The organism is Flavobacterium sp. AJR (genome assembly GCF_002156885.1).
Taxonomy (GTDB): Bacteria; Bacteroidota; Bacteroidia; order Flavobacteriales; family Flavobacteriaceae; genus Flavobacterium.
On record NZ_NCWQ01000002.1, the window covers coordinates 1 to 57,671 of the forward strand.

At 33.0% G+C, this 57,671-nt stretch carries 43 protein-coding genes and 2 riboswitches (1 of these 45 running past the window's edge); of the genes, 37 read left to right on the top strand and 6 right to left on the bottom strand.

Annotated features, from left to right (window positions below):
- The 3 genes from B8T70_RS00435 to B8T70_RS00445 form a co-directional block, all read left to right on the top strand.
- Positions 1 to 648 (top strand): DNA-3-methyladenine glycosylase (locus B8T70_RS00435; protein ID WP_242667409.1); only part of this gene is annotated, 648 nt, incomplete at its 5' end.
- Between the two features lie 110 nt (positions 649 to 758).
- The gene (locus tag B8T70_RS00440; protein WP_035619852.1) at positions 759 to 1,289 is read left to right on the top strand and encodes an inorganic diphosphatase; all 531 of its coding nucleotides are present in this window, start codon (positions 759 to 761) and stop codon (positions 1,287 to 1,289) included.
- Between the two features lie 112 nt (positions 1,290 to 1,401).
- A complete protein-coding gene (locus B8T70_RS00445; RefSeq protein WP_086893539.1) occupies positions 1,402 to 3,957 on the top strand; it encodes a sodium-translocating pyrophosphatase in 2,556 nt (851 codons plus the stop codon).
- Positions 3,958 to 4,049: 92 nt separating this feature from the next.
- Here the strand turns inward: B8T70_RS00445 and B8T70_RS00450 are convergent, their stop codons facing one another.
- Complete coding sequence (locus tag B8T70_RS00450) at positions 4,050 to 4,664, bottom strand: deoxynucleoside kinase (protein ID WP_039112480.1); 615 nt, start codon at positions 4,662 to 4,664, stop codon at positions 4,050 to 4,052.
- Entirely contained in the window at positions 4,664 to 5,467 is an 804-nt protein-coding gene (locus B8T70_RS00455; RefSeq protein ID WP_086893540.1) for a hypothetical protein, read from the bottom strand. Before B8T70_RS00455 ends, B8T70_RS00450 begins: the two co-directional genes overlap by 1 nt.
- 253 nt (positions 5,468 to 5,720) lie before the next feature.
- Here B8T70_RS00455 and B8T70_RS00460 point away from each other — a divergent pair, with 253 nt between their 5' ends.
- The 3 genes from B8T70_RS00460 to B8T70_RS00470 all read left to right on the top strand — a co-directional run bounded on the left by B8T70_RS00460 (position 5,721) and on the right by B8T70_RS00470 (position 11,644).
- On the top strand, positions 5,721 to 6,629 hold the full coding sequence (locus B8T70_RS00460) for a GLPGLI family protein (protein ID WP_369827321.1): 909 nt from the start codon (positions 5,721 to 5,723) through the stop codon (positions 6,627 to 6,629).
- A 15-nt stretch (positions 6,630 to 6,644) separates the two neighbouring features.
- Positions 6,645 to 9,332 carry a carboxypeptidase-like regulatory domain-containing protein gene (locus B8T70_RS00465; protein ID WP_086893542.1) on the top strand — a complete coding sequence of 896 codons (2,688 nt, stop codon included), beginning with the start codon at positions 6,645 to 6,647 and terminating at the stop codon, positions 9,330 to 9,332.
- Between the two features lie 80 nt (positions 9,333 to 9,412).
- Positions 9,413 to 11,644 carry a hypothetical protein gene (locus B8T70_RS00470; protein WP_086893543.1) on the top strand — a complete coding sequence of 744 codons (2,232 nt, stop codon included), beginning with the start codon at positions 9,413 to 9,415 and terminating at the stop codon, positions 11,642 to 11,644.
- Positions 11,645 to 11,975: 331 nt separating this feature from the next.
- Here the strand turns inward: B8T70_RS00470 and B8T70_RS00475 are convergent, their stop codons facing one another.
- Both B8T70_RS00475 and metK read right to left on the bottom strand, forming a co-directional pair.
- Complete coding sequence (locus B8T70_RS00475; RefSeq protein ID WP_086893544.1) at positions 11,976 to 13,751, bottom strand: DUF4153 domain-containing protein; 1,776 nt, start codon at positions 13,749 to 13,751, stop codon at positions 11,976 to 11,978.
- A gap of 140 nt (positions 13,752 to 13,891) precedes the next feature.
- On the bottom strand, positions 13,892 to 15,142 hold the full coding sequence (metK, locus tag B8T70_RS00480) for a methionine adenosyltransferase (protein WP_039112471.1): 1,251 nt from the start codon (positions 15,140 to 15,142) through the stop codon (positions 13,892 to 13,894).
- Between the two features lie 540 nt (positions 15,143 to 15,682).
- Between metK and B8T70_RS00485 the strand changes: the two genes are divergently transcribed.
- The 12 genes from B8T70_RS00485 to B8T70_RS00540 all read left to right on the top strand — a co-directional run bounded on the left by B8T70_RS00485 (position 15,683) and on the right by B8T70_RS00540 (position 30,279).
- A complete protein-coding gene (locus B8T70_RS00485) occupies positions 15,683 to 18,529 on the top strand; it encodes a TonB-dependent siderophore receptor (protein ID WP_086893545.1) in 2,847 nt (948 codons plus the stop codon).
- 471 nt (positions 18,530 to 19,000) lie between these two features.
- Positions 19,001 to 19,189: a hypothetical protein gene (locus B8T70_RS00490; protein WP_086893546.1), complete on the top strand. Its 189-nt coding sequence runs from the start codon at positions 19,001 to 19,003 to the stop codon at positions 19,187 to 19,189.
- 62 nt (positions 19,190 to 19,251) lie between these two features.
- Positions 19,252 to 20,544: an O-acetylhomoserine aminocarboxypropyltransferase/cysteine synthase family protein gene (locus B8T70_RS00495; RefSeq protein ID WP_086893547.1), complete on the top strand. Its 1,293-nt coding sequence runs from the start codon at positions 19,252 to 19,254 to the stop codon at positions 20,542 to 20,544.
- A gap of 319 nt (positions 20,545 to 20,863) precedes the next feature.
- A complete protein-coding gene (locus B8T70_RS00500; RefSeq protein WP_039112467.1) occupies positions 20,864 to 21,964 on the top strand; it encodes an aspartate kinase in 1,101 nt (366 codons plus the stop codon).
- 643 nt (positions 21,965 to 22,607) lie between these two features.
- Positions 22,608 to 22,811, top strand: coding sequence for a hypothetical protein (locus B8T70_RS00505; RefSeq protein WP_039112466.1), 204 nt, complete (start codon positions 22,608 to 22,610; stop codon positions 22,809 to 22,811).
- Between the two features lie 188 nt (positions 22,812 to 22,999).
- Positions 23,000 to 23,107, top strand: a riboswitch (SAM riboswitch).
- 80 nt (positions 23,108 to 23,187) lie between these two features.
- Positions 23,188 to 24,150, top strand: a complete 963-nt coding sequence (locus tag B8T70_RS00510; protein ID WP_240474695.1) for an alpha/beta fold hydrolase — start codon at positions 23,188 to 23,190, stop codon at positions 24,148 to 24,150.
- Positions 24,151 to 24,177: 27 nt separating this feature from the next.
- Positions 24,178 to 26,592 carry a bifunctional aspartate kinase/homoserine dehydrogenase I gene (gene thrA / locus B8T70_RS00515; RefSeq protein WP_086893548.1) on the top strand — a complete coding sequence of 805 codons (2,415 nt, stop codon included), beginning with the start codon at positions 24,178 to 24,180 and terminating at the stop codon, positions 26,590 to 26,592.
- 34 nt (positions 26,593 to 26,626) lie between these two features.
- Positions 26,627 to 27,184 (top strand): hypothetical protein, encoded by a 558-nt coding sequence (locus B8T70_RS00520; RefSeq protein WP_086893549.1) that lies wholly within the window; start codon positions 26,627 to 26,629, stop codon positions 27,182 to 27,184.
- A 106-nt stretch (positions 27,185 to 27,290) separates the two neighbouring features.
- Positions 27,291 to 27,926 (top strand): LysE family translocator, encoded by a 636-nt coding sequence (locus tag B8T70_RS00525; protein WP_039116907.1) that lies wholly within the window; start codon positions 27,291 to 27,293, stop codon positions 27,924 to 27,926.
- Positions 27,927 to 27,942: 16 nt separating this feature from the next.
- Entirely contained in the window at positions 27,943 to 28,368 is a 426-nt protein-coding gene (locus B8T70_RS00530; RefSeq protein WP_039112462.1) for an OsmC family protein, read from the top strand.
- Between the two features lie 145 nt (positions 28,369 to 28,513).
- Complete coding sequence (locus tag B8T70_RS00535; protein ID WP_035619823.1) at positions 28,514 to 29,686, top strand: PLP-dependent aspartate aminotransferase family protein; 1,173 nt, start codon at positions 28,514 to 28,516, stop codon at positions 29,684 to 29,686.
- Positions 29,687 to 29,868: 182 nt separating this feature from the next.
- Complete coding sequence (locus tag B8T70_RS00540) at positions 29,869 to 30,279, top strand: Rrf2 family transcriptional regulator (protein WP_035619819.1); 411 nt, start codon at positions 29,869 to 29,871, stop codon at positions 30,277 to 30,279.
- Between the two features lie 81 nt (positions 30,280 to 30,360).
- Here B8T70_RS00540 and B8T70_RS00545 read toward each other — a convergent pair whose 3' ends face one another.
- The gene (locus tag B8T70_RS00545; RefSeq protein WP_039116909.1) at positions 30,361 to 31,143 is read right to left on the bottom strand and encodes a sulfite exporter TauE/SafE family protein; all 783 of its coding nucleotides are present in this window, start codon (positions 31,141 to 31,143) and stop codon (positions 30,361 to 30,363) included.
- A 281-nt stretch (positions 31,144 to 31,424) separates the two neighbouring features.
- On the opposite strand from B8T70_RS00545, the gene B8T70_RS00550 reads away from it, so the two are divergent.
- From B8T70_RS00550 to B8T70_RS00640, 19 genes are all read left to right on the top strand, one after another.
- Positions 31,425 to 32,327 (top strand): sulfite exporter TauE/SafE family protein, encoded by a 903-nt coding sequence (locus B8T70_RS00550; protein WP_039112459.1) that lies wholly within the window; start codon positions 31,425 to 31,427, stop codon positions 32,325 to 32,327.
- A 24-nt stretch (positions 32,328 to 32,351) separates the two neighbouring features.
- The gene (locus B8T70_RS00555) at positions 32,352 to 33,062 is read left to right on the top strand and encodes a phosphoadenylyl-sulfate reductase (RefSeq protein ID WP_086893550.1); all 711 of its coding nucleotides are present in this window, start codon (positions 32,352 to 32,354) and stop codon (positions 33,060 to 33,062) included.
- 131 nt (positions 33,063 to 33,193) lie between these two features.
- Positions 33,194 to 34,093: a sulfate adenylyltransferase subunit CysD gene (gene cysD, locus B8T70_RS00560; RefSeq protein ID WP_035619812.1), complete on the top strand. Its 900-nt coding sequence runs from the start codon at positions 33,194 to 33,196 to the stop codon at positions 34,091 to 34,093.
- A 122-nt stretch (positions 34,094 to 34,215) separates the two neighbouring features.
- A complete protein-coding gene (locus tag B8T70_RS00565) occupies positions 34,216 to 35,460 on the top strand; it encodes a sulfate adenylyltransferase subunit 1 (RefSeq protein ID WP_039112457.1) in 1,245 nt (414 codons plus the stop codon).
- A gap of 114 nt (positions 35,461 to 35,574) precedes the next feature.
- The gene (locus B8T70_RS00570; protein WP_086893551.1) at positions 35,575 to 37,665 is read left to right on the top strand and encodes a HEPN domain-containing protein; all 2,091 of its coding nucleotides are present in this window, start codon (positions 35,575 to 35,577) and stop codon (positions 37,663 to 37,665) included.
- A complete protein-coding gene (gene cobA, locus B8T70_RS00575; RefSeq protein ID WP_086893552.1) occupies positions 37,658 to 38,434 on the top strand; it encodes a uroporphyrinogen-III C-methyltransferase in 777 nt (258 codons plus the stop codon). The genes B8T70_RS00570 and cobA overlap by 8 nt, the downstream gene beginning before the upstream one ends.
- Positions 38,434 to 39,012 carry a bifunctional precorrin-2 dehydrogenase/sirohydrochlorin ferrochelatase gene (locus tag B8T70_RS00580; RefSeq protein ID WP_039112454.1) on the top strand — a complete coding sequence of 193 codons (579 nt, stop codon included), beginning with the start codon at positions 38,434 to 38,436 and terminating at the stop codon, positions 39,010 to 39,012. Before cobA ends, B8T70_RS00580 begins: the two co-directional genes overlap by 1 nt.
- Before the next feature lie 103 nt (positions 39,013 to 39,115).
- A complete protein-coding gene (locus B8T70_RS00585) occupies positions 39,116 to 40,168 on the top strand; it encodes an NAD(P)/FAD-dependent oxidoreductase (RefSeq protein WP_039112562.1) in 1,053 nt (350 codons plus the stop codon).
- A gap of 390 nt (positions 40,169 to 40,558) precedes the next feature.
- Positions 40,559 to 40,671, top strand: a riboswitch (SAM riboswitch).
- A gap of 267 nt (positions 40,672 to 40,938) precedes the next feature.
- On the top strand, positions 40,939 to 41,940 hold the full coding sequence (locus B8T70_RS00590) for a homocysteine S-methyltransferase family protein (protein WP_039116916.1): 1,002 nt from the start codon (positions 40,939 to 40,941) through the stop codon (positions 41,938 to 41,940).
- An 88-nt stretch (positions 41,941 to 42,028) separates the two neighbouring features.
- Positions 42,029 to 42,691, top strand: coding sequence for a hypothetical protein (locus tag B8T70_RS00595; RefSeq protein WP_086893553.1), 663 nt, complete (start codon positions 42,029 to 42,031; stop codon positions 42,689 to 42,691).
- Between the two features lie 13 nt (positions 42,692 to 42,704).
- Positions 42,705 to 43,154 (top strand): hypothetical protein, encoded by a 450-nt coding sequence (locus tag B8T70_RS00600; protein WP_039112452.1) that lies wholly within the window; start codon positions 42,705 to 42,707, stop codon positions 43,152 to 43,154.
- Between the two features lie 252 nt (positions 43,155 to 43,406).
- Positions 43,407 to 46,487: a vitamin B12 dependent-methionine synthase activation domain-containing protein gene (locus B8T70_RS00605; RefSeq protein ID WP_086893554.1), complete on the top strand. Its 3,081-nt coding sequence runs from the start codon at positions 43,407 to 43,409 to the stop codon at positions 46,485 to 46,487.
- Positions 46,488 to 46,585: 98 nt separating this feature from the next.
- Positions 46,586 to 47,542, top strand: a complete 957-nt coding sequence (gene metF / locus B8T70_RS00610; RefSeq protein WP_039112451.1) for a methylenetetrahydrofolate reductase [NAD(P)H] — start codon at positions 46,586 to 46,588, stop codon at positions 47,540 to 47,542.
- A gap of 150 nt (positions 47,543 to 47,692) precedes the next feature.
- Positions 47,693 to 48,349, top strand: coding sequence for a class I SAM-dependent methyltransferase (locus tag B8T70_RS00615; RefSeq protein WP_086893555.1), 657 nt, complete (start codon positions 47,693 to 47,695; stop codon positions 48,347 to 48,349).
- A 76-nt stretch (positions 48,350 to 48,425) separates the two neighbouring features.
- Entirely contained in the window at positions 48,426 to 49,649 is a 1,224-nt protein-coding gene (locus tag B8T70_RS00620; protein WP_086893556.1) for a dicarboxylate/amino acid:cation symporter, read from the top strand.
- Positions 49,650 to 49,868: 219 nt separating this feature from the next.
- Entirely contained in the window at positions 49,869 to 51,278 is a 1,410-nt protein-coding gene (locus tag B8T70_RS00625; protein WP_086893557.1) for a pyridoxal-dependent decarboxylase, read from the top strand.
- A 295-nt stretch (positions 51,279 to 51,573) separates the two neighbouring features.
- Positions 51,574 to 53,955 carry a TonB-dependent receptor gene (locus tag B8T70_RS00630; protein ID WP_086893558.1) on the top strand — a complete coding sequence of 794 codons (2,382 nt, stop codon included), beginning with the start codon at positions 51,574 to 51,576 and terminating at the stop codon, positions 53,953 to 53,955.
- A gap of 49 nt (positions 53,956 to 54,004) precedes the next feature.
- Positions 54,005 to 55,240, top strand: coding sequence for a DUF4374 domain-containing protein (locus tag B8T70_RS00635; RefSeq protein ID WP_123912049.1), 1,236 nt, complete (start codon positions 54,005 to 54,007; stop codon positions 55,238 to 55,240).
- 197 nt (positions 55,241 to 55,437) lie between these two features.
- Positions 55,438 to 56,610, top strand: a complete 1,173-nt coding sequence (locus B8T70_RS00640) for a PepSY domain-containing protein (protein WP_086893560.1) — start codon at positions 55,438 to 55,440, stop codon at positions 56,608 to 56,610.
- A gap of 352 nt (positions 56,611 to 56,962) precedes the next feature.
- On the opposite strand, the gene B8T70_RS00645 is transcribed toward B8T70_RS00640, so the two are convergent.
- On the bottom strand, positions 56,963 to 57,671 hold the end of the coding sequence (locus B8T70_RS00645; protein WP_086893561.1) for an outer membrane beta-barrel family protein. The gene runs 1,409 nt beyond the window's last position; 709 of the gene's 2,118 nt are visible here — the last part of the coding sequence; its start codon lies beyond the right edge, outside the window; it ends in the stop codon at positions 56,963 to 56,965.

Here is a 57,671-nt window from a genome sequence, read left to right on the forward strand (position 1 = left end):
AAAAACAAAAGGATTTCCACTTCTATCGGGGCTAAAAAATTCTCAGATATGCAAGAAGCAATCGATTATCTTTCAAATAAAAGTCCAATTTTCCAGGCAATCATAAAGGAGTATGGGTTGCCACCAATCCCGAAGCGACCACAAGGATTCGAGACATTGGTTTTGCTTATTCTAGAGCAGCAAGTATCTATAGATTCAGCGAAAGCTACATTTTTAAGAATTAAAGCATATACAACTTGTAATCCCGAAACATTAGTAATCTTATCCGATGAAGAGTTTCGTGCTTTGGGTGTAAGCCGACAAAAAACAGCATACATTAAAATATTAGCTTTAGCGATATTAAATAATGAAATCAATATTGAAAGTCTGGCTACCAAATCAGCCAAAGAAGTTCGTGAGGAACTTATAAAACTAAAAGGAATCGGGAATTGGACCATCGATATTTATTTGATGTTCTGTCTTCAGGAGCCCGATTTAATTCCGCTTGGAGACATCGCTGTCGTAAATACAATCAAAGAATTGCTTGATATTCACGACAAAACAGAGATGGAAAACCTTACCTCACAATGGAGTCCATATCGTTCTTATGCTACATATTTGCTTTGGCATTATTATTTAAAGAAAAGAAAAAGAACTATTACCTATTAACTGCCTGTTTTTTAAAAGAAAAGTGCATAGATTAATGGATTTTTTCATTGTAAAAAAGGATTCTTTAACTACTTTTGCAATCGAAATTATAGAAAAAATAAAAAACGAAAATGACCGCAGACAAACTAACAACTTTCGATGTATTAATCGAAATACCAAGAGGAAGCAGAAATAAATATGAGTACGATTTTGAAATAAAAAGAATGCGTTTCGACAGAATGTTATTCTCTTCAATGATGTACCCAGCCGATTACGGATTTATTCCTGAAACTTTGGCTCTTGATGGCGATCCACTAGATGTATTAGTTCTGGTAAATGAGCCTACTTTTCCTGGATGTGTTATGGAAGTAAAACCAATCGGTGTTTTCCATATGGCAGATGATAAAGGACCAGATGAGAAAATTATTTGTGTACCAGTTTCTGATCCAATCTGGAATTCATTAGAAAACCTTTCGGATATTAATCCACACTTATTAAAAGAAATCGAACACTTCTTCCAGGTTTATAAAGATCTTGAAAACAAACAAGTAGATGTAGAAGGTTGGGGAGACGTAACAGAAGCATTTAATATCATTGCAGAATGTACTAAACGTTTTAATGATATCGAAAATAAACCAGAGGGATTATTTAGTATTAAATAATTTTTATCCTATTCTATTATAAAAAAAGCAGCACTTAGATAAGAGTGTTGCTTTTTTTGTTTAAATTCGTTTAGTTACATTACTAATACTAACCAAAATACCATTAAAAATTATGAATGCATTTATGATTTATTTGCCAATTGTTATGGCAATTATAGGATTACTTTTCATGGCAATAAAAAGGACTTGGGTGTTAAAACAAGATGCTGGTGATGGCAAGATGAAAGCCATTTCAGACCATATTTATGAAGGAGCATTAGCTTTCCTGAAAGCCGAGTATCGATTGCTTACCTTTTTTGTAATTGGAGCAAGTATTGTTTTAGCGGGAATTTCATTTATAGTTCCCACCACACATATATTAATAGTAGTAGCTTTTATTTTCGGAGCATTTTTCTCTGCTTTAGCTGGGAATATGGGAATGAAAATAGCAACCAAAACCAATGTTAGAACCACACAAGCAGCAAGAACTAGTTTGCCACAAGCATTAAAAGTATCTTTCGGTGGAGGAACCGTTATGGGATTAGGAGTTGCCGGATTAGCTGTTTTAGGGTTAACCGGTTTTTTTATAGTATTTTTTCAGGTATTTATGGGTGGAGTTTGGACTTCATCTGAAGATATGACAAAAGTTTTGGAAACATTAGCAGGATTTTCATTAGGTGCTGAGTCGATTGCATTATTTGCAAGAGTAGGAGGAGGTATTTATACTAAAGCTGCCGATGTAGGTGCTGATTTAGTTGGTAAAGTCGAAGCTGGAATTCCAGAAGATGATCCTCGTAATCCAGCTACAATTGCAGATAACGTGGGAGATAATGTGGGAGACGTTGCAGGAATGGGAGCCGATTTATTTGGTTCGTATGTTGCTACAGTTTTGGCAGCAATGGTTCTTGGTAATTATGTAATAAAAGATATGGGTGGGAATATCCAAGATGTTTTTGGAGGAATCGGACCAATTTTATTACCAATGGCAATTGCTGGTTTCGGAATTTTGTTCTCTATTATTGGAACGACATTAGTAAAAATTACAGATGATAATGCAAAAGAAGCACAAGTACAAAAAGCATTGAATATAGGAAACTGGGTTTCGATTGTTCTAACTGCTATTGCTTGTTATTTTTTAGTACAATATATGTTACCAGAAACGATGCAAATGAGTTTCTTTGGAGAAGGTTCTAAAGATATTTCTTCAATCAGAGTATTCTATGCTACCATTGTTGGATTAATCGTAGGAGGAGCTATTTCTTCAGTTACCGAATATTATACAGGATTGGGTACAAAACCAGTATTGGCAATTGTACAAAAATCAAGTACAGGCGCAGGAACAAATGTTATTGCAGGATTGGCAACAGGAATGATCTCTACATTTCCTACTGTACTTTTATTTGCTGCAGCAATCTGGATATCTTATGCATTAGCAGGATTTTATGGAGTGGCATTAGCAGCATCTGCAATGATGGCAACAACAGCAATGCAATTAGCAATTGATGCTTTTGGACCAATATCTGACAATGCTGGTGGAATTGCTGAAATGAGCGAATTACCAAAAGAAGTTCGTACAAGAACAGATATTCTGGATTCAGTAGGAAATACTACAGCAGCCACAGGAAAAGGATTTGCAATTGCTTCGGCAGCATTAACTTCATTGGCACTGTTTGCGGCGTATGTAACATTTACTGGTATTGACGGAATTAATATTTTTAAAGCACCAGTTTTGGCAATGCTTTTTGTGGGAGGAATGATTCCTGTAGTTTTCTCAGCTCTGGCTATGAATTCTGTAGGGAAAGCAGCGATGGATATGGTGTACGAAGTACGTCGCCAGTTTAGAGAAATTCCAGGAATCATGGAAGGAACTGGAAAACCAGAATACGCAAAATGTGTAGATATTTCGACTAAAGCCGCTTTACGCGAAATGATGCTTCCAGGAATCTTAACGATTGGTTTTCCTATTGCGATTGTTCTTTTAGGGAAATTAGTTTACGGAAGCAACAACCAATTAATCGCCGAAATGTTGGGTGGTTATATGGCTGGAGTAACTGTTTCGGGAGTTCTTTGGGCAGTTTTCCAGAATAATGCAGGAGGAGCTTGGGATAATGCAAAAAAATCTTTTGAGGCAGGAGTGCTTATTAACGGAGAAATGACCTATAAAGGCTCGGATGCGCATAAAGCAGCCGTAACTGGAGATACAGTTGGAGATCCATTTAAAGATACATCAGGACCATCGATGAATATTTTGATAAAACTAACTTGCTTAATCGGATTGGTAATTGCTCCGATATTAGGCGAAGGACATTCGGCTTCGGGAATGGCAGAAGGAGGTTCTTGTTGTGCTAAAACAGAAATGCATGGCGGACATTCTAAATGCGATATGTCTAAAATGGCAACAATGACCAGAGAAGAATGTGCACAAATGTGTAAAGAGAAAGGATGCAGTCCAGAAGAAACTGCAAAATGTTTAGCTAACTATGATGCAAACGGAAAATACCTTCATAAAAAAACGGATTGTTTTGATACAACTAAATACACCAAAACGGATGCAGTTCGTGTAGAAATTGTAAACGTAAATGGTCAGGTTGTAGGAACGGTTAGAACTACAAGAAATGGTAAAGTAGATGAAAAGGTTTTTAAAGGAACAGCAGATGAGGTTAATGCTCAAATTGATGCTTTGAAATAATAAAATGACTTATCAATCTTAAATACTTACACTTTGTCAAAGTGCTAAAAACAAAAAATGCCTCTAAATATTAGAGGCATTTTTTTTATGTTTTAAAACAATCCGTTTAGTTCGGCATCAATTCTATTAATGATGTCTCCTAAATCTTCAGGATTATCAACAAAGTTTATGTTGTCAACATCTATAATCAATATTTTTCCTTTAGTGTATGTTTGAACCCAAGCTTCATATCTTTCGTTCAAACGGCTTAAATAATCAATAGAAATAGAGTTTTCGTATTCGCGACCGCGTTTATGAATTTGTCCTACTAAGTTAGGAATAGAGCTTCTTAGGTAAATTAATAAATCGGGTGGTTTTACCAATGTTTCCATTAGTTCAAACAATGAAGTGTAATTCTGGAAATCACGACTAGTCATTAATCCCATAGAATATAAGTTGGGAGCAAAAATATAAGCATCTTCGTAAATGGTTCTGTCCTGAATAACTTTTTTACCGCTTTCGCGAATTTGTTGCACTTGGCGAAATCGGGTATTTAAGAAATAGATCTGCAAGTTAAATGACCAACGCTCCATTTGATGGTAAAAATCATCTAAATATGGGTTGTCGACAACTTCTTCAAAGTTGGGTTCCCACTTAAAATGTTTAGCCAGTAATTTGGTTAGAGTTGTTTTTCCTGCGCCTATGTTTCCTGCTATTGCTATGTGCATTACGGTATTATGATTTTATAATTTGTAATTCCTCCAATTGTAAAAATAGATAAAATTTGGTCTTTGTAATAGAAATTACCAAACGTTTTTTCTGAAATTTCAATTTGCAAAGGATCTCCTGATTCGGGGGTACTGATGTCTTTAAAAAACAACAAATTAGCTTTTTTGTAAATGTATTGATTGTTGTTAAGAATCGTCAAAGCATCAAAATCGGGTATTTTCCCAAAAGCAATAACTTTGCCGAAGATGTCACAAGAAAACCAATTGTTCTTTTCGTCTACCCAATAAAAAACGTTGAAATTCGATTGATAGTATTTTATATTTCCTGAAAGTGGAGTTGAAACAGTTTTGTACTCATCCTTTAAATAGTTGTAAAGACCAATTTGCTGGTTTAATGTATTGTAAATCCAGAGCTGGTTTTGGGAAGCAATCCCAACTCCAGAAGCGAGGATTGGGGTTGTATTTTTAGAAAAATTAATTCGGCTAGTTTCATTAAACTGATTATCTAGTAAAACCACAGTATTGAAATCTTCATAAAATAAAACAACTTTAAGCGGATTTTCTAAATCAGCTTTGGTAATCTTTCCTAAAGAGATGTTTTTATATTCGTAGGCATCTTTACCGTTTGTCTTTATAAAACGGTTGTCTTTTATTAAATATACAAAGCCAAAAGTATCGGTTCCTGAAAATTGATCAGCATCAAAAGTTATACTATTTACAGTAGTGATTTGGATTTTCTTATCCTGAGAAAAAGCTGCTGAAAAGGAGCAAATAAGAATCAGAAGTATCAAGTTTTTATACATTGTTGTTTTGGTTTTAATAACTCTGATTTTGAATAGGCCAAATTACAAAAAAACTCAATTGCTATTTGCTTTAGCATAAATATTTGGACTAGGAATGATTATACAGCACTACTTTTTTAGGGATGTCTTGTTTAAAGCCACATTTGTCTATCGTTTCAGGCAATTGATATATTAGTTTTTTTAGACTTTGAGATTAGTAATAGCTTTGGTTAATAATCTAATAATTAGACAGAACCATTTTAAAGATAGCGCTATGATGAATAAAATATTTTTTACACTTATTGTGATGTTTGGATTTTATCAGGCACAGGCACAAAAAGACTTTCAGGGAATGGCAATTTATGAGTCTAAAACACAAGCTCCAAAATTTAATGGAATGGAAGGCAACAGAGATATTACTCCCGAGATGCAAAAAGACATGGAAGAGCACATGAAAAAAATGCTCGAAAAAACATTCATACTTAATTTTGATCAGTCAGCTTCGATTTATAAAGAAGAAGAAAAGCTAGATATGGGAGGACAAGAAGGTGGAGGTTTTAGAATGATGGGTTCTATGATGGGCAGCGGCGGAACTTTTTATAAAAATGTAAAAGCTAAATCGTATACCGTTGATAAAGAATTTATGGGAAAAGAATTTCTAGTCGTGGATTCATTGCCAAATATAAAATGGAAACTAGAGGGTGAAACCAAGCAAATAGGAGGTTATACATGTTATAAAGCCACGATGGTTAAAACAGTTAATGAAGCAGATATTAGAAATGTTAGACCCAAGAATCCTGATACTAAAAATGAAGAATCAAAAAAAGTAGAGAACCCTAAGAAAGAAGAGAAAGGAACAAATTTCATGGAGAGTTTTGACGTTCCTAAAGATATAATTGTAACTGCTTGGTATACGCCAGATATTCCTATAAACCAAGGTCCTGAGAATTATTGGGGTTTACCAGGTTTAATATTAGAAATTAATGATGGGAGAACCATTATATTATGCTCTAAAATTGTTTTGAATGCAAAAGATAAAGTTGCAATAAAAGCACCAACAGCTGGCAAAAAAACTTCTCAGAAAGTATATGATGAAATTGTAATAAAGAAAATGAAAGAATTTCGGGAAATGCATCCTAATCGTAGCAGATCAGGCGGAGCAGCAACTCTTATAGTTAGATAATTTAATTTAATTATAATGAAAAACATACTCTCATTTTTTACTCTTTTGGTTACAACCATATCATTATCTCAAAGTATTAAATACGATGGCTTTATCTTGGACGAAAACAAACATCCGTTAGAAATGGCCAATATTATGGCTGTTAATATAGGCACGAAAGCAATGGATTCGTACGGAATAACCAATTATAAAGGAAAGTTTCAGTTGAGTTTAAAACCAAATTCATCCTACAGCATAAAAATTAGTTATCTCGGAATGAAATCTAAAGAGATAATAATTACAACACAATCTATAAATATTTCTCAGAATATTGTTTTGGATAACCTCGGGATAGAACTTGAGGGAGTCGAGATTGTGCGCGAAATGCCAGTCTCTATAAAAGGAGACACGATTGTATATAACGCAGATTCATTTAAATCTGGAACAGAAAAAAAACTAGAAGATGTTTTGAAAAAACTACCAGGAGTTGAGGTAAACGCTGATGGTGAAATAGAAGTAGAGGGCAAAAAAGTTTCTAAATTAATGGTCGAAGGCAAAGATTTCTTTGATGGAGATACAAAACTAGGAGTCAAAAACATTCCCGCTGATGCGATTGATAAAGTACAGGTGCTAAGAAATTATAATGAAGTTGGTGCATTAAAAGGATTAGAGAATGATCAGGATAATGTAGCCATGAATATTAAACTTAAAAAAGGAAAGAATAATTTTTGGTTTGGAGATATGACTGCCGGAATAGGAGTTGGCGAACTCGATAGTCGGTATGTAATTAACCCGAAAGTGTTTTATTATAGCCCTAAATATAGTATTAATGTGATTACCAATTTTAATAATATAGGCGAATTGCCTCTTACAATTCAGGATTATTTTAAGTTTACGGGCGGTTTTAGGAGTATGATGAAAAAAGGTGGAAGTAGTTTTGATGTTTCTTCTAATGATTTAGGAATTTCGCTTTTGCGAAATAATCGAGCAAAAGAAATCGAAACCCAATTTGGAGCCACCAATTTCACTTATAACGCTACTAAATCTTGGAGTTTAAGTGGTTTCGGAATTATTTCTTCGGCTACGACCGAACTCGAAACTAAATCTCAAATCTCAATACTAGAATCTGGAGATCAACAAAAAAGTGATGAACTAACACATCAAAAAAATAATCTGGGACTTTTTAAATTAAGTTCGACTTATAAACCAAACGCAAAATTTCAGTTTGATTATGATGTTTTAACAAAACTATCCAAACAAGAAGAGAATAGTAATTTGTTGCGAGAATCGATTGTAGATAATACGACTGCAACCGAGAATATATTTACAAATAAAAAGCAAGATCCAACATCTGTCAATCAAAATCTGAGTTTGTATTATACCAAAAATGACAAGAATATTTTTGCTTTTGAAGCCCAGTATTTATATCAGGATGAGAACCCGTTTTATAATGCCAATTTGCACAGTCAGCCGTTTGATTTATCGGGATATATCTCAGGTCAGGACAGAAATGATTTGAATCAGAATCGGTTTGTGAAAACAAATAAACTAGATGCTAAATTTGATTACTATTATATGGTAACTCCTAAGAGTAATATTAACGTGACGATTGGGAACACGTATTCTCATCAAAATTTTAATTCCCATATTTTTCAAATCTTGGATGATGGCACCACCAATGATTTGAATGCTGCAGAAAATAATAATCAGGTAAATTATAACTTTAATGATGTGTTTTTAGGAGTACATTATAAAATTCTGGCGGGTAAATTCACCTTTACTCCAGGAGTGAGTGTACATTCGTATAAGATGGAAAATAACCAATTAGGTTCTGGTTATTCGCAGAATTTTTTTAGAGTTCTACCCGATTTGTTTGCTTTGTATCAGATAAAAAAATCAGAAACATTAACCTATGATTTTTCATTGAGCAATAATTTCACCGATATTAATCAGTTGGCTTCTGGTTACGTTTTGTCTAATTATAGTAATTTGTTTCAAGGGAATCGATTCTTAGAGAATGCAACTTCTCAAGTACATTCTTTGCGTTATTTTAAATACAATATGTTCAATTTTGAAAATATTTTTGCCGATGTAACCTATACTAAAAAAGTAGATGCTGTAAAAACGAAGTCTGATTTTGCAGGAATAAACCAATCTTCGATGCCTTATAATTCTAATTTAGCCGACGAAACTTTTTCAGGATTGGGAAGTTACGGACGTTCATTTTTAAAGAACTATAAAGCATCCGTAAATGCGAGTTTAAACTGGTCTAAGTTTAATAATATCCAGAACTACTCACCTTCAGTAACCGAAAGCTTTAGCCAAAATTATACGGTAAAAGCAGCTACAAATTATAAAGATTTGCCTAATCTAGAATTTGGTTATACTTTCTTGGTTAATGAATATAGTGGTTCTACTTATTATACAGATAAGCCTTTTGCTAAGCTGGATTACTATTTTTTAGAAAGTTTTTCTTTTGTTGCCGATTATGAATTTTACCATTATTACAGTAAGAATAAGGCAATCGATAACGAATACGATTTTTTAAATGCTAGTTTGGTTTACCAAAAAAAGGATAGTAAATGGGAGTATAAAGTCTCGGCTACCAATTTGTTAAACACAAAATATTTAAATGATGATAGTTTTTCGCAGTTTTCTACCAGAGTTTCGCAATACACAGTTCAGCCTCGATATATAATCTTTTCGATGAAATATAATTTGTAGTTGTTTGTGTGTTAATTCTTTTTCATCCTAAAAAAAGAAGATATATTTGTGTAGCTTATTAATAATTAATTACAATTTGTATGCGAAACTTTTTGTCTGGCACTTTAGTGCTTTTTTTTGTAACATCATTTTCATTTGCACAAAACCAAACTCTCGAGAAAGGTTCTTATTTGTCTAAAGATAATGATCAGGGGTTAAAGATAAAACTGAATCTACTGGAAAATAATAAGTATGAATTGGTCTTTTTGGAAGGTGACTATGAAGTAAAAGAAGATTCATTATTACTAAAAGGGAAAAATAGAGATGGAGTAGTTTTCGATGTTGACTACACTTATGATAAATCGGAGAGTGCAGGAAAACTGAAAGTTAAATTTGCTGAATCATTATATTATGGTTTTTATATTGGTACACAAAACGGAACAGATCCAGTTCAGTACCAAAAAATATCTGATATAGAAGTTGTTGGAGACCCAAGTGCAGATTCATCATTGAATTTTGAAATTGATCATGCTCAATTTTTATATCTTGTTTATGAAGGATATGATAGTAATACCCCAAGTAAAGTATTAAAATATGAGATTCCTGCCAAAGCTACAGGCGTAGCGATAAAGTATCAACCGTATTCTGATAATCCTGAGTTAAAAGGTTTTTTTGATAAAAAGAAAAATGAGTTGGTGGTTTTTGAAATATCGGGTAAAAATCCGTTGACTTTTCAAAATGCAAAAGCACTTAATAAGGAATCAGTAAAAACAAAGTTGCTTCCTCTGGAAAATAAAAGTATTACAGATTGGACTTATCCAGGCAAAGAACCGCTTCTTACAGAAGATTGGGGAGTTGGTACAGATAGTGTAGCTACAGCGGTTTATGATGTTGCCCCAAAAGTAAATTTTAAACTAAAAGTAGAAAAATCTTTAGCAGACGCCATAAAAGTAACCAAAGTTACAGGCGATAAGTTTTTGATTGTATATAATGATATCAATAATAAATCGGCTCAAGATGATTTTGATGCATTTGTCATAGCTCAAGAAGTGAGCATAGGATATAATTTTTACGATGCTTATGATGCTCAATATGATAGATTTAATTATTATTTAGCGACCAAAAGTGATAAAGCCTGGTTGAAGAAAAACAAGATAACAGATTCACCAAGTATAATTGTATTGGATGAAAACGGAGCTGTTTTAGCAACTGCAAAATCAACTTTGGTAGATAAAACAGATATGTTCTCTTATTATGGATCTTTATTTAACAAATTTAAAAAAACCTATGCAAAGAATAATTTTGCTAAAACAATTACCAATAAAAAAGCCAGTGATGCTGAACTGATAAAAGCATTTAATGATGTTGCAGCACTTGGGAATATTAGCGATTATGACTATGATTATGGTACTGAAGAGCCTAAAGAAGGAGATTTTAAATTTATTAAATTCGATCTGGATAAAAAACAAGCGCAACAAACTTGGGATAAGATTATTGTGACACATCAAAAAGACGCAAAACCGAATATGATTTTGGTCGAAGCTATCTTGCAGGAAATTAAAAGTGTTGGTTTTAATAAACAAGTTTTTTCGGTAGATAAAGTTTTAAACGATACCGATTTTAAATCGATAGATTACCTGATAAAACATTATGATGCTATCGAAGCGTTGCGTACAGAATATAATGCTCAAGATGAGTCGCGTGTTGCAATTGGTAATATAAACACAGAAATTTCGACTGCTTTACAGAATAACACAAGTTTGTATGTAGATGAAAATACAGAAGCAAAATCCGATTCGGAAAAAGTAATGGAAACATACAAGAAGTTAATTTCTAGCGGAAAAGGTAATTTTGATTCTTATAGAAATTATTTCTATTATTTAGCTGCACATGCCGTAAATGAAGATGTTGGCAATACCTATTTAAAAGAATTTGACGCTTATTTTAATAAGGTTTTGGCAACGCAGGAGAATGTTATCCAAAGACTAGACGAAATATATAGTACAGATGTTACTGCGTCTTATTTCGATTGGAAAGAGTTTAAAGAATACCATACTAATCTTTGTAATGATGTGGCTTGGTATACAGTATTACATTCAAACGATGCAGGTTCTATAAAGAAAGCAATTATATGGTCAGAATACAGTTTGGTTGTTAAAAAGAACGATCCGTATTATCTGGATACATTGGCACAATTGTATTACAAAGACGGACAAAAAGAAAGGGCTATTAAAATGCAACAACATGCTGTAGAACTCTCTAAAGATGTCGAAGAAGAAACTAAGATAGAAATGCAGGAAACATTAGTTAAAATGCAAAACGGAACTTATTAGATTAAAAAAGCCTTTGAAGATAACTTCAAAGGCTTTTTTGGTTTTTAAAAGTGCATTTGGTGTATTTTAATGCAATAATATATTATTTTAGAAATATAAGCAATTCCTTTTATAATATTGATTATTAGCTCTAACCAATTACGATGATTTTTGTTTTTGTTCATCATTCATAACTTTTTAGTTTTTCGTTATTGTTAATGAGCTTTTATGATTTTACGTGTTTTAAAAACCTAAGAATTAATTTTGAAAAAAAACAATTCGTAGCTCATCTGATACAATTATACTTATGTCTAACACAATTGTAAATGATATAATGAATGTTTTTTATACTTTATTTTTTAATACCAACCATTACTTTAATCTGGTAAGCGGTTAAGGTTTTCTTTCCTTTTGTAACTTTTCCATTTGCACTAATGTAAGTTAAAGTGATAGTGTATTTTGGGCTATCTACTTTTTGAATTACTTTTTCATTTGTATTGTTATTTCGGCTAAAGTTGGAATTTGCATTTACAAAATCATTTATTTTTAAAGGAACTATGTCCTGATTGATTTGTAAATCAATTCCATAATCAGTTTTTTTAGACTTTATAGTGTAATTTTTCCCATCTATCGAAGTACAATTGTTGCATTCAAAATCATTGTTATAGGATATTGTAAACAAAAAGTCTTGTCCATGAATGTTTTCTACTTGATTATCTTCATTTCCATAAAAATAATAGTAGAACGAAGTATCTATGTCATCCTTTCGATCATAATAATATCGATATTCAAACCCTAGGCTATTCATTACTTCATTATCACTAGGAGATTTGTCTTTTTTAAGTAAAGCTTCTAATTTTGCTTTAGCATAAGGAACCATAATTTTTGTACCATAATTGTCTTGTAGAAATGTAACAATACTACTTAAATCCTGTTCTTGCTCAAAAGTTAGTTTTTCTTTTTTAGCCTTTTCCATATACATTTCAAATCTTGATAATTGACTGTATTTTGAAATTGAATTAGCGCTTTGAGGACCAACTAATGAAAGTAAAGCTGCTAGACACATACTTATCGGAATGAACTTTATTTTAGGTTGTTTCTGGATTAAAAAATAGGTCACAACTATTGTAAGCCATATTGATAATAACAGAACATAATAACGCTCATGCGTAAATCCGTAAAGATTAATTCGGTACAAAATTGCCCAAAACAGTAATCCCAGTAGCGGAATTAATAGAAAATAAAACAAACGATTAAAAGTTCTTATCCAGAGATTAGCTTTTTCGGTTGCAATAGGATGAACCAATAAAAAAGAAAGAATCCCGAAAATAGCAAATACCAAAACAAGATAAGAAACCCAGCCAACAGGTAAAGATAGTGTTACAAGAATTTTTGCTTCATAACAAATCAAGATCACCAAGTATAGACTTATTAAAGGTAATAAGACATACTGAGTAAAGTTTTTAAGACCTTTTGGGTAATTAAGAACTAAAGGCGATTGTTCATTATTGGTTTCTGGAACTCCACTTAAAAAGAAAGTAGTATTAAAAATTCCGCTGATGATAAAAAAGATATGAAAATAAATATGATCATAAAATTCTACATGAAATAATTCATGAACAGCTAATATCGCCAAAGCTAAACCAGCATATAGTACAATGCTGTATAAACCAGCCGTTAAAATTCGGAGGAAAAGTTGCTTGTTAAATTCCCAAAACTCATCCTGATTGTATGCTCTGGGCAAAAATCCTGCAAATGAAACTAACAAATGCAAAGCAATGTTAAGGACTATAAATTGTTGTATTTCTATTTCTGTAATATCTTCATGAAAATTGAAAATAAATAGAAAGATTAAAGATCCCAGTATGATACTGGTTAGGTAACGTAGAAGGTTGTTCTTTTTTGCGGCTATAAAAAATAAACTAACAGAAAGGAATAAAACTAAGCATAAAGAGCAACTCATTAAAGCTTTTACATAAAGCTCTTTGTTTGGATCGTCATACTTTGCTTCGTTGAGAATAATGGTGAGAATAGTTCCTGTAATCGAGATTAAAATTTCTAATGGAAATCTAAGAACTGTCTTTAGTGTTGAGTTTAAAACGTTTTGAAAAGAAGGGAATTTTGCCATATTTTTTTGGTAGGTTTTGTTCTACGAAGGAAAGAAAATAGAAGCACATTGCCAAAGAAAAACCCCGAAGTCTGCATTTGCAAATTTCGGGGTTTAATATATACTAAGATTTATTTTAAGCTTCTAAAAAGAACTTCAAATTACAATCCAAAAGCAGCTTTTACCTGGTCAACAAAATCAAGTTTTTCCCATGTAAATAACTCTACAGTAACTGTTTTTTCATTTCCTCCCGGAGCAGAAAAAGTTTTAGTTACAATTTCTGGTTTACGACCCATGTGCCCGTAAGCAGCAGTTTCGCTATAAATAGGATTTCTTAATTTTAAACGTTGTTCGATAAAGTAAGGACGCATATCAAAAATAGCTTCTACTTTTTTAGCGATTTCACCGTTAGTTAAGTTTACTTTAGATGTTCCGTAAGTATCAATAAAAATACCCATTGGTTTTGCAACACCAATTGCATAAGAAACTTGTACCAAGATTTCATCAGCAATACCAGCAGCAACTAAGTTTTTAGCGATATGACGTGTAGCATAAGCAGCACTTCTATCTACTTTACTTGGATCTTTTCCAGAGAAAGCACCACCACCGTGAGCACCTTTACCACCGTAAGTATCTACAATGATTTTTCTTCCTGTTAATCCAGTATCTCCGTGAGGACCTCCAATTACGAATTTCCCTGTTGGGTTAATGTGATATTGAATTTTATCGTTAAATAAATGTGCGTGAGTTGGGTTCTTAGCAATAATTCTTGGAATAAGAATTTCGATAATATCCTTTTTGATTTTAGCAAGCATTACAGCTTCTTCATCAAAATCATCATGCTGAGTAGATATTACAATTGCATCAATACGTGTTGGCTTATTGTCATCACTGTATTCTAATGTAACCTGAGATTTAGCATCAGGACGTAAATAAGTGATTTCTTTGTTTTCACGTCTTAAAATAGCTAATTCTTGTAGTAATTTATGAGATAAATCAAGTGCCAAAGGCATATAATTTTCAGTTTCGTTAGTTGCATAACCAAACATCATACCTTGATCACCAGCTCCTTGTTCTTCAGGATTTGCTCTGTCAACACCTTGATTGATGTCTGCAGATTGTTCGTGAATAGCAGATAAAATTCCGCAAGAGTTTGCCTCAAACATATATTCGCTTTTCGTATAACCAATTTTTCTGATTACTTCGCGAGCGATCTGTTGTACATCTAAATATGTATTTGATTTTACTTCACCGGCCAATATTACTTGTCCAGTTGTTACTAAAGTTTCGCATGCTACTTTAGAATCTGCATCAAATGCTAAAAAATTATCAATTAATGCATCTGAGATTTGATCCGCAACTTTGTCTGGATGTCCTTCGCTAACAGATTCTGACGTAAATAAATAAGCCATAATATTTATTAAATTAAAATTATAAAATTAAGCGAGGAAAAGAAATAATTGCTGGAAATGCTAAAGGAGGATTCCTGCTTTAGCATTTTTTAAAACTGAAATGAAAATCTTTCAGCATCCATAATGAATGTTTTCATTATGAAGAGGTTGCAATCAGTCCAAATTTTTCCTCTGTATTCGGCTGCAAAGGTATAAAACCATTTTGAATTGCAAATTAATCTTTTGTTTTTTTAATTTAATATACAAAAATTTAACATATTCGACTTGTTCTATAGAGTTTAGAAAATAAATCGACATTTGTTTGGTAGACTAAAAAATAGTTCGCAAATTTGCCCCAACAAAACAAAAGAAAAATGAAATTCACTGTTAACAATATGATGTCTTGTAAGATGCCGGAGTATTCCGCAGAGATACTATTGTAGTTTATTTTCAAAAATATACATAGAACCTCTGCAAATTGCAGAGGTTTTTTTGTTTAATGAAGAAAACAAAACAGAATGTCATTTTAAACCAAAATATTAATAAATCAGTAAAAAAGTAATGAAAAAAAATGTAGCATTAGTTTTAGGTCTTTTGACATTTTCGGGCATTTATGCTCAGGAAAATAAAAAGGAGAAAGATACTTTACAAAATAATGAATTATCAGAAGTAACAATAATTGGTTCTAGAAGTAAAAATAGAGTTAAGACCGATGTACCCGTTCCAATCGATATTTTTAATATTTCAGAAATAACAAAAGGAGCACCACAAACCAGTGTAACTCAAATATTAAATTATGTTGCACCGTCGTTTACCAGTAATCCAACTTCTACAGCAGATGGAACCGACCATATTGATCCTGCGCAATTAAGAGGATTAGGACCAGATCAGGTTTTAATACTTGTAAATGGTAAAAGAAGACACACAAGTTCTTTGGTAAATATCAATGGAGCACCAGGAAGAGGTTCTGTTGGAACAGATTTAAATGCAATACCATCATTTGCAATAGAAAGAATTGAAGTACTAAGAGATGGGGCAGCAGCACAATACGGATCTGATGCAATTGCGGGAGTAATTAACATTGTATTAAAAAAGAATGCTAATTATCTTTCGGGAGATGTACAATATGGAGCAAACATCTCTTCGGGGTCTAATAACTTTAAAGGAGGAACTGATGGTCAGGCTTTGCAAGTAGATTTAAATTACGGAACATCTTTGGGTAAAGAAGGAAGTTTCCTGAGCGTTACAGGTAGTGCGGTTACAAGACAAGCAACCAGTAGAGCAGGAATTAGAAGTAATGCTATTTTTAATGCTTATAATGCTGTCGAATATAGAGCGGCTCAGAATGGTGTAAATGTGAATTCATTGTTTAGTAATATTAATACGACTCCAAACTCAGCTCAAATTATAAGTACATTACAACAATACGCTCCACAAGTTAGTTATTTTACGGCAGCACAACAAACAGCAATTGCTGACGCAACAAATATTACACAAATGCAAGCGGCATTAGGTTTTGATGCAACCAATAATGAAATCAATTATAGAGGTCAGGAAAGAAGTGATTACAACATGAGCGTTGGTCAGTCAGAACTAGCTTCAGGGCAACTATATTATAATACCAAATATCCATTGACAGAAATTACTTCGTTGTACTCATTTGGAGGAGTTTCGTATAGAAACGGGAAATCATATGCTTTTAACAGATTACCTAATGGATCTGGAACATTTACACAAGTATATGCAAATGGATTTTTGCCAGAAATAGAATCGGATATTATTGATGCTTCTTCAGCTGTAGGACTTACAACTCAATTATTCGGATTTGATACTGATATTAGTACAAACCTTGGATCAAACTCCTTTAAGTATGATGTGAACAATACTATTAATGCTACTTTAGGAACAAACTCAGATTCTAGTTTTTATGCTGGTAAAGTTTCGTTTTTACAAAGTACAACCAATTTAGATTTAAGTAAAAAGTATGATGTTCTTGATGGATTGAATGTTGCTTTTGGTGGAGAATTTAGATATGAAAATTATCAGATAAAACAAGGAGAAGTAGAGTCTTATGGTTTATACGATGTAAACGGAAATTTAGTTTCGGGAATTTTACCAAGTAACTCACCATTAATTGTAACTGACTTTTTTGGTAATAAGCGTGGAGCAGGAGCACAAGGTTTTTCAGGATTCCAACCATCAGATGCTAAAGAAAAAGATAGAAGAAGTGGTGCAGCATATATAGATCTAGAATTAAACGCAACCAAAAACTGGTTAATCAACGGAGCTGCTCGTTATGAGAATTATTCAGATTTTGGTAGTACAGTTACTTTTAAACTAGCTTCACTTTTAAAATTGAATGATAATATTAACTGGAGAATTTCTGGGCAAACAGGTTTTAGAGCGCCTTCATTACAACAAAAATATTTTGAAAGTAGCTCAACACAATTTATTAATGGTTCGCCTTATCAAGTAGGATATTTTACAAATGATTCTGAAGCTGCAAAAAGTATTGGAGTTGAGAATTTAAAACCAGAAACATCTAAAAGTATAAGTACAGGATTTACATTTAAGATTCCAGCAGCTAATATTACAATTGCTACAGATGCTTATTTTACAAGAATCGACGACAGAATTGTTTTAACAGGACAATATGCAAGACCTACAGATGCACAAATAAATGGAGCAACATCTCCAGAACAAAAAGATGCATTAACATTGTTTCAGCAAGCATTTGATCTAAAAGGTGTAGAAAGAGCTTCATTTTGGACAAACGGAATTAACTCTGAAACTAAAGGAATCGACTTAGTGATTTCTCAAAAATATAATGTTATTGAGGATTTTACAATCAGAAATGATTTTGCTTTAAGTTATAATACAACAAAAAGAGTTGGATCATTAAATGTTCCTCAATCTATTGTTAATGCAGGTGGAGATCCATATGTATATTCATTTTTCCCAGAGTCAAGCAGAATTTATCTGGAAGAAGCAATCCCAAAATTGAAAGCTAATTTAATGACTACTTTCAGTATTAAGAAACTGGATATTTATTTAAGAAATAGTTATTTCGGAAAAGTTACAGATCCAGGAGCAACAGATGTAAACTTAGATGGTTTTTCTTCAGTTTATGAGCACCCAGAATACAGTGCAAAATTAGTGACCGATTTATCTTTAGGATATCAAATAAACGAACATTTAAGAGTAACACTAGGAGTTAATAATATAGGAGATGTTTATCCTGACAGAAATAATCCAGCAACTCCAGCATTTACAAATACAACACCAACATTGTCTCCTGCGCCAAGTACAGATTTAAGTAATGCAAATCAGTTTGCTTATTCTAGAGCAGTATCACAATTTGGATTAAACGGAAGATTTGGTTTTGCTCGTTTAAGTTTTAAAATATAATTTAATTGCTGGGTGTTATTTTGATGTTTAAAATAAAATGCACCCAGTGATTTCGATTAAAAGTAACCATTTAAGTAATATAAGTTCATTTAAGTAACCTATCTAGAAAACTTATATCTTCTTAAATTACTTATATGGTTTAAAAACTATATAATGCTTTAGTTGCAATAATAGGGCTTTAGGTAGTTAGGAAATCTTTTTATGTAAAAAATTGAAATTAAGTTTGGTGGTTAAAATTATAGTTACTATATTTACTCTATCGAATTAGTAGAACTAATAAAAACAAATTTTATAAAATGAATACAATAGCAAATAATATGATAATGTGTTGTAAGATGATGCAAATGTGCATCCCAATTTGCTATTGCCAAAAGTGAAAGATTAAATCTTTGTTATAGTTAAAGCTATAAGCCCTTTTGGTAGCCATCCGAAAGGGCTTTTTTTTATTCCATAATTTAAAATTTAAAAATCATGAAAACATTCTATAAAATTTCAAGAACAATTCAAGCTTTATTGAAAGCAGATGCCAAAAGAATTTTTGGTGTAATACAAACCAAAAGAATAAATACAAACGAAGTAAAAGGAAAATTGTATACGAGTGAGTCAAACTCATTATTGTTTCAGATGTATGCCCACGAAGATGAAGATCTTTTTATATAAACAGAAAAATAATTAAGAAATATAAACACACAATCTTTTAACTAATTAAAAAAATAGAACCCATGAGCACACAAAAATTCGCAACAAACGCACTACACGCAGGACATGATGTAACAAAAAATGGTAATACAAGAGCAGTGCCTATTTACCAAACATCATCTTATGTTTTTAATAATTCAGATCATGCAGCTAATTTGTTTGGTCTAGCCGAAGCAGGATTTATTTACACACGATTAAACAACCCTACAAATGATGTTCTGGAACAACGACTGGCAGCGCTAGAAGGTGGTATTGGAGCAGTTGTAACAGCATCTGGAGCATCGGCAATTGCCACAACTTTGCTAACATTGCTTAAAGCAGGAGATCATATTGTAGCATCAAATAGTTTATACGGAGGAACTTATAATTTATTAAAAGTTACTTTGCCAAGATTAGGAATCACAACAACGTTTGTAGATCCATCTGATGCCGAAAACTTTACCAAAGCAGCAAAGGAAAATACAAGAGTCTTTTTTGTAGAGTCATTAGGGAATCCAAAATTAGATGTATTGGATTTGAAAGCAATTTCGGCAGAAGCCAAAGCATTTAAAGTTCCATTTATTGTAGATAATACTGTTCCAACACCATATTTGCTTAATCCAATAGAACATGGAGCAAATATTGTAATTCATTCCCTAACCAAGTATATCTCAGGAAACGGAACTTCTTTAGGAGGAGCAATTATCGATGCTGGAACTTTTGACTGGGCAAACGGAAAATTCCCTGAGTTTACAGAACCATCTGCAGGTTATCACGGATTAGTTTATAACGAAGCACTAGGAAATGCTGCATTTATTGCCAAAGCACGTATAGAAGGATTACGCGATTTTGGTTCAGCATTGAGTCCATTTAATGCTTTTCAGATTATTCAGGGATTGGAGACTTTACCAATACGTATTAAGAAGCATAGCGAAAACGCATTAGCCTTAGCATCATGGTTACAGGCACAAGATGAGGTGGTTTGGGTAAATTACCCAGGTCTAAAATCGAATAAATATTATGTCTTGGGACAAGAGTATTTGCCGAAAGGACAAAGCGGAATCATAACTTTTGGATTAAAAGGAGGTTTTGAAGCTGCCAAAAAAGTAGCTGATGAAACCAAATTATTCTCACTTCTTGCAAATATAGGCGATACAAAGTCACTGATTATTCATCCTGCAAGTACAACTCACCAACAATTATCAGAAGAAGAACAATTCGCAACAGGAGTTTCAAAAGATTTGATTCGACTTTCGGTAGGAATTGAAGATATAGACGATTTGATTGCCGATTTACAAGCGGTATTTAAAAATATAAAGAGTGCTCAATTAGCATAAATTAGAAAGTTAGGTTTTTTTGTTTTTTGTTAGAAAAATTGCCTTTAACCACGTGAGCAGGGTTAAAGGTGATTTTCAAAAAATAATCAAAAACAATAATACTAAGTAAAAGTTCAAAACAATATTTCTTGAACTGCTTTCCTGGCATAGATGCAAAAGATAAACACAAATTTCACGAATTGGCACAAATCATAATGATTAGCTTAGTTTGTGAAATTAATTTCACAAACTAATTAGTGCCAATTCGTGAAATTCGTGTTTAAATTAATTGTCCAGATAGTAGGTTTCTTGAATTTATTTTAAAATAAAAGTAAAAATTATGTCAAAGCTTAAAATAAACATCATCCTTTTTGGAATAGGAAATATTGGCAGCACTCTAATAAATCAGATAATTGAGAGCCAAGTATTTTTTAGCGAAAATAAAAGCATTGATTTGCGGTTTCCTATCATAACCAATTCTACATTGGCATTTTTTGAAAAAGAAGGCGCAGAGAACGCCTGGGAAGCCAATTTTGTACATCTCGCAATTCCTTTTAAGGTAGATGATATTATTGCTTTTGCAAAAGAGAATGCTTTCGAAAACTTAATTGCTGTAGATGCAACCGCAAGTGACGAATTAATAGATCATTATATCCCGTTAGTTCAAAACGGGTTTAATATTGTGGCAGTAAATAAAAAAGCAAATACATTGCCAATAGACTTTTATAGAGAACTAAGAGAAAACCTTAAGAAATACGATAAAGAATTTTTATACGAAACCTCAGTAGATACAGGTTTTCCGGTATTACAAACTATTAGAGATTTATATAACTCGGGAGAGAAAATAACCAAGATAAGAGGTGTTTTTTCAGATTCATTAAGTTATGTCTTTAATCGATTTTCATCAGAAGACACTTGTTTCTCTACTATTTTAAAAGATGCCGAAAAGCTACAGTTAATAACATCCGATTACGAAGGAGATTTATCGGGTAGTGATGCAGCCGAGAAATTACTTATTCTTACTAGGGAAATAGGGAAAGACTTTGAAATTTCGGATATTAAAACAACTCCACTTTTAGATCATAATCAATATGAGATAAATGCCAAATCAAAGCGTGTGATTAATAAAGAACTATTAGATAAGTCTTTTAAAATTGCAAAAATTACACAATCCGATAATCATGTTTTACGATATGTTGGAGAGTATAATGTTTTAGAAAATAAACTAGAAGTCAGATTAGTTTCAGAATCTACCAAAACTGCAATCGGGCAATTAAAAGGATCAGATACTATTTTTGAAATCTACACACAATCTTACGGAAACATTCCGATAGTTATTCAAAGTGCCGCTGCAGGAAAAGAAGCTATAGCAAGAGGAGTTATAACAGACATTCTAAAAGTTGCCGAAAAGATAAAAAATAAAGAAGCTATTTGGGCTTAGAAATTTTTGAAATTGAATTTTATATTCAATTTTTTTTTGATTTAAAGTTAGATGTTCTTTGAAATTTATGTTTAGTGAAGGAAGTTTTTAAACAGTTGAGTGTTAATTTTATACCTCATTCGGAGTATTTCGTCGAAAAAAAGTAACATTTCGTCGTTTTTTTGTTTTTAAATGCAAATTTAACGTGATTTTATCATTAAAATATGGATTCTGGCTTGGTTAATTCGAAAAAACGTCGCATATTTGTTAAACCAAAAAGATACCAAAAATGAATTTTAATATTTGTAAAATTAATAAGGTCATGTCGGAGAAATCCGTAGGGAAGTCTATTGCTTAAAATTATATCTATAAAAAATATATAGCAAAGCCTCCCAAATTTATTGGGAGGCTTTTTTTTTAGATTATACAAATATTGAAATTTTTTAAAATGATAAATAATAATATTAAAATGAATAATAACTCGAAGTTTAAGATGATGCAGAATGTCGCGCTTATTTGCGTACGCGTCTATTGATTTCCAAAAGTATAATAAGTTTAAACGACTTAAACCCTTTTGGTATAATTATCAAAAGGGTTTTTTTTTGGACATCGAGTTAATTTAATAAAAACAAACACAAATAAACAATTATAAAACACACATGTTATGAGCACACAAAACTACTTCGCAAAAAGGTTCGGATTCTTTAGATTCTTCAGAGCTAAAAAGACAATAACAATCCAAACAGTAAATGAATTGGCACATCCAAGATTTGGAATGGAAGCTACAGATGAAACTGCAGAAAAAAAAGCACCTAATTCTTTGCTTTTCTTGATGTATTCAAAAGAGAATGAAACTTTATTTATTTAAATTAAAACTTTAAATAAAATACAAGCTAACAATATGAATTTTCTGGATATATATGTCCAGCGGTTGCTTGTACGTGATTGTTTTGTTTGAACTATTTTGTAAACGAACTAAAATCAAATGAATAAAAAATTTGGTCGTTTAAGAAAATAGTAGTTAATTTGTGCCATTAAGTTCAAAAACGTATTGAAATGTTATAAAGAAAGGACGAGGGATTAGACCCGATGAATCCTTAGCAACCCTTCGATAAATCGAAGAAGGTGCTGCATTCTACCACGCCCAACGTGGAAAGATAACACAAAGAATTTCTCTAGCATAGCTCTAGTTTTTTCTTTTTAATATTTCCATGTACAAATCAAAAATTACAAAAGATTTGAAATTGGAAAATAAAACCATCCCGATTATATTACAGAATTTTGTCACCGAAAGTGGCGCTTCGTATAATGCGATTAACCTAAGTTATGAACTTTTTGGTTTACCGTTACACACTGCGCCTATAGTTTTGGTAAATCATGCATTAACAGGAAACGCTCAGGTTACGGGCGAGAATGGTTGGTGGAACGATTTAATTGGTGATAATAAAACCATTGATACTGCAAAATATACAATTCTAGCTTTTAATGTTCCAGGAAATGGACATAACGGAATCTCGATTGAAAACCATACAGATTTTACCGCCAGAGATGTTGCCCGAATTTTCATAAAAGGGATTGAGTTTCTTAAAATCAATCAATTATATGCAATTATAGGTGGTTCTGTTGGTGGCGGTATCGCATGGGAAATTCTGGCATTAGAACCTCAAATCACTAAACATTTAATACCTATTGCAACCGATTGGAAATCTACCGATTGGTTAATTGCAAATTGCTATTTGCAAGAGCAAATCCTAAACAATTCTTCAAGACCAATAGAAGATGCGCGAATTCATGCCATGTTATGTTATCGCTCGCCAGAATCTTTTAAAGAAAAATTTCAGAGAACTAAAAATGATGAACTAGCTATTTTTAATGTAGAAAGCTGGCTGGGACATCATGGGAAAAAGCTTCAAAAAAGGTATCAAATTTCATCATATAAATTAATGAATCAGTTGCTTAAAACAATTGATATTACAAGGAATACAGCCGATTTTGAAACATTATTATCAAAAACAACTGCCCATATCCATATCATAGGGATTAATTCGGACTTGTTTTTTAGTGCAAAAGAAAATCAGGAAACCTATCAGGAATTAAAAAAGTTCAAAGAAAATGTTTCATATAGCGAAATAGATTCTGTTCACGGACATGATGCTTTTTTAATCGAGTACAAACAATTAGATAATTTGCTTGCATCTATTTTTTAGAGCAACATAAAATACAACACAAATAAGATGAAAATATTAAAATTTGGAGGTAAATCTTTATCAAACGGAGAAGGACTTAATAAAGTAGTTTCTATAATTATTGATAAAATAAATCAAGGTGAGAAAATTGCCGTAGTAGTTTCTGCTCGTGGTAACGCAACAGATGAACTAGAAGATATATTAACAATTGCTTCTAAAAACGGAAATTACAAACCGTTATTAGAGAGTTTTAAAACATACCAGATATCGGAGTATTCAAACGTTGATTTCTCGGAAGAGTTTGGTGTTTTGGATAAACTTTTTGAAGGAGTTAGTTTAATAGGCGATTACAGTAAGAAGATAAAAGATCAGGTTCTTTCCAAAGGAGAATTGCTTTCGGCTAAATTATTGACTTCAATTTTGCTGGATAAAGGTATTCCTGCGAACTTTGCCGATTCTAGAGAACTACTTAAAACAGATTCTAAATTTGGTGATGCACAACTTCTAGAGCAATTATCTAAGAAAAATGTAATCAACTATTTTAAACAATATAATGGATCAACTGTTAACATTGTTACAGGATTTATTGGTTCAAATAATAGTAATGAGACAACTACATTAGGCAGAAATGGGAGTAATTATACAGCTTCATTATTAGCAAATTATCTTGATGCCGAAGAACTTCAGAATTTTACGCACGTTGACGGAATTTATACAGCAAATCCAGATTTAGTTAGTGATGCTAAAAAGATTGAATATTTATCATTTAATGAAGCAAACGAGTTGGCTAATTTTGGAGCTACTATTTTGCATGCAAAAACGATTATTCCATTAATTGAAAAAAGCATTCCGCTTCGTATTTTAAATACATTTAATCATGAAAACCGCGGAACATTAATCACATCAGATTCTGCCAAAGAAGGAATTAAAACACTTTCAGTTTTAGAGAACTTATCATTGGTTAATCTTGAAGGACGAGGATTACTTGGTAAAGCTGGTGTCGATGCTCGTATTTTTAAAGTAATGGGAGATAATGATATTAGTGTAAGTATCATTTCGCAAGGTTCATCAGAAAGAGGAATCGGACTTGTAGTTGCAACAGATAAAGCAACAACAGCAATGATCGAATTGGAGAAAGAGTTTGAAAACGACTTTTATTCTAAAGATGTTAACCAGATTACAGTAACCGATAATGTTTCGGTAATTTCGATAATAGGACAAGATTTAAGTACATTCCACAAACCATACACTGCATTAATCAAGAATAAAATTGTTCCGATTTTGTTTAACAATACCGTTACGGGTAAAAACGTGAGTTTGGTAGTTAAAAAATCAGAACTTCATAAAGCCTTAAATGTAATTCACGGAGAGATATTTGGAGTTTCAAAGAAAATCAATATTGCTATTTTCGGTCACGGATTAGTTGGAGGAACTTTGATAAACCAAATCTTGGCTTCGGCTGCAAGTATCGAAAAGCGTAAACACATTAAGCTGAATGTTTTTGCTATTGCCAATTCTAAAAAAATACTTTTAAATAAAAAAGGAGTTTCTGCAGATTGGAAAAAAAATATCGAAAACGACGGAGTTGCTTATACAATTAAGGATGTTATCGCTTACGCGAATGAGAACCACTTAGAGAATTTAATTGCGATTGACAATACAGCAAGCGCGACTTTCGTTGAAAATTATATCTCGTTAGTAGAAAGTAGTTTTGATTTAATTTCGTCAAATAAAGTAGCGAATACGCTTAGTTATGGTTTTTATAAAGAACTAAGAAAAGCATTGGCAGACAATCAAAAAAACTATTTGTATGAAACCAATGTTGGAGCAGGATTACCATTAATTGATACAATAAAATTATTACACCTTTCAGGAGAGAATATCACTAAGATAAAAGGCGTTTTCTCAGGAACGTTGAGTTATTTATTTAATAATTTCTCTGCCAAAGACGCTCCGTTTAGTGAAATATTGAAAGAAGCTATCGATAACGGATATACAGAGCCAGACCCACGTGAAGATTTATGTGGTAATGATGTTGGAAGAAAATTATTAATTTTAGCTAGAGAATTAGATTTACAAAATGAGTTTGAAGAAATCTCTATTCAGAATTTAATTCCAGAACATTTACGAGAAGGAAACGTTACAGATTTCTTGACTAAATTAAAAGAATTTGACCCAATTTATGACAAGATTAAAAAGGATCAAAAACCAAATCACGTATTAAGATACATAGGTGAATTATCAGGCGATTTGCAAAACGACAAAGGAGTTCTGGAAGTAAAATTAGTTTCGGTACCTTCGGATACAGCTTTGGGTGGATTAAAAGGTTCTGATTCTTTCTTCGAGATTTACACAGAATCTTATGGAGACAGACCAATCGTAATACAAGGAGCAGGAGCAGGATCGGCAGTGACAGCGAGAGGAGTTTTTGGAGATGTTTTGAGATTATCGGATAAAGAGTAATTTAAAAGAAACATAAAAATCACATATTTAAAAAATGAAAAAACTTTTTTTACTGTTATTATTTACAAACGTTATTACTGCGCAAGTTTCGAGTATTGTTAGAAACAAAGACAGTTATACACAAGAAGTTTTTCCATACAAAGGAGTTAGAGCGATACAAATAGATGAGGTTAACTCTCCGGGAAATGAGGATAATGTATTTATTTTTTCGAAGATTGAAAAAAATGCAAATCCTGATAGAATGTATTTTCAGAGGTTTACAAAAGTCGGCGACAAATGGATAGTAAAATCTATTATTGAAGTAAACCATAACGGAATCATATCGGCTTGGGGAAGTAGAAAAGCATTTTGGGATTTTGATAAAGACAAAAGTATTGATGCTCTTTTTATTTACGGACTTTATGATGCTGATTTTAAACAACAATCAGTTCATTTAATCTTTTCGCAAAAAGACCAGCTTTATACTATAGAATCAAGTGTCTCGGATAATTTTGGAACAGATAAATTCTCCTCTAATTTTGATTCTTTGAGTGAAATATATAAGGCCAAAATTCTAGAATATTGGAGTAAATTAGATAAAAAAGATAAATAAACGGAATCGCTTTTATCTTTCTAAAGAAGACAAAGCATTCGAATAAATTATAATCAGCTGAATTTGCATTTGAAGATTTGTGCAATCAGTATTTAATAAACAAAAAATGGTACCATTTAATGAGCTTATAGGTTTTATGATAGCTGCATTTCTTCTGGTATTGACTCCGGGGCCAAATATGCTTTATTTGATTTCAAGGTCGATTACTCAAGGTAAAAAGGCTGGGATAATTTCGTTAACAGGAATAGTATTTGGATTTTTATTTCATATCGTATTGGTGTCATTTGGAATAACGGCTCTTTTATTTGCAGTTCCTTTTGCGTATTTAATCTTGAAAATTTTGGGTGTTGCTTATCTTCTGTATCTGGCTTTTCAGGCAATTAAGCCAAATGGAAAAAATATGTTTGAAGTAAACGATAAATTAACAATTGATAAACCGGGTAAGCTGTTTGGTATTGGGTTTTTAACTAGTGTTCTAAATCCTAAAATAGCAATGTTTTATTTATCCTTTTTTCCTCAGTTTATTAAACCTGAGCATGGCTCAATAATGACTCAAAGTTTGCAATTAGGAATCACTCAGGCGACCATAAGTTTTACTGTAAACTTTGTAATTGTATTAACAGCATCAAGAATGGCAGTCTTTTTTGCAACAAAGCCAACATGGTTAAAAGTTCAAAAATGGTTTATGGCTGGAGTTTTGACTTCAATGGCAATAAAAATAGCTTTTTCGAAAGCAAAATAAAATAAAAACAAAAAACATGAAAGTAACCTTAAACAGAGTAAACGACGCGTTTCATTTTAAGCTCAAAAATGAACGTGGTCATGTAGTTGATGTAGATAGCAGAGCCGAATTTGGTGGAAGCGATTTAGGTGCAAGCCCAATGGAATTAGTATTGATGGGAGTTGCAGGATGCAGCGCTATTGATATGATTTCGATTTTGAAGAAACAACGTCAGGAAATCACTTCATTTAATGCTGAGGTGGAAGGAACTCGTGTTCAAATAGGAGAAGCTAAACCTTTTAAAGAAATCTTTGTAGTTTTTTATCTGGAAGGAGATATTAATCCTGAAAAAGCGCAACGTGCAGCACAACTTTCTTTCGAGAAATATTGCTCAGTTGGAAAAACAGTCGAGCCTACAGCCACAATAAAATATAAGGTGGTTTTGAACAACGAGGAATTATAGGAATTAGAAAATTAGTCAATTAGAGGATGAGATAATTCTTTGACTAGCTATTATAAAATAGTAAAAGAACTGTTTAGTTTAAGATTGTATCAAATGCCTTTGAGAATCTTTGTGTAATAGCTCTTTACAAAAAACAAAAAATAAAATGAACGAACAAGAATTTGGTTTTGAAACCCAAGCCATAAGAACACAATTAGAAAGATCACAGTATTTAGAGCATTCCGTGCCATTGTACCTATCATCAAGTTTTGTATTTGAGGATGCCGAAGATATGCGAGCTTCTTTTACAGAAGAGAAAGATAGAAATATTTATAGCCGTTTTAGCAATCCTAATACAACTGAATTTGTAGATAAGATTTGCAAAATGGAAGGGGCAGAAGCTGGTTATGCTTTTGCAACAGGAATGGCAGCTGTATATTCTACTTTTGCAGCTTTATTAAATGCGGGAGATCATATTGTGTCGGCAAGCAGTGTTTTTGGTTCAACTCATGCCTTGTTTGTGACTTATTTTCCAAAATGGAATATTGAAACTTCGTATTTTGATATCAATAAACCTGAAACTATTGAGAGTTTTATCAAGCCAAATACAAAGATATTGTATGCTGAGTCACCTACAAATCCTGGTGTAGATGTAATCGATTTGGAGTTGCTTGGCACAATTGCTAAAAAGCATAACTTGATTTTAATTATCGATAACTGTTTTGCAACGCCATATATTCAGCAACCTATAAAACACGGAGCGCATTTAGTAGTACATTCTGCTACTAAATTAATTGATGGTCAAGGACGTGTTTTGGGTGGAGTAACAGTAGGAAACGAGGATTTAATCAGACAGATATATTTGTTCTCAAGAAATACAGGACCTGCTTTATCACCATTTAATGCTTGGATTTTATCTAAAAGTTTAGAAACATTAGTTGTGCGTGTAGAGAAACATTGCGAGAATGCACTTAAAGTTGCTGAGTTTCTAGAAGCACACCCAAATGTAAACAGCATTAAATACCCGTTCTTAAAATCGCACCCACAATATGAAATTGCCAAAAAGCAAATGCTTTTAGGTGGTAATATTATTGCATTTGAAATAAAAGGCGGAATAGAAGCTGGTAGAAAGTTTCTGGATAAAATAAAATTATGTTCACTATCGGCTAATATTGGTGATACAAGAACAATTGTTACGCATCCAGCATCGACAACTCACAGTAAATTGTCTGAAGAAGATCAATTAGCAGTTGGTATTACACAAGGATTAGTGCGTGTATCTGTTGGTTTAGAAACTGTAAAAGATGTAATTGCCGATTTAGAGCAAGCGCTTTCTTAAATAATTTTGAATGGTGATTGGCGATTTTTTATTTGATATATTTCATCAGAAAAAGAATCGTTAATCATCATTTTTTATTCTTTTGTAATTGTTCACTCAAAAAGTATATTTTTGTTGTAGAAAAATATGTAGTCCATTTTAGCAGAAATCTAAAATTTACATTCTAAAATCTAAAATAAAAAATGCTTTCAAAGAAAACTAAATACGGAATTAAGGCTTTAACATATTTGGCCAGGCGAGAAAATAACGAGCCTGTACAAATTGCTGAAATTGCTAAAAGCGAGCATATTTCGATTAAATTTCTGGAAAGTATTTTGTTACTACTTAGAAACTCTGGTTTTCTTGGAGCTAAAAAAGGTAAAGGTGGTGGGTATTACTTGATAAAAGACCCAAAAGATATTAGCATGGCAAAGGTATATCGTATTCTCGAAGGACCTATCGCATTACTTCCATGCGCGAGTCATAACTTTTATGAAAAATGTGATGATTGTGATGATGAAACTACTTGTGCAGCAAGGCGCTTAATGACAGAAGTGAGAGATAATACTTTGAAAGTTTTAGAGAATAACTCACTTGCAGATATTGCGTTTTAGTTAATCCTGTTCTATATACTATAATAAAAAAAGACCATTTCAGATTCTGAAATGGTCTTTTTTATGTCTTTTAGATTTGGTTTAAAAAATCAATTTATATCCAGCTAAAAAAAGCATTACTGCAATAGCATTTCTAAGTAACGAATCTGGTACTTTTCCGCTTAACATACTTCCCATAAAGATTCCCGGAAGTGATCCCATTAATAACTGAGCCAATAAAGTTAAATCTAAATTTCCCATTGAAGCATGTCCTATTCCTGCAACAAGAGTTAAAGGGACAGCATGAGCAATTTCAGTACCTACCAAACGTGGTGTAGGTAAAAGTGGGTAGAGGAAAAATAAAGTAACGGTACCCAAGGCTCCAGCTCCTATTGATGTTAATGTTACGGTTGCTCCAAGTAATACGCCAATTCCAACGGTTAACATGTTTTGTGTATCGCTTTCGCTGTGAAATTTATCGCCAGCGTGTTTTTGAGAGTATACTAATAATTTCTTTTTGAATAAAATTGCAATAGAAGTAAAAAGCAATGCCCAGCCTAAACTATATTTTATAACTGCATTTATGGTTGTAATATCTGTTTTGATACTGTTTAATATCCATAAAGTCAATAAAGCAGCAGGAACACTACCTAAAGTAAGCCAGCCAGTTATAGACCAATTTATATTGCTTTTTTTATGATGTACAAATACGCCTCCCATTTTGGTAAAAGCAGCGTATAGTAAGTCGGTACCAACTGCTGTTGTTGGAGGGATACCAAAATATAATAAAATAGGAGTCATTAAAGAGCCACCTCCTACACCTGTTAATCCCACTATAAAACCAACGACTAAACCTGCAATTACAAGACCTATTTGGAAATCCATAAATAAAATTTGGGTAAAAATAATAACAATTTCACGATAATCCTATAGATATGGTAGACTTTAAGAAAAATATCACAATTAGATAACAAAACATTATTTATAATACACAATGATGATTCTTAGAATTCTTTAAAGCGTATTAGGATGTAAGTTAAAGACAATTAGCGATGTAAAAAAATTAAAATTTATTTTGATATTTAGAAATAAGTAGTAATTTTGCATTGTAATCTACTAAGCCGATAGGGTAATAGATTTTAAAATAAAAAAGAATAATTAGGTGTATGGAAAAAGAACTGAAGTTGGATACCGTAGCAATAAAATCAGGTGGATCGTTTTCAAAACAATTATGGGTTATAATTCCTGCTGCATTATTGTTAGGTTTGATTTCAGTATTGATTTATAATCATCATGCAGAATTTACTTGGGAAGGCTTTCTAGATGGATTTAATCAGGAATTTTTAGTATTTTTCTTAATTGGAGTTTTTGCACAATTGGTAGATGGAACATTAGGAATGGGTTACGGAGCAACATCAACATCTTTTTTATTGGCTTATGGAGTTTCTCCGGTTATTAGTAGTGGGGGAGTTCACGTAGCAGAAATGTTTACAACAGGAGCATCAGCAATATCACACCATAGATTTGGAAATATCAATAAAAAACTAGTTAAGAATTTATTGATCCCAGGGGTTTTAGGATCAATTACAGGAGCATATTTACTGTCGGATGTAATTGATGGAGATGTTATAAAACCTTTTATCGCGGTTTATATGATTGTACTGGCAGTAATAATTATCAGAAAAGCATTAAATAAAACTATAATTAAAAAGAAAACCAAGCGACTAGGAATCTTAGCAACCTTTGGAGGTTTTATGGATGCTGTAGGAGGTGGAGGTTGGGGACCAATCGTAACTTCGACATTGTTAGGAAGAGGTAGAAATCCTCGTTATACAATTGGGTCGGTAAATGCAGCCGAGTTTGCAGTTTCATTTGCAAGTGGTGTTACATTCATGCTTTTTGGAGGAATCCACGGATGGCAAGTTATTATAGGTTTGATTTTAGGTGGTGTAATTGCTGCTCCTCTTGCTGCTTTTTTAGTAAATAAAATTAAAAGAAAACCTATGATGGTGGCAGTAGGAATATTAATTATCCTTTTGAGTTTAAAAACATTATCTAAATTATTGTAATAATTTTTTAGAAATATCAAGAATATGAGCACAACAAATATTACATCTTTATTAGCTAAAACAAAAGATTTTTCTCTGGAAGAAACATTAGAATTTTTGGCTAATGAATACAAAGACAAAGTCGTTTTCTCGACTTCATTTGGTCAGGAAGATCAGGTTATAACCGATTTTATTGCTAAAAATAATATCGCAATTACCATTTTTACATTAGATACAGGTAGATTGTTTCAGGAAACATACGATGTTTTTCATAGAACATTAAAAAAATATAAAAAACATATCGAAGTTTATTTTCCAGAAGCAACTGCAGTAGAGAGTTTATTGAGAGAAAAAGGACCGAATAGTTTTTATGATTCGGTAGAGAATAGGAAAGAATGTTGTTTTATCCGTAAAGTAGTTCCATTAAGAAAAGCCTTGTCAGGAAATGCAGTTTGGATTACAGGTTTAAGAGCCGAACAATCGGAAAACAGAAATGATTTACAATTGTTTGAATACGATGGAAACTTCGAAATAATAAAATTCAATCCATTATTAAAATGGTCATTACAAGAAGTTGAGGATTATTTGCAAGAGCACAACGTACCTCAAAATGCATTACATAAAAAAGGCTTTGTAAGTATAGGATGTGCACCATGTACGAGAGCAATTTTGCCAGACGAAGATATTAGAGCCGGAAGATGGTGGTGGGAATCGAGCCATAAAGAATGTGGTTTGCATAGCGCTAAGAAAGAATAGAGGACCAAGAGAATAGAACAAAGAGGCAAAGGAGTAAGAGAATAGAATAAAAAACAATAATGGTTATGAGTTTTTAGATGAGGTGATCAAAACCTTAAACTTTAAACTTTAAACTTTGAAACAAAAAAACAATGAGTTCAGTATTAAAAACAAATGCTTTAGAGAGTGAAGCGATATACATTTTTAGAGAGGTAATTTCTCAATTTGATAAACCGGTTTTACTTTTTTCAGGAGGTAAAGATTCGATTACTTTAGTGCGTTTAGCACAAAAAGCATTCTTTCCTGCGAAAATTCCTTTTCCACTATTGCACGTTGATACAGGACACAATTTTCCTGAAACGATAGAATTTAGAGATAAATTGGTTGCAGAGTTAGGATTAGAATTAATCGTAAGAAATGTACAGGATGCTATCGACGAAGGAAAAGTAGTTGAAGAAACTGGAAAATATTCTAGTAGAAACAGCTTACAAACAACAACACTTCTAGATGCAATCGAAGAATTTAAGTTTGATGCTTGTATTGGTGGTGCGCGTAGAGATGAAGAAAAAGCAAGAGCTAAAGAACGCATTTTCTCAGTTCGTGATGATTTCGGTCAATGGGATGAGAAAAATCAACGTCCAGAGTTATTTGATATTTTGAACGGAAAAATAGAAAATGGACAAAACGTACGTGTTTTCCCTATTTCAAACTGGACAGAATTAGATGTATGGAGTTATATCGAACAAGAAAAAATCGAAATTCCATCTATTTATTTTTCACACAAACGTAAAGTTTTCTTGAGAGATGGATTAATCTGGTCACATTCTCCTTATGTATATCAGGAAGAAGACGAACAAATTGAGGAAAGAATCGTTCGTTTTAGAACCGTTGGAGATATGAGTTGTACAGCAGCCGTTGAATCGTATGCAGCAACAATTAAAGAAGTAGTTGGAGAAATCAGAACATCTACAATTTCTGAAAGAGGTGCCAGAATCGATGATAAACGTTCTGAAGCAGCAATGGAGAAAAGAAAACAACAAGGATACTTTTAATTGATAATTAATAATTGACAATTGATAATTAAAAAAACAAAAACATACAGATTTAAACTTTAGTTCAAAGAGAATCAACTTTAAACTTTAAACAAAAATTTAAACCTGAAACAATATACAAGATGGAAGTTTTAAAAATAGCAACAGCAGGAAGTGTAGATGACGGAAAGAGTACTTTAATCGGGAGATTGTTGTATGATACAAAATCATTGACTACAGATAAAATCGAAGCAATAGAAAAAAGCAGCAAATTAAAAGGATATGATTACTTAGATTTTTCACTTGCAACTGACGGTTTAGTAGCCGAAAGAGAACAAGGAATTACAATTGACGTAGCGCATATTTATTTTTCGACAGCAAAGAAAAGTTACATTATTGCCGATACTCCAGGTCACGTTGAGTACACACGTAACATGGTTACAGGAGCTTCGACTTCGCAAGTTTCAATTATTTTGATTGATGCTCGAAAAGGAGTAATCGAGCAAACATATCGTCACTTTTTTATCAATAATTTATTGAGAGTAAAAGAGGTAATTGTAGCGATTAACAAAATGGATTTAGTTGATTATTCTGAAGAAGTTTATAATAAAATCAAAGCTGATTTTCAGGCATTAAATGCCAAAAGTACTTTCAAGGAACAAAACGTAAGTTATATTCCACTAAGTGCAATCAACGGTGGAAACGTAGTTGATCAATCTAAAGATATGCCTTGGTACGATGGACAAACTGTTTTGGAGCATTTAGAAGCTTTAGAGCCAACAGATGTTTTTGAAAAAGGACAAGCACGTTTTCCAGTTCAAACAGTTATTCGTCCAAAGACCGAAGAGTATCACGATTTTAGAGGATATGCAGGTAAATTATACGGAAACTCAATTAAAGTAGGAGATGCAGTAACAGTTTTACCTTCATTAACAGAATCTAAAGTAAAGAACATTCACTTTTTTGATAAACAATTTGATGAAGCAATTGCAGGTTCATCAATCACAATTGAATTAGAAAATGATATCAATGTTACCAGAGGAGATATGATTGTAAAATCAACAGAACTTCCTAAAATAGAAAAAGATATCACAACAACAGTTTGTTGGATGGATTCTAAAAAGTTAGTTCCGGGAACAAAATATATCGTTCAGCATAATACAAACAGAGTTTTGGCAAAAGTAGAAAGTATCAAGAATACAATCGCAACCGATTACTCAGGAACAACACCAGCAACTCAATTAGCAATAAACGAAATTGGTGAAGTAAGTATTAAATTAAGCAAGCCTTTATATTTTGATGCTTACAATGACAATAAATCAAACGGAGCTTTTATCCTTATTGATACCGCAACAAATACAACTGCAGGAGTAGGATTCATTAGATAGTTTCACTGCTGTAAGCAATAAGCTTTAGGCTGTAAGCTTTTAGCAAAAAACGTATAACAAGGTACGCAAGAAAGCCTACAGCTTATTGCCTAAAGCCTAAAGCATTAAAAAGAAATGGAAAGTTTTAGAACAGAAATAGAAAATCCGATAGTTCAGAAAGAGATTATCGATTTAGAAAAAAAGATTCATTTATTCCGTGGAGGAAAAATTGATGATGAACGTTTTCGTAGTCTTCGTTTAGCACGTGGAATCTACGGGCAACGTCAGGAAGGCGTTCAAATGATTCGTATTAAATTGCCTTTCGGTAAAGTTACCAGCGAGCAATTAGTGCGTATTACTAAAGTTTCTGATGAATATTCTACAGGGCGTTTGCATATTACAACACGTCAGGACATTCAGATTCACTATGTAAGTTTAGACAGAACTCCAGAGCTTTGGGCAAATTTAGCCAAAGACGATGTTACCTTGCGTGAAGCTTGTGGAAACACCGTTCGTAATATTACAGCAAGTGAATTGGCGGGTGTAGATGTAAACGAACCATTTGATGTTTCGCCTTATGCACACGCTTTGTTTCAGTACTTGTTAAGAAATCCTATTTGTCAGGAAATGGGACGTAAATTTAAAATTTCGTTCTCATCATCAGATGAAGATACGGCTTTGAGTTACTTACACGATTTAGGATTTATTCCAAAAGTTGTAGATGGCGTTCGTGGTTTTAAAATAATGTTAGGAGGAGGATTAGGTTCACAACCAGCACATGCCGAATTACTTTCGGAATTTGTACCTGCAAACCAAATCATTCCAACAGCAGAAGGTGTAATTCGTATTTTTGACAGATACGGAGAACGTGCAAAAAGAATGAAAGCACGTTTGAAGTTTTTAATCAAAGAAATAGGTAGAGATACTTTTATGGATTTGGTTGAACAAGAGAAAAAAGCAATTGCTTTTGAAACTTACGAAATAGATACAACAGCTTTTGAAGCACCAATTCCAGAAACATTATTACCAGTTGCAGCGGTTACTATTGAAGATACTAAAGTTTATGAAGCTTGGAAAAAATCAAATGTAATTGCTCAAAAACAAGAAGGATATTATGCTATCGGAATCAAAGTTTTATTAGGAGATTTTTATACTGATAAAGCTAGATTATTAGCTGATTTGATTAAGAATTATGCAGCAAATGAATTACGTTTTTCATTGCGTCAAAATATTGTAATACGTCACGTAAAAGAAGAGAATCTGCCCTTCTTTTATCAGGAATTAGCCAAATTAGGTTTTGTAAATCTAGGGTATAATTCTACTGCCGATATTACAGCTTGTCCGGGTACAGATACTTGTAATCTTGGGATTGCAAGTAGTACCGGAATTGCCGAAGAACTAGAAAAAGTATTAAATGCTGAATATCCTCAGTATAGCAATAACCATGAAATCGAAATAAAAATTAGTGGTTGTATGAATGCTTGTGGACAACACAATATGTCAGCAATCGGGTTTCAGGGAATGTCAATTAACTCAGGAAAATTAGTAGCGCCAGCGTTACAAGTTTTATTGGGAGGAGGAAAATTAGGAAATGGAGCAGGACGTTTTGCCGATAAAGTAATTAAGATTCCAAGCCGTAGAGGACCAGATGCTTTGCGTACTATCTTAAATGACTTTGATGCCAATGCAAACGGAGAAAAATTCCTGAATTATTACGACTTAAAAGGAGAAAAATATTTCTACGAAATCTTAAAGCCTTTCGCAGATGTGACTAATTTAACCGAAGCTGATTTTGTAGATTGGGGTAATGCCGACAACTATGTAAAAGCAGTTGGAGTAGGAGAATGTGCCGGTGTTGTTATCGATTTAGTTGCTACTTTATTATTAGAAGCTAAAGACAAATTAACGTTTGCACAAGAATCATTCGACGAAAATAAATGGTCTGATGCTATTTACCATGCCTATGCAGGATTTGTAAATGGAGCAAAAGCATTATTACTTTCAGAAGATGAAAAAACAAATAATCACGCAGGAATTGTTGATTTGTTTGATACTGTTTTTGTAGCAACTTCTAAAATTGAATTGCCAACAACTTTTAAAGAATTGGTATACCAAATTAATAAAGTAGAACCTTCAGAAGCATTTGCAAAACAATATATACAAGAAGGAATTGCTTTTTTTGATACAATAGAAAAATATAGAGCCAAAGATTTAGCTAATGCTTAATACAGTAAAACCCAAAGTAACTTTAGTCGGAGCAGGTCCGGGCGATCCAGATTTGATGACTTTAAAAGGTGTAAAAGCACTTGCTGAGGCAAATGTGGTTTTGTACGATGCTTTGGCAAATGAAGAAATTTTAGAATATGCACCTAAAAATGCAATCCGAATTTTTGTTGGCAAGCGAGTAGGAAACCATGCCTACACACAAGACCAGATAAATCAATTGATAGTTGATAATGCATTAACTTACGGAAATGTAGTACGACTAAAAGGTGGAGACCCATTTGTATTTGGTCGTGGAAGTGAAGAAATAGAATACGTAGAGAGTTTTGGAATTCCTACTTTTGTAGTACCCGGAATCTCATCGGTAATTGCAGTTCCTGCTTATCAGGGAATTTCGATAACCAAAAGAGGAGTTTCAGAGAGTTTTTGGGCAATTACAGGAACAACTTCCGATAGAAAATTATCATCAGATGTTGCTCTTGCAGCACAATCTTCTGCAACAGTAGTTATCCTGATGGGGATGAGTAAACTATCGCAAATAGTAGCTTTATTCCAAAAAGAATCAAAGGGAGAAACACCGATAGCGATTATTCAAAACGGAACAACGCCAGAGGAAAAAGTAGGAGTTGGAACGATAAATACAATCCAAGAAATCGCTGCAAAAAACAAACTAGGTTCACCAGCTATTATTATCATTGGAGAAGTAGTTAGAGAAAGTACCAAATTAAAAGGATTTTACGAAGAATTTGTATCAAGTCAAATACGATTATAATGGAAAGAAACGAATTGTATCCCATTTTTTTAAAACTGCATAAGCTTAATGTACTTATTGTAGGCGGTGGAAATGTGGGATTAGAGAAGCTTTCCTTTTTATTAAAATCAAGCCCTAATGCTAATGTTGAGGTTGTTGCAACCACTTTTTTGCCAGAGATAGAAATCTTGGCAGAGAAGTATAATCTAACGCTAACAAAGGCAAAGTTCAAAAAGAAAATGCTTAAAAGGAGGCATATGGTTATTGCCTGTACCGACGATTTATTGGTTAACAAAAGAATATACGATTTATCTACAGAAAGATATCTCATATGTAATATTGCCGATACCCCCGAATTATGTGATTATTACTTAGGTGGAATCGTAACCAAAGGAAATGTAAAAATTGCCATTTCGACAAATGGTAAATCACCGACCACTGCCAAAAGGCTACGAGAATTTTTCGAAGAAATAATTCCCGAAGATATCAACCAGATGGTAGAAAACCTTAACGAATATCGAAAAACCTTAAAGGGGAATTTTGAAGATAAGGTTAAAAAAATGAATGAGATTACTGCTTCACTAAAAAATACACAGTAATTTTTTTTGGACAAAGGAAGAAATGAATGATAAAAATCATTGAAAATAGTGTAAATTATTTGTTTCTTTGTATTTATTAAGAATGATTATAAACAACAATAAAATGATTAAAACAGACATACTTATAATAGGAGCTGGTCCAACTGGTTTATTTGCCGTTTTTGAGGCAGGATTGTTAAAATTAAAATGCCATATACTAGATGCTTTACCTCAAGTAGGAGGGCAACTTTCAGAATTATATCCTAAGAAACCTATCTATGATATCCCTGGATTTCCAGAAGTATTAGCAGGAGATTTGGTAGATAACTTAATGGAGCAAATAAAGCAATTCGAACCAGGTTTTACATTAGGAGAACGTGCTGAAACAATAGATAAACAAGAAGACGGAAGTTTTATTGTAACCTCAAATAAAGGAACAAAAATTCATGCAGCAGTTGTAGCTATTGCAGGAGGTTTAGGAAGTTTTGAGCCACGTAAGCCACTTATTGAAGATATCGAGTTTTATGAAAATAAAGGAGTAAAATACTTCATCAAGAATCCAGAAAAATTCAGAGATAAAAGAGTTGTAATTGCAGGAGGAGGAGATTCAGCTTTAGACTGGAGTATATTCCTTTCTAATGTAGCTTCAGAAGTAACTTTAATTCACCGTAGAAACGAATTTAGAGGAGCTTTAGATTCTGTAGAAAAAGTACAAGAATTAAAAACAGCTGGAAAAATTAAATTAATTACACCAGCAGAAGTTATCGGAATCAATGGTGCAGAGCATATTGAGTCATTAGATATCGAAGAAAACGGAGCACACCGTAAAATCGAAACCGATTATTTTATTCCACTTTTCGGATTAACACCAAAATTAGGACCAATCGGAGACTGGGGATTAGAAATCGAGAAAAATGCGATTAAAGTAAATAACGCATTAGATTATCAAACTAATATTCCGGGAATCTTTGCTATTGGAGACGTTAATACTTACCCAGGAAAATTAAAATTGATTCTTTGCGGATTCCACGAAGCAACACTTATGTGTCAGGCAGCATACCAAATTATCAATCCAGGAAAAAAATACGTGCTTAAGTATACTACCGTTTCAGGAGTAGACGGATTTGACGGAACTCGTAAAGAAGCTCCAAAAGCTGTTGTTAAAGCAATAGTTTAATTTTTTAAGCCTCTAAGAAGCTAAGTTTCTGAGGGACTAAGATTTAAAAAAGTAAAGCTCAAACTATTTTAGTTTGGGCTTTTTTAGTATTATATGTAAATCCCAGCGGGATGTCATATTTATAGAAATTAAGACATTTATAGGTGGAAACCCCATCGGGTTGACATATTAATAAGTACAATAATATAAGATATCGCTCCGCTGGAGCTTTCCCAAATTGAGAATAATAGACTATAAATATTAAGCTCCGCTGTAGCTTTTAAAAAACACAAAAGAATAAGCAAAGTATTAAACTTAGAGTCTTAGTAACTTAGTTCCTCAGAATCTTTAAAAAACACTTGCAATTGTTAGCGCTATGTGTTTACTTTGCACTGTTCATATATTTATTGAAAGTTATCACGAAAGGCGGAGGGATAGACCCATTGAAACCTTAGCAACCCTTTATCATAAAGAAGGTGCTACATTCTACTTTATACATTCACTGTATTAAAGATAGATAACACATAATACAGCAATGTATTTCTCAAAACTTTTCTTGACAAACTTATCGATATTAACTGAATAAAATTTCAGTATCAGAAGCGAATTATTGGCGCATTTTTGCCCAAAACATTCCCGCTTTCCGCTATATCTTTTTTTCTATCCCGAGGCTTCGGGACCAGAAAAAAAGGATACCGCTGCACTCGGGGCTAAAAGGCTATGATAGTGAATTTTTGATAATATTTAATAAAAGCTTTGCGCCTTAGCGTCATTGCAAGAAAAGAAAAAACATGTCAACAATTCAAGAAGCAATTAAAAAAAACATACTCGTGCTCGATGGAGCAATGGGAACAATGTTACAACGCTATAATTTTTCCGAAGAAGATTTTCGTGGAGAACGCTTCAAAGATTTTCCACATCCCTTAAAAGGAAACAACGATTTACTATCCATAACACAACCACAAGCAATTCGCGATGTCCACGCCGCTTATTATGAAGCGGGTGCCGACATCGTAGAGACGAACACATTCTCGGGAACAACAATCGGTATGGCCGATTATTTCCTGGAAGAGTACGTTTACGAATTAAACTACGAGTCGGCTAAATTAGCACGAGAAGTAGCCGATGAGTTTACAGCTAAAAATCCTGATAAACCACGTTTCGTAGCCGGTTCAATTGGGCCAACAAACCGTACAGCAAGTATGTCACCAGATGTAAACGATCCGGGTTACAGAGCCGTAACGTTTGATGATTTACGTATTGCCTACAAACAACAAGTAGAAGCCTTAATGGATGGTGGCTGCGATTTACTGTTGGTAGAAACCATCTTTGATACATTAAATGCTAAAGCTGCACTTTTTGCAATCGAAGAAGTAAAAGAAGAACGTAATATCGAAATTCCGATTATGGTTTCGGGAACAATTACAGATGCTTCAGGAAGAACACTTTCGGGGCAAACAGTTGAAGCATTCCTGATTTCGGTATCACATATTCCGCTATTAAGTGTAGGATTTAATTGTGCTCTTGGAGCCGATTTGTTAAAGCCATACCTTAAAACATTAGCACAACATACCAGTTTTAACGTTTCGGCACACCCAAATGCAGGTTTACCAAATGCATTCGGACAATATGACGAAACACCAGAACAAACACAGGCATTCATCAAAGAATATTTAGAAGATAATTTAATCAACATCATCGGAGGTTGTTGCGGAACAACGCCGGAACATATTAAGTTAATTGCTGAAATAGCAAAAGATTATAAGCCACGTGTGGCGCCGGTGTTTGAATAACGTTTTCCTGCAAGGTTTTTAAAACTTTGGAGGTATTAATAATGTGATAAGGCTGGTCGTAATTAGAACAAAAAAACTAAATGAAATTATGAATGAAGGAAACTTTGAAATTGAAAATATAGAATGCGAAGATTTTGCTTGTAGTTTTCAAAATACAGAAGATTTTCGAGTAGCATTTAGGGGAAAATTTCAATTTATAGTGGCATTTCATGCAACTAATCTTAGTGATAAAGAATTAAAATGTATTCAAAAAGAAGGTCTCAAAAAAGCATCGAAAGAATTGTTAGAAAAAAAAGCTAAACACAGATTTGTAATAAATGAATCAGAAGAGTTATCTAAAGAAATTAAAAAAAATATAAGAGAATGGTTTGCTACAGATAATCCACATGAAAATAAATTTTATACAAAAGATGAAATAAATTTTGGCTTAATAAAAGAGGACTTATTTGAACATTATCATTATTTATTATTTGGAGCAGAATCGCTTTTACCAGTGGCTGATTATTTAAGAAAAAAACATTATAAATCGTTTAGACAAATATTAGTTAATTCTGGATTACATTATATAATTGAAGTTTTAATTCCTGTTGTAAAAACAAATGACATATGGATAGATTGTATATATGATTTCTTTAATAATAACAGTTTAGATATTCCTTTGGTTTATAATTATGATTTACCAAGTGAAAATATTTTAAAAATAGAAAAAGTAAATAGACCGATTGACAGGCAAAATCTGATTTTTATATAATTAAAAAAAGAAAATGATTGAAAATAAAGAAGTCGCAAATTCTCTGAAATTGTTATTGCGAATTTTTATAGCTGTAATAATAATTTCAACAGTACATTTTTTATTTAAGAATGCTCATAGAAATGATGAGCATAGATATAGAAAGACATTTAAAGGGGAAACAATAGGGCTTACATTAAGAATTAAACAATCGGGTAAATCCCAATATTTAAGATATTGTTTTTATTCGGGCAAAAAAAAGATTTTGGGAGGGGCTTCTATTGTTGATTATAACCTTGTAAACAAGTTTTATAAAGTGAAATATGATTTAGATAATCCTGAAAAAGGACACTATATTATTTTGAAAGAAGAATTAAAACCGGATTCTATTTCACTTGTAAAAGCAGGTTTTACTAAAGTGAAATATTATACATACGATGGAGGTGTAACCTGTAAATATATAGAAGGGTCAAAATGGAAATGATCTTTAAATTGTAGATTTAAATTGAAATTTCGGGAAACATAAATGTCTTATGAAACCGAATTTGCGTGAGGGATAGAAGTGGATAGCCCACAGTCTGACGAAGGAAGTGCGAGGACTAAGAAACGGATAGCCCGACCCTTGGGGCACGCCCAAAATAAGATTATAGAGATGAAAGGTCTTAGAACCTTATAAAAATAGAATAAAAAAAACTCAGAATCTAAGCAACTTAGAATCTTAGTAACTTAAAAAGAAATGGCAGAAAATAGAAGAGACCTTGTATTAGCAGGATTAGAACCGTTGATTATTACGCCTAACAGTGTTTTTGTAAATATTGGTGAACGTACAAATGTTACGGGTTCAAGAAAATTCCTTCGCCTAATCAAGGAAGAGAAGTATGACGAGGCACTTGATATTGCAAGACAACAAGTAGAAGGTGGAGCGCAGATCATCGATATTAATATGGATGAAGGAATGCTTGATGGTGTTCAGGCAATGACAAAATTCCTGAATTTAATAGCATCAGAACCCGATATTTCGAGAGTGCCAATTATGATCGACAGTTCGAAATGGGAAATCATTGAAGCGGGTCTTAAAGTAGTACAAGGAAAAAGTGTTGTAAACTCGATTTCGTTAAAAGAAGGAGAAGAAGCTTTTATTCACCACGCCAAACTAATCAAACGTTACGGAGCTGCGGCTATTATCATGGCTTTTGATGAAGTAGGTCAGGCAGATAATTTTGAACGTAGAGTCGAAATCTGTCAGCGTTCGTATGATATTTTGGTTAATAAAGTCAATTTTCCTCCACAGGATATTATTTTCGATTTAAATATTTTCCCAGTTGCAACCGGAATGGAAGAACATCGCTTAAATGCTTTGGACTTTTTTAGAGGTACAAAATGGGTTCGTGATAATTTGCCTCATGCGCATATTAGTGGTGGAGTAAGTAACGTTTCATTCTCTTTTAGAGGAAATGATCACGTTCGTGAAGCGATGCACTCGGTGTTTTTATACCACGCAATTCAGAACGGAATGACAATGGGAATCGTAAATCCAGAGATGCTTTCGATTTATGATGATATCCCTAAAGATTTATTAGAACACGTAGAAGATGTAATCCTAAACAGACGTGATGATGCAACTGAACGTTTACTAGATTTTGCAGAGAATGTAAAAGGCGAAGTAAAATCAGATGAAAAAGCGATTCAGGAATGGCGTTTAGGAACGGTTCAGGAACGTATTACACATTCATTGGTAAAAGGTATTGATGCTTTTATAGAAATAGATGTCGAAGAAGCGCGTCTAGCAGCTGTAAAACCTATTGAAGTTATCGAAATCAATTTGATGACAGGAATGAATGTCGTAGGAGATTTATTCGGAAGCGGAAAAATGTTCTTGCCACAAGTAGTAAAATCAGCACGTGTAATGAAAAAAGCCGTTGCTTATTTATTGCCTTTCATAGATGCGCAAAAACGCCCCCCAGCCCCCGAAGGGGGAGTTAAAACCTCACAACATTGGGAAACTGCAAATCCGATGAATTATGGATTGTTGAAGCAGTTTTCTTTGGATATGAGAAATAAACCTACTGAAACTGAAAAGATTTTATGGGACCAATTAAGTGGAAAACAATTAGAAGGGTATAAATTTAGGAGACAACATATTATAGGCGATTATATTGCGGATTTTGTGTGTTTAAAAGAACGTATTATAATTGAAGTTGATGGGTTAATTCATCAACTGCCTGAAAATGTAGCAAGCGATTTAGAAAGAACTAAATGGTTGAATGAGCAAGGATTTCAAGTATTAAGATTTACAAACACAGAAGTTTTAACTGGATTAGAAAAAGTTTTAGCTACTATTAAAGATGCATTAGAGGCTCCCCCTTCGGGGGCGGGGGGGGCAGGAAAGATACTAATTGCAACTGTAAAAGGTGACGTTCATGATATTGGTAAAAATATCGTTTCTGTAGTATTGGCTTGTAACAATTACGAGATTGTAGATCTTGGTGTTATGGTGCCTCCAGAAAAAATTATTGCTGCCGCGATAGAACATAATGTTGATATTATTGGTCTAAGCGGACTGATTACACCTTCGCTTGACGAAATGGTGTATTTGGCAAAAGAACTAGACAAACAAGGAATTAAAATCCCGATTATGATTGGTGGAGCAACGACTTCGCGTGCACATACTGCCGTGAAAATTGCACCACAATATAGAGAAACTGTAATTCACGTAAACGATGCTTCGCGTGCCGTTACGGTTGCAGGAAACTTATTAGATCATAACCGTAAAATATATGCAAGCGATATTCGTGCTGATTATGATGCGTTTAGAGAGACATTTTTGAATCGTTCGAGAGATAAAAACTTCCTGACGATTGAGCAAGCGCGTAAAAATAAATTACAATTGGATTGGGCAGAATACACGCCAACCAAACCAAAATTTATTGGAGCAAAAGTAGTCGAAGTAGAGTTGGATGTTTTAGTACCGTATATCGACTGGACACCGTTTTTTAGAACATGGGAATTGTTTGGGAAATACCCAGCGATTTTAACCGATGAGGTAGTTGGAGAACAAGCAACTTCGGTTTTTGCAGATGCACAGGACATGTTGAAAGTAATTTTGGCTGAGAAAAAGCTAACTGCAAAAGGTATTTACGGAATTTTCCCTGCGAATCAGGTAGATGATGACGATATCGAATTGCGTGATGAAAACGGAAAAGTTCTGGAGAAATTCTTAACGCTTCGTCAGCAATCACAAAAAACAAAAGGTGCACCAAACATTGCTTTGTCGGATTTTATTTTGCCAAAAGATAGCGGAATTACCGATTATATGGGAGCATTTTGTGTAACAACAGGATTTGGTGTAGACGAATGGGCTGCCGAATTTGAAAAAGATTTAGACGATTACAATTCGATCATGGTAAAAGCATTAGCCGACCGTTTTGCAGAGGCTTTCGCGGAATATCTACACGAAGAAGTGCGTAAAGATTTTTGGGGTTATGACGTAGACGAATCATTATCGACAGAAGATTTAATCGAAGAAAATTATAAAGGAATTCGTCCAGCGCCAGGATATCCTGCTTGTCCAGACCATTTAGAAAAGCCAACAATCTGGAAATTACTAAATGTAGAAGAAGAAATAGGAGTAACTCTTACTGAAAGTATGGCGATGTGGCCAGCATCTTCGGTTTCAGGATATTATTTTGGAAATCCGAAAAGTAAATATTTTGGACTCGGAAAAATAAAAGAAGACCAAGTTGTAGATTACGCCAAACGTCGAAGTATTTCGACAGATAAAGCTATGAAATGGTTAAATCCTAATATAGCAGATTAGCCCCCTAGCCCCCGAAGGGGGAAGTAAGGCAGAAAAAAATAACACAAACCTGATGACCCCTTTCAGGAATTCCCCCTTCGGGGGTTAGGGGGCTGATTATGAAAGTAACACAACATATAGAAAACGCCAACGGAAATACATTATTCTCATTTGAGATTATTCCGCCTCAAAAAGGGAAAAGTATTCAGGAATTATACGACAATATTGATCCGTTAATGGAGTTTAAACCGCCATTTATAGATGTAACAACTTCTCGCGAAGAGTATATTTATATTGATAAAGGCAACGGACTTTTGGATAAAAAATTAACTCGTATGCGTCCGGGGACACTGGGAATTTGTGCTTCTATAAAACATAAATATAATGTAGATACTGTACCGCACTTACTTTGCGGTGGTTTTACTCAAGAAGAAACCGAGTATATGTTGGTAGATTGTCACTATCTAGGAATCAATAATGTAATGGCGCTTCGTGGAGATGCTATGAAAGACGAACAATCTTTCGTACCTAAAATTGGAGGAAACAGTTTTGCGATAGATTTAGTTAAACAAATTAATGAACTAAATTGTGGAAAGTATTTGCACGAAGTAATGGATGTTGATAACAAAGCCGATTTTTGTATTGGTGTTGCAGGATATCCAGAGAAGCATTTAGAATCCCCATCCTTAACTTCTGACTTAAAAAGACTAAAAGAAAAAGTTGATGCTGGTGCTGATTATGTGGTAACACAAATGTTTTTTGACAATTCAAAATACTTCGAGTTTGTAAAAAGAGCACGCGAAATGGGGATTACAATTCCTATTATTCCAGGAATTAAGCCAATTGCTGTACAAAGACATTTGCAGGTTTTACCACAAATTTTCCGTATCGATTTACCCGAAGACTTAATTAACGAAGTTGATAAATGTAAAAATAATGTCGAGATACGACAAGTAGGAATCGAATGGGCAATTCAGCAATCATTAGAGCTTAAAGCTGCAGGAGTTCCGGTTTTACATTATTACTCCATGGGAAAATCCGAAAATATTCGTCAAATAGCGAGTAAAGTTTTCTAATGTCATTGCGAGGAACGAAGCAATCTCATACAGCATATATCTTTAGTGCTTATTATTAGTGTGATTGCTTCGTGCCTCGCAATGACTCTCGTCTCTGTGAACAATTGGAATTTGGAATTTAAAGTTTGGAATTTTATAAATTTAAACATTATGAAACAAGAAGAATTACAAGCAATAGCGTCTCAGCTAAAGCATCCAACAGGAGAAAAAGGAATAGAAATGGCAAATATGATGCATGAAACAAACATCAATATGACGCTAAGTTCAATCCGAAACTTAAATATCTCTCAGGGTGATAAAATACTAGAACTCGGTCATGGTAACGCAGCGCATTTAGAATACGTAATGCAGCAGAGTACCGATTTAAAATATTACGGACTCGAAATGTCTGAATTAATGTATGGAGAAGCGCGACAGATAAACAGAAACTATGTCTCTCAAAAACAAGCTTTCTTTTCCGTTTATGATGGAAACACCATTCCGTTTCCAGATGCCACCTTCGATAAAATATTTACTGTAAATACGTTATACTTTTGGCAAGAGCCTGTAAAATTTCTTTTAGAAATATATAGAGTGCTTAATGATAAAGGAATCTTTAGCCTAACATTTGCACAGGAAAGTTTTATGAAGAAACTTCCGTTTACCGAATTTGAATTCAACCTTTATGATACCGAAAAAGCTGAAAAACTAATCAGTCAAACCCCTTTTAGAATCATAGATTCAGAAACGTTGACCGAAAAAGTAAAAAGCAAAACAGGAGAACTTGTCGATAGAGAATTTACTACACTTGTTTTACAAAAAGAATAAAATTAGAGTTAACAATTTAGAATCCTTTTTTTGGTGTAATTTAATTGATTTTTAAAATACTAATGCTTTTTAAACTATGGGGACTAAAAAAATCAATTTTATAAAAAATTACAGTAGTATACTTTTACTTTTAGGAGGTATAATTGCGGGGAGTATTTTAGGATTAGTTTTTGGTAAAGATGTTGAGATTATAAAACCATTGGGAGATATCTTCTTGAATTTGCTTTTTACAGCAATTATTCCGTTAATCTTTTTTACGATAACTTCCTCTATTGCCAATTTAGAGAAAACAGAAAAGCTAGGAAGATTATTTGTTGTTATGATTGCCGTTTTCTTAGGAACACTTCTTATTTCGGCTATTGTGATGATTATTGCCGTTTATCTTTTTCCTATCCATCAGAACATTATAGTTTCTAAAGTTCCATTAGAGAATATTGCAACAGGTAATGTTGGCGACCAAATTGCACAATTACTTACAACCAATGATTTCTACGAATTATTGTCTCGAAAAAGTATGCTGGCACTTATTATCTTTTCATTTTTAATAGGATTTGCAACCTTGCAATCAGGAGAAAAAGGAAATGCTTTCAGGAGTTTTCTAGACTCAGGAAACGAAGTGATGAAACAGCTTTTAAATATGATTATGAAATTAGCTCCAATAGGTTTGGGAGCTTATTTTGCCTATCAGGTTAGTTTTTATGGGCCACAATTGTTTGGAGTTTACGCTAAACCCCTAGGGATTTATTATGGAGCCTGTATTTTTTATTTCTTCGTATTCTTTAGTTTGTATGCTTTAATAGCAGGAGGAAAAAGAGCCTTTGTAGTATTCTGGAGTAATAATGTTACACCCGCGCTTACAGCTATAGGAACTTGTAGTAGTATTGCAACAATACCTGCTAATCTTTTGGCAGCCGAGAAAATGAAAATTCCTGCACATGTCCGGAACGTGGTTATTCCGCTAGGAGCGCCATTGCATAAAGACGGTTCGAGTATGTCATCTATTTTAAAAATTACCGTATTATTTACCATGTTCGGAAAAGATTTTACCGAACCAAGTACAATACTTTTAGCATTGGGAATTACGGTAATCGTTTCGATTGTTGAGGGCGGAATCCCAAACGGAGGATATATCGGAGAAGTATTGGCAATAACAGTTTACGGTTTGCCAATGGCAGAAGCCTTACCTGTAGCTATGATTTTGGGTACACTTGTGGACCCAATAGCCACTTTACTAAATGCTAATGGCGATGTGATTTCGTCGATGATGGTCTCCCGATTTTCGGAAAAAACTAAATGGTAGGGATTTAACATAATGAAATTGTCGTAACATTTATTCAATAAAATTATTTTAACCATATAAGTAATGTAAGTAAATATAAGAGAGAATAATCAACGCAAAACTTAAATGAACTTACATTACTTATATGGTTATTTTTTCACAATAAAATCTTATTCTTAAACAGATTAGGCATTGATACCATATAATGCATTAATTTTATTTTAAACTATAATATCTAAAATGAATACAGCACTTCAACAAGATTTAAACGATATTGAAAATATACTTGAACAAGTAAAACAACAAGGAATAGCATTTTTAAATTCTCTCGATTCAATTCCAACATCCAATTCCAACAGTATAACAACCAACCGAAATCTTAATCAGGAAGGATTAGGCGCATTATCGGCTTTGGAAGAATTTAATCAGCGATTAGCACCATTAATGATTGCATCGCCAGGACCAAGATATTTAGGTTTTGTAACAGGTGGGAGTACACCAGCTTCTATAGTTGGCGATTGGTTAACGACAATTTATGACCAGAATACGCAAGCGGTAAAAGCACAAGGAGGAGTTTCGGCTTTAATAGAAATCGAAACTATTAATTTATTATTGCAATTGCTCGATTTGCCAAAATCATTTCTTGGCGGATTTGTAACTGGAGCAACAATGTCTAATTTTACTTCATTGGCTGTTGCAAGACAATGGATTGGAAAACAACTAGGAAAAGACTTTGCTAAGAACGGAATACCTGAACCTATTACGATTTTTGCATCTACGCCACATTCATCTTCTATAAAATGCTTGTCAATGTTAGGTATTGGAAGTCAGAACTACACTAAAATAAAAACAATCGAGGGAAACCGTGAAGCAATAGATGTAGCCGATTTAGAAAAAAATATCGAAACTCTAAACGGAAAACCATTTATTATTATTACAAGTGCAGCAACGGTAAATACAGCCGATTTTGATGATTTTGTAGCAATAAATGAATTAAAAAAGAAGTATAAATTCTGGTGGCATATTGATGCCGCTTTTGGAGGATTTGCAGCTTGTTCGCCTAAATATAAACATTTGGTAAATGGTTGGGAAAATGCAGATAGTATTACAATAGATTGTCATAAATGGCTTAATGTGCCTTACGAAAGTGCTTTTTATTTGATAAAAGAAGAACATAAAATATTACAGATAGAAACATTTCAAAATTCGAATGCACCATATCTTGGAGATCCGTTAGAAAATTTCAGCTTCTTAAATTTCTTGCCAGAAAACTCAAGAAGATTAAAAGCATTGCCAGTTTGGTTTTCTCTATTAGCCTACGGAAAAGATGGATATCAGGATATAGTCGAAAATAGTGTAGACCTTGCATTACTATTTGATGCATTTATTACAGAGAATGAAAACTTCGAGTTATTAGCACCAACAAGACTAAATAATGTTTGCTTTACATTATCAGGAGATCATAATCAGGAGAAAGTAAATTCATTCTTGAGTCGTCTGAATGATACAGAAAAAGTATTTATGACGCCCACTGTTTATCAAAATCGTAAAGGAATTCGTGCTTCATTTGTGAACTGGAGAACAAGTGAAAAGGATATTGAAATAATCGTAGAAGAAATGAAAAATACAATTCTAGAGTTGAAAATATAAGTAAAACATACAATATATTTTTTTGAAAGTAGCCCGTTTAATTTGTTAAACGAGCTACTTTTTTATTTTTTTTTTATTTCTTGACGAATTGAAGCTTTGAGTTTTAACTTTTAAGGTGTTAAATTTTAATTGAATCTTAAGTTAATCTTAATTATTCACTAAGATATATATTAATTTTTTATTGAATTGGCTACTTGAAAGTTAATCATCGTTTTTATTTAGAATAATTAAAAATAACTTGGAAATGGTATTTATTGATGTTAATTTTGTGCCAAATTAATTTCAACTTTAAGTAATGAAAATAAATAGAATATTTATCTTAATCCTGGTGCTCTTAACTTCGATTCAAGGTTTCTCACAAAATAACAAAGTAAAATTAAATGGAGTCATTTTAGGTAATAGCGGTCAACCTGTCGAAGGTGTTTCTGTAGAACTAAAAGGTACTGCTTATTCAACATTAACCAATGAGAAAGGGAAATATGAAATTATAGCAGAACCACGAAACTATATTTTATCTATTACTTATGTTGGATATAAACCAAAGCAAGTAAAGATTAATTTAAAAGAGGTAAATCAAACAGTTCCAACTCTTACTATTGTAGAAGATATGGCTGCGTTAGATGAAGTTCAGGTTAAAGGAATATCTAAAGTAACCAGAGTAAAAGAATCTGCTTTTCAGGTTAATGCGGTCGATACTAGGTCAATGGCTAACATTACATCCAATTTGAGTCAAATATTGAATAAAACTACTGGGGTAAAAGTTAGGGAGCAAGGAGGTATGGGGTCTGATTTTGATTTTTCTATCAATGGTCTTTCTGGTAGTGCCGTAAAGTTTTTTATAGATGGTGTGCCTTTGGATATTATGGGAAGCTCAATGTCGTTAAACAATATACCAGTTAATTTATCTGAAAGAATTGAAGTATATAAAGGTGTAGTACCAGTGAACTTAGGTTCTGATGCTCTTGGCGGTGCTGTAAATATTATTACAAATCACCAAATATCAAATTATTTTGATATGTCATATAGTTTAGGATCATTTAATACGCATAGTGCTTCATTAACAGGACAGATGCGTGACAAAAAATCAGGATTAACTTTTAAAGCTTCTGGTTTTTTAAATTATTCGGATAACGATTACACAATGCGAGATGTACAAGTAATAGAAGTGATTGATAAAGATAATTCTCGATTTGTTACTGGTGATTTTAAAAGATTCAATGATCAATATAAGTCTGCTATGGGGCAGGCAGAACTAGGTTTCGTTGATAAATCTTGGGCTGATATGTTTTTTATTGGAGGAAGTTATTCAGCTACAGAAAAAGGAATACAAACAGGAACTAACCAAGACGTAGTATACGGTCAAGTACATAGAGGAGGAGATGCTTATTCATTCTCACTAAGATATTTAAAAAAGAATTTGTTTACAAAAGATCTTGATCTAAGCTTTTTTTCTTCCTATTCAGACGATCAATATACTATTACAGATACTGCACTTAGAAAATATTATTGGGATGGAAGTTATGTGGCAGCTACTTCTTCAGAAATGGGAGGGCCTGCAACTAAATGGAATATTCGACGTCCAAAATATTTTATCGGATCGAATCTTAGCTACAAAATAGACCATAATAACTCGTTAAGTCTTAACTATACTCTGGACAAGGTCGAAAACAAGACTTATGATGAGTTGCTTACTGACAAAGATTATAATCCTGGGAAAATTACAAAGCATATTATTGGGCTATCCTATCAACAGAATTTATTGGAAGAAAAACTGACCAACACGTTTTTTGGAAAATATTACAGTATGTTATTAGAACAACCTTTTGCTATTACTAATTCTGGAACTGGAGCTGGCGAAACTGTTAGGGATAACAATGGTTACACCGGATATGGAATTGCATCACGCTATAAAATCACTTCGTCTATAGGTATAAAAGCTTCTTATGAAAAAGCATATCGCTTACAAAGAGTAGATGAGGTGTTTGGTAATGGGTACTCGGTTGTAGCTAATCCTAATCTTAAACCAGAGAATAGCGACAATTACAATCTAGGTGGTTATTGGAAGAATGCAGCGGAAAATCACCATTTTTTTATTGAAACAGGAGGGTATTTAAGAAATGCGAAAGGCTTTATTTCTCCAGTTGTTTATCAATCGAATAGTCAGATAAGTAGATTCGAAAATACATCAAATGTTCTTATCAAAGGACTTGAAGCCGATATTAAGTACAATTACCAGGATAAAATAAACGTTGGGATAAATTTTACTTATCAAAGCACGCTTGACAACACGAAATATCCTAATGGATCAAATTCAGGAACAATATCAGCTACATACAAAGATGACTTGCCTAATAGACCTTGGATGTTTGGTAATGCCAATTTAGGATATAGAAAGACGGACTTCATTAAAAAAGGAAATAATCTACAGCTTAATTGGGATTTGCAATATACACACTGGTATTACCTTACATGGGAAAACTATGGTACAAAAGAAGGGAAAAGTATAATTCCTAATCAGTATATCCAAAATGCATCTATTTCTTATTCTATGAATTCTGGAATGTATAATATTTCTTTAGAGTGCAACAATCTAACAAATGATTTGGCTTATGATAATTTTAAGCTACAAAAGCAAGGACGCTCCTTTTCAATTAAATTTCACTATTTCTTAAAATAGCCTGAAACGAACTTTTATTTTTAATAATTATATAAAAAATATTTTAAACATGAAACGATTTATTAAACCCTCTTTTTATTTTCTATTTATTAGTACATTGATAATGGGTACAACTATTTCTTGTTCTAGTAATGATGATTCTGGAAGCGATTCAGATGGCGCAAAAGCTGATTATGCGCTATGGTTGCAATTAGGGAGTTGGCCAAATACAACTCAGTACATTGTAGGAGTTGATGATTTAACTAAAGGGAGTGTTAGTTTGGTAGGTAATGGTGCCGAAGTTACAAGCAAGGCAGATTACGGAATTATTGCCAAAAACGGGTTTTATTTCTATCCAAGTACAAGTTCTAATTTTGGTAAAATGACTAAATTCGAATTTAAGAACAATCGATTATCTGTTGTATATGAAGTGCCTTTTACGTATCAAAAATCTATAAGTTGTTATGCATGGGTTGATGACAACACGCTAGTATTGTTTGGAACGAATGGAGATGGAAGCAAAGTATTATATACCGTTGTAAATGCCACAACACTTTGGATAAAAAATGGAGAATTGGCATTGCCTGCGATTCCAGCGGGATATACGTCTTATAATCAAGGGAATATTCAATATTCAAACGGAAAACTATATGTAGCATTCTCTAATATGGCTATTTGGCCATCACTTGCCGAGGCAGGTATGAATATTGCCGTAGTAGATTATCCAAGTTTTGCTGTTGAAAAGGTTATTAAAAGCTCGGAAGCTAATGGTAATGGAGGATCTAATATGTGGATGCCAACTTCTTGTACTGATGAGTCTGGTGATGTTTATATGATGTTTTTTGCTGACTGGATGACTTCTAAAGATAGTCCAACAAAAATATTTAGAATCAAAAAGGGTGAAACTACATTAGACTCTTCTTATAATTTTAACCTTGGTACTGCTTTAGGAGGAGAAACTGCTAGTGGACTTTGGTATGTTGGTAACGGGAAGGCTATTGCTAAATACATAGATTCAAAAATAGTAGCAGAAAATCCTTCTGGATTGTTTAATACTAAATTTGCTTTAATCGATATAGCTACTAGCTCGGTAATTAAAAAATTAGATTTACCTGCAGATAAAGGAAGCCAATTACAAAATGTAATTACATCGGATGGTAAAGTATTTATTCAGGTTAATGCTGAAACTACTAAAGATTATATCTGGGAAGTTAATACCACAACAGGTGCTGTAACTTCAGGAGTAGAAATTGTTGGAGGTTATGATTATATTTTACGTTTAGATAATTTGAAATCATCTAAGTAAAAACTTTAAGAGCTCTTGAAATTTTATTTTCATTTCGCTATTTTCATTAATTGATTGCAATTGCTAAGCTTACACTTTAAGCTAATACAATTTTAATGGCTTGAGGAATTACTTAACTATAAATATTCCTCAAGCCATTTTTACTAATACATCTTTTTTGCCCATAAAAACTATTACCTATTAAAATTATAATATCAATGAGTACTATTAAAAGCCGTTCGAATAAACCACCAAATAAAGGAAAATCACGTTTTAGTAAAATTAATGCATGGTTGCATTTATGGTTAGGACTCGCTTCGGGACTCGTTGTATTTATAATGGGAATTACAGGTTGTATTTTGGTTTTTGAGCAAGAAATCAAACATGCAACATCCTCTTGGCTTAATGTAGAAGCACAAGAATCAGAGAAAGTATTGCCGCCCTCTAAGATATATCAAGCAGTAAGTAAAGCTTTGCCTAATAAAGAGATTCATGGTTTCTGGTACAATGGTTTAGATAAAACTATAAAAGTAGACATCGAATCGGATTCTTTAATTTATGTAAATCCTTATAATGGTAAGATTACCGGAATTGTAGATCACGAGGATTTTTTTCATATCATGGACGAAGGACATCGTTACTTATGGTTAGGTCGGGATATTGGTTCGCAAGTAACAGCTTGGGGAACGCTAATTTTTTTCTTTCTTCTTATAAGTGGACTTATTCTTTGGTTTCCAAAAAAATGGAACAAAACAACTAGAAATAGTAGTTTTAAGATAAAGTGGAATGCTAAGCTCAAACGCTTAAATTATGATTTGCATAATGTAGTGGGATTCTACACTATTATATTAGCATTACTTATTTCGTTTACAGGTTTATTAATGAGTTTTCATTGGCTAAGAGAAAGCACCTATTGGATAAGTGGTGGTTGGGCTGATGAAAAAGAGAAAAAAGAACAAGTTATTACTGCCAAAAAAGATACTTTATCTAAAAAGCAATTAGACAAACTGGCTGCAGCCGATTTTATCTGGAACAAAGTACGTAAGGAAATTGCCAAAGAAAATAAAGAAGCTGTTATCATTGATCTTCCACATGAGCCAGAAGATGATTTTTACGCTTGTACAGATATGAATAAAGGAGTTTGGAGGGATTTGTACTTTGACCAACAAACATTGGAATTAAAGCCTAATTCGCAGAAATATATTGATAACGAACGTTTCTCTAAATGGCTTATGCGATCTAATTATAGTTTACATATAGGAGCTATTGGAGGAATACCAACTAAGATTTTATATTTCGTAGGTAGTTTGATATGTGCAAGTTTACCAGTTACAGGTTTTTATATTTGGTGGGGAAGAAAGAAAAAGCAAAAACCTACAGTTAAAATTTAATATTACCCATTTACATATTTTTAGTTAGTTAAAGTCTTTTGAAAGTATTCGTACTCTTCAAAAGACTTTTTTGTGTTTAAGAAATAAAGAAAGGATCAATCCAAAACCAATATCATTGTTTTGATGAGTGAAGTTCGATTGTCAGACTGAGCGGAGTCGAAGTCTCATTTGCTGAATCTCTTTGCGGGACTTCGACTCCGCTCAGTCTGACATTAGTATATTGGCATTAATTGAAAGTAACAATTTTAAATATTTATTATTATCGAATAAAAACAGATAGAGCCTGCTTAAACAAGCAGGCTCTATTCTATCAAAAAACAAAAATAAGAGGAGAAACTAAAGATCCAAAATATTAAATTCTGTAAGTAAAGGAAATTGTTGCTACACGGCTATCAAGATTATATCTTTTGTCAATGCTGGTTTGTCCGATAACCGAATTGATATTGTATTTATTGGTATTAAAAATATCGGTAACATTAAACTTTATACTGCCTTTGTTAGCAAGAACCTGTTTTGATAATCCGATGCTAAAATCAAAGAAACTATCTCTTTCGTAAATCCCAACATTCGATTTTGATTGATATTGTACATTTGCTTCCGCTTTCCAGGTATCTGTAATTGTAAATGAGTTTTGAACACTTAAATTTAAGGTTACAATTGGGTCGATTGTATTGGTATTGATAATCTTTCCTTCAAATTTATTCTCAAAAACATTAAAAAGCGTGTTCACCGACCACCATTTATAAATATCGGTTGTATTGGTAATATTTACACCATAATTGTATGATTTATTGGCATTGATTTGTGACGTAACCGTTGTGTTATTATCAGGATTGTAAACATATATTTCTGTAAAAACATCTTTGGTTTGATTAAAATATACCGAAGCCATAAAAGCACTTTTCCAAGAATATCCTATTTCTGATGTATGTGTAATTTCAGGAACCAGATTAGGATTACCTTGAGAATAATTGAACGAATCGTCATAAAAACGGAACGGATTCAAATCAAATTGACTCGGTCTGTTTATTCTCTTACTGTAAGAAGCATGCATAGAATGG

Coding starts and splice junctions, on each gene's coding strand:
- B8T70_RS00440 (WP_035619852.1), top strand. CDS start 759: ATGACCGCAGACAAACTAACAACTTTCGATGTATTAATCGAAATACCA.
- B8T70_RS00445 (WP_086893539.1), top strand. CDS start 1,402: ATGAATGCATTTATGATTTATTTGCCAATTGTTATGGCAATTATAGGA.
- B8T70_RS00450 (WP_039112480.1), bottom strand. CDS start 4,664: ATGCACATAGCAATAGCAGGAAACATAGGCGCAGGAAAAACAACTCTA.
- B8T70_RS00455 (WP_086893540.1), bottom strand. CDS start 5,467: ATGTATAAAAACTTGATACTTCTGATTCTTATTTGCTCCTTTTCAGCA.
- B8T70_RS00460 (WP_369827321.1), top strand. CDS start 5,721: ATGATGAATAAAATATTTTTTACACTTATTGTGATGTTTGGATTTTAT.
- B8T70_RS00465 (WP_086893542.1), top strand. CDS start 6,645: ATGAAAAACATACTCTCATTTTTTACTCTTTTGGTTACAACCATATCA.
- B8T70_RS00470 (WP_086893543.1), top strand. CDS start 9,413: ATGCGAAACTTTTTGTCTGGCACTTTAGTGCTTTTTTTTGTAACATCA.
- B8T70_RS00475 (WP_086893544.1), bottom strand. CDS start 13,751: ATGGCAAAATTCCCTTCTTTTCAAAACGTTTTAAACTCAACACTAAAG.
- metK (WP_039112471.1), bottom strand. CDS start 15,142: ATGGCTTATTTATTTACGTCAGAATCTGTTAGCGAAGGACATCCAGAC.
- B8T70_RS00485 (WP_086893545.1), top strand. CDS start 15,683: ATGAAAAAAAATGTAGCATTAGTTTTAGGTCTTTTGACATTTTCGGGC.
- B8T70_RS00490 (WP_086893546.1), top strand. CDS start 19,001: ATGAAAACATTCTATAAAATTTCAAGAACAATTCAAGCTTTATTGAAA.
- B8T70_RS00495 (WP_086893547.1), top strand. CDS start 19,252: ATGAGCACACAAAAATTCGCAACAAACGCACTACACGCAGGACATGAT.
- B8T70_RS00500 (WP_039112467.1), top strand. CDS start 20,864: ATGTCAAAGCTTAAAATAAACATCATCCTTTTTGGAATAGGAAATATT.
- B8T70_RS00505 (WP_039112466.1), top strand. CDS start 22,608: ATGAGCACACAAAACTACTTCGCAAAAAGGTTCGGATTCTTTAGATTC.
- thrA (WP_086893548.1), top strand. CDS start 24,178: ATGAAAATATTAAAATTTGGAGGTAAATCTTTATCAAACGGAGAAGGA.
- B8T70_RS00520 (WP_086893549.1), top strand. CDS start 26,627: ATGAAAAAACTTTTTTTACTGTTATTATTTACAAACGTTATTACTGCG.
- B8T70_RS00525 (WP_039116907.1), top strand. CDS start 27,291: ATGGTACCATTTAATGAGCTTATAGGTTTTATGATAGCTGCATTTCTT.
- B8T70_RS00530 (WP_039112462.1), top strand. CDS start 27,943: ATGAAAGTAACCTTAAACAGAGTAAACGACGCGTTTCATTTTAAGCTC.
- B8T70_RS00535 (WP_035619823.1), top strand. CDS start 28,514: ATGAACGAACAAGAATTTGGTTTTGAAACCCAAGCCATAAGAACACAA.
- B8T70_RS00540 (WP_035619819.1), top strand. CDS start 29,869: ATGCTTTCAAAGAAAACTAAATACGGAATTAAGGCTTTAACATATTTG.
- B8T70_RS00545 (WP_039116909.1), bottom strand. CDS start 31,143: ATGGATTTCCAAATAGGTCTTGTAATTGCAGGTTTAGTCGTTGGTTTT.
- B8T70_RS00550 (WP_039112459.1), top strand. CDS start 31,425: ATGGAAAAAGAACTGAAGTTGGATACCGTAGCAATAAAATCAGGTGGA.
- B8T70_RS00555 (WP_086893550.1), top strand. CDS start 32,352: ATGAGCACAACAAATATTACATCTTTATTAGCTAAAACAAAAGATTTT.
- cysD (WP_035619812.1), top strand. CDS start 33,194: ATGAGTTCAGTATTAAAAACAAATGCTTTAGAGAGTGAAGCGATATAC.
- B8T70_RS00565 (WP_039112457.1), top strand. CDS start 34,216: ATGGAAGTTTTAAAAATAGCAACAGCAGGAAGTGTAGATGACGGAAAG.
- B8T70_RS00570 (WP_086893551.1), top strand. CDS start 35,575: ATGGAAAGTTTTAGAACAGAAATAGAAAATCCGATAGTTCAGAAAGAG.
- cobA (WP_086893552.1), top strand. CDS start 37,658: ATGCTTAATACAGTAAAACCCAAAGTAACTTTAGTCGGAGCAGGTCCG.
- B8T70_RS00580 (WP_039112454.1), top strand. CDS start 38,434: ATGGAAAGAAACGAATTGTATCCCATTTTTTTAAAACTGCATAAGCTT.
- B8T70_RS00585 (WP_039112562.1), top strand. CDS start 39,116: ATGATTAAAACAGACATACTTATAATAGGAGCTGGTCCAACTGGTTTA.
- B8T70_RS00590 (WP_039116916.1), top strand. CDS start 40,939: ATGTCAACAATTCAAGAAGCAATTAAAAAAAACATACTCGTGCTCGAT.
- B8T70_RS00595 (WP_086893553.1), top strand. CDS start 42,029: ATGAATGAAGGAAACTTTGAAATTGAAAATATAGAATGCGAAGATTTT.
- B8T70_RS00600 (WP_039112452.1), top strand. CDS start 42,705: ATGATTGAAAATAAAGAAGTCGCAAATTCTCTGAAATTGTTATTGCGA.
- B8T70_RS00605 (WP_086893554.1), top strand. CDS start 43,407: ATGGCAGAAAATAGAAGAGACCTTGTATTAGCAGGATTAGAACCGTTG.
- metF (WP_039112451.1), top strand. CDS start 46,586: ATGAAAGTAACACAACATATAGAAAACGCCAACGGAAATACATTATTC.
- B8T70_RS00615 (WP_086893555.1), top strand. CDS start 47,693: ATGAAACAAGAAGAATTACAAGCAATAGCGTCTCAGCTAAAGCATCCA.
- B8T70_RS00620 (WP_086893556.1), top strand. CDS start 48,426: ATGGGGACTAAAAAAATCAATTTTATAAAAAATTACAGTAGTATACTT.
- B8T70_RS00625 (WP_086893557.1), top strand. CDS start 49,869: ATGAATACAGCACTTCAACAAGATTTAAACGATATTGAAAATATACTT.
- B8T70_RS00630 (WP_086893558.1), top strand. CDS start 51,574: ATGAAAATAAATAGAATATTTATCTTAATCCTGGTGCTCTTAACTTCG.
- B8T70_RS00635 (WP_123912049.1), top strand. CDS start 54,005: ATGAAACGATTTATTAAACCCTCTTTTTATTTTCTATTTATTAGTACA.
- B8T70_RS00640 (WP_086893560.1), top strand. CDS start 55,438: ATGAGTACTATTAAAAGCCGTTCGAATAAACCACCAAATAAAGGAAAA.